The organism is Rhizobium binxianense (genome assembly GCF_028994275.1).
Classification (GTDB): domain Bacteria; phylum Pseudomonadota; class Alphaproteobacteria; order Rhizobiales; family Rhizobiaceae; genus Rhizobium; species Rhizobium binxianense.
In genome coordinates, this window is sequence record NZ_CP118713.1 from 2,987,132 (window position 1) to 3,044,499 (window position 57,368).

General features: G+C 61.8%; 52 protein-coding genes and 1 pseudogene (2 of these 53 running past the window's edge). 23 read left to right on the top strand and 30 right to left on the bottom strand.

Features of this window, described 5'->3' with window-relative positions:
• The 5 genes from PO860_RS14850 to glpK all read right to left on the bottom strand — a co-directional run.
• Nucleotides 1–260: the 5' portion of an SRPBCC family protein gene (locus PO860_RS14850; RefSeq protein ID WP_273884339.1), read on the bottom strand. It extends 208 nt beyond the left edge of the window; only the first 260 of its 468 coding nucleotides appear in the window; the start codon lies at nt 258–260; the stop codon falls past the left edge of the window.
• An 88-nt stretch (nt 261–348) separates the two neighbouring features.
• Nucleotides 349–1,608 (bottom strand): RNA polymerase sigma factor, encoded by a 1,260-nt coding sequence (locus PO860_RS14855; RefSeq protein ID WP_273884340.1) that lies wholly within the window; start codon nt 1,606–1,608, stop codon nt 349–351.
• Entirely contained in the window at nt 1,605–1,979 is a 375-nt protein-coding gene (locus tag PO860_RS14860; protein ID WP_183607960.1) for a YciI family protein, read from the bottom strand. The genes PO860_RS14855 and PO860_RS14860 overlap by 4 nt, the downstream gene beginning before the upstream one ends.
• Nucleotides 1,980–2,325: 346 nt before the next feature.
• The gene (locus PO860_RS14865) at nt 2,326–3,261 is read right to left on the bottom strand and encodes a S66 peptidase family protein (RefSeq protein ID WP_273884341.1); all 936 of its coding nucleotides are present in this window, start codon (nt 3,259–3,261) and stop codon (nt 2,326–2,328) included.
• Between the two features lie 10 nt (nt 3,262–3,271).
• Nucleotides 3,272–4,765: a glycerol kinase GlpK gene (gene glpK, locus PO860_RS14870; protein ID WP_183607958.1), complete on the bottom strand. Its 1,494-nt coding sequence runs from the start codon at nt 4,763–4,765 to the stop codon at nt 3,272–3,274.
• A gap of 255 nt (nt 4,766–5,020) precedes the next feature.
• Here glpK and PO860_RS14875 point away from each other — a divergent pair, with 255 nt between their 5' ends.
• The 4 genes from PO860_RS14875 (at nt 5,021) to xdhC (ending at nt 10,775) form a co-directional block, all read left to right on the top strand.
• Entirely contained in the window at nt 5,021–5,797 is a 777-nt protein-coding gene (locus PO860_RS14875) for a 3-hydroxybutyrate dehydrogenase (RefSeq protein WP_183607957.1), read from the top strand.
• Between the two features lie 28 nt (nt 5,798–5,825).
• Complete coding sequence (gene xdhA, locus PO860_RS14880; RefSeq protein WP_273884342.1) at nt 5,826–7,292, top strand: xanthine dehydrogenase small subunit; 1,467 nt, start codon at nt 5,826–5,828, stop codon at nt 7,290–7,292.
• A 265-nt stretch (nt 7,293–7,557) separates the two neighbouring features.
• A complete protein-coding gene (xdhB, locus tag PO860_RS14885) occupies nt 7,558–9,897 on the top strand; it encodes a xanthine dehydrogenase molybdopterin binding subunit (RefSeq protein ID WP_183607955.1) in 2,340 nt (779 codons plus the stop codon).
• 62 nt (nt 9,898–9,959) lie between these two features.
• The gene (gene xdhC / locus PO860_RS14890; RefSeq protein ID WP_273884343.1) at nt 9,960–10,775 is read left to right on the top strand and encodes a xanthine dehydrogenase accessory protein XdhC; all 816 of its coding nucleotides are present in this window, start codon (nt 9,960–9,962) and stop codon (nt 10,773–10,775) included.
• Here xdhC and PO860_RS14895 read toward each other — a convergent pair.
• Complete coding sequence (locus PO860_RS14895; RefSeq protein ID WP_272781902.1) at nt 10,751–10,942, bottom strand: hypothetical protein; 192 nt, start codon at nt 10,940–10,942, stop codon at nt 10,751–10,753. The genes xdhC and PO860_RS14895 overlap by 25 nt on opposite strands.
• A 101-nt stretch (nt 10,943–11,043) precedes the next feature.
• Between PO860_RS14895 and PO860_RS14900 the strand changes: the two genes are divergently transcribed.
• Nucleotides 11,044–11,940 carry a LysR substrate-binding domain-containing protein gene (locus tag PO860_RS14900; RefSeq protein WP_275037881.1) on the top strand — a complete coding sequence of 299 codons (897 nt, stop codon included), beginning with the start codon at nt 11,044–11,046 and terminating at the stop codon, nt 11,938–11,940.
• Nucleotides 11,941–12,114: 174 nt separating this feature from the next.
• Here the strand turns inward: PO860_RS14900 and PO860_RS14905 are convergent, their stop codons facing one another.
• Both PO860_RS14905 and PO860_RS14910 read right to left on the bottom strand, forming a co-directional pair.
• Nucleotides 12,115–12,447 carry a hypothetical protein gene (locus PO860_RS14905; protein WP_003565666.1) on the bottom strand — a complete coding sequence of 111 codons (333 nt, stop codon included), beginning with the start codon at nt 12,445–12,447 and terminating at the stop codon, nt 12,115–12,117.
• A 163-nt stretch (nt 12,448–12,610) separates the two neighbouring features.
• Nucleotides 12,611–13,297 carry a Type 1 glutamine amidotransferase-like domain-containing protein gene (locus PO860_RS14910; RefSeq protein ID WP_273884344.1) on the bottom strand — a complete coding sequence of 229 codons (687 nt, stop codon included), beginning with the start codon at nt 13,295–13,297 and terminating at the stop codon, nt 12,611–12,613.
• A 126-nt stretch (nt 13,298–13,423) separates the two neighbouring features.
• Here PO860_RS14910 and puuD point away from each other — a divergent pair, with 126 nt between their 5' ends.
• The 3 genes from puuD (at nt 13,424) to PO860_RS14925 (ending at nt 17,498) form a co-directional block, all read left to right on the top strand.
• Entirely contained in the window at nt 13,424–14,662 is a 1,239-nt protein-coding gene (gene puuD, locus PO860_RS14915; RefSeq protein ID WP_273884345.1) for a urate hydroxylase PuuD, read from the top strand.
• A complete protein-coding gene (gene guaD / locus PO860_RS14920) occupies nt 14,659–15,966 on the top strand; it encodes a guanine deaminase (RefSeq protein WP_273884346.1) in 1,308 nt (435 codons plus the stop codon). The genes puuD and guaD overlap by 4 nt, the downstream gene beginning before the upstream one ends.
• Nucleotides 15,967–16,355: 389 nt before the next feature.
• Nucleotides 16,356–17,498, top strand: coding sequence for an alpha-hydroxy acid oxidase (locus PO860_RS14925; protein WP_273884347.1), 1,143 nt, complete (start codon nt 16,356–16,358; stop codon nt 17,496–17,498).
• A gap of 45 nt (nt 17,499–17,543) precedes the next feature.
• Here PO860_RS14925 and PO860_RS14930 read toward each other — a convergent pair whose 3' ends face one another.
• From PO860_RS14930 to PO860_RS14940, 3 genes are read right to left on the bottom strand one after another with little or no spacing between them, the layout of a single operon-like run.
• Nucleotides 17,544–17,984 carry a hypothetical protein gene (locus PO860_RS14930; RefSeq protein WP_273881207.1) on the bottom strand — a complete coding sequence of 147 codons (441 nt, stop codon included), beginning with the start codon at nt 17,982–17,984 and terminating at the stop codon, nt 17,544–17,546.
• The gene (locus PO860_RS14935; protein WP_273881208.1) at nt 17,981–19,309 is read right to left on the bottom strand and encodes a phosphatase PAP2/dual specificity phosphatase family protein; all 1,329 of its coding nucleotides are present in this window, start codon (nt 19,307–19,309) and stop codon (nt 17,981–17,983) included. The genes PO860_RS14930 and PO860_RS14935 overlap by 4 nt, the downstream gene beginning before the upstream one ends.
• A 9-nt stretch (nt 19,310–19,318) precedes the next feature.
• Nucleotides 19,319–21,103, bottom strand: a complete 1,785-nt coding sequence (locus tag PO860_RS14940; RefSeq protein ID WP_273884348.1) for a bifunctional alpha/beta hydrolase/class I SAM-dependent methyltransferase — start codon at nt 21,101–21,103, stop codon at nt 19,319–19,321.
• A 201-nt stretch (nt 21,104–21,304) separates the two neighbouring features.
• Here PO860_RS14940 and PO860_RS14945 point away from each other — a divergent pair, with 201 nt between their 5' ends.
• The 4 genes from PO860_RS14945 to PO860_RS14960 all read left to right on the top strand — a co-directional run bounded on the left by PO860_RS14945 (nt 21,305) and on the right by PO860_RS14960 (nt 25,597).
• Nucleotides 21,305–21,916 (top strand): CDP-alcohol phosphatidyltransferase family protein, encoded by a 612-nt coding sequence (locus tag PO860_RS14945; protein WP_183607945.1) that lies wholly within the window; start codon nt 21,305–21,307, stop codon nt 21,914–21,916.
• Nucleotides 21,917–22,062: 146 nt separating this feature from the next.
• Nucleotides 22,063–23,202, top strand: a complete 1,140-nt coding sequence (locus PO860_RS14950) for a PspA/IM30 family protein (RefSeq protein WP_273884349.1) — start codon at nt 22,063–22,065, stop codon at nt 23,200–23,202.
• A gap of 5 nt (nt 23,203–23,207) precedes the next feature.
• Nucleotides 23,208–23,855, top strand: a complete 648-nt coding sequence (locus PO860_RS14955) for an OB-fold-containig protein (RefSeq protein WP_183607943.1) — start codon at nt 23,208–23,210, stop codon at nt 23,853–23,855.
• Nucleotides 23,852–25,597 (top strand): flotillin family protein, encoded by a 1,746-nt coding sequence (locus PO860_RS14960; protein WP_183607942.1) that lies wholly within the window; start codon nt 23,852–23,854, stop codon nt 25,595–25,597. Before PO860_RS14955 ends, PO860_RS14960 begins: the two co-directional genes overlap by 4 nt.
• A 133-nt stretch (nt 25,598–25,730) precedes the next feature.
• On the opposite strand, the gene PO860_RS14965 is transcribed toward PO860_RS14960, so the two are convergent.
• The 8 genes from PO860_RS14965 to PO860_RS15000 all read right to left on the bottom strand — a co-directional run bounded on the left by PO860_RS14965 (nt 25,731) and on the right by PO860_RS15000 (nt 31,227).
• A complete protein-coding gene (locus PO860_RS14965) occupies nt 25,731–26,471 on the bottom strand; it encodes a metallophosphoesterase family protein (RefSeq protein WP_183607941.1) in 741 nt (246 codons plus the stop codon).
• Nucleotides 26,472–26,828, bottom strand: coding sequence for a hydroxyisourate hydrolase (gene uraH, locus PO860_RS14970; protein ID WP_275037882.1), 357 nt, complete (start codon nt 26,826–26,828; stop codon nt 26,472–26,474).
• Complete coding sequence (locus PO860_RS14975) at nt 26,825–27,325, bottom strand: ureidoglycolate lyase (protein WP_183607939.1); 501 nt, start codon at nt 27,323–27,325, stop codon at nt 26,825–26,827. Before PO860_RS14975 ends, uraH begins: the two co-directional genes overlap by 4 nt.
• A gap of 5 nt (nt 27,326–27,330) precedes the next feature.
• Nucleotides 27,331–27,693, bottom strand: a complete 363-nt coding sequence (locus PO860_RS14980; RefSeq protein ID WP_183607938.1) for a HepT-like ribonuclease domain-containing protein — start codon at nt 27,691–27,693, stop codon at nt 27,331–27,333.
• Nucleotides 27,690–28,190, bottom strand: a complete 501-nt coding sequence (gene uraD / locus PO860_RS14985; protein WP_183607937.1) for a 2-oxo-4-hydroxy-4-carboxy-5-ureidoimidazoline decarboxylase — start codon at nt 28,188–28,190, stop codon at nt 27,690–27,692. The genes PO860_RS14980 and uraD overlap by 4 nt, the downstream gene beginning before the upstream one ends.
• Nucleotides 28,190–29,113, bottom strand: a complete 924-nt coding sequence (gene puuE / locus PO860_RS14990; protein ID WP_183607936.1) for an allantoinase PuuE — start codon at nt 29,111–29,113, stop codon at nt 28,190–28,192. Before puuE ends, uraD begins: the two co-directional genes overlap by 1 nt.
• 113 nt (nt 29,114–29,226) lie before the next feature.
• Nucleotides 29,227–29,934 (bottom strand): DUF1045 domain-containing protein, encoded by a 708-nt coding sequence (locus PO860_RS14995; RefSeq protein ID WP_180694426.1) that lies wholly within the window; start codon nt 29,932–29,934, stop codon nt 29,227–29,229.
• A gap of 114 nt (nt 29,935–30,048) precedes the next feature.
• Complete coding sequence (locus tag PO860_RS15000) at nt 30,049–31,227, bottom strand: NAD(P)/FAD-dependent oxidoreductase (protein WP_273884350.1); 1,179 nt, start codon at nt 31,225–31,227, stop codon at nt 30,049–30,051.
• On the opposite strand from PO860_RS15000, the gene mnmC2 reads away from it, so the two are divergent.
• Complete coding sequence (gene mnmC2 / locus PO860_RS15005) at nt 31,226–31,954, top strand: tRNA (5-methylaminomethyl-2-thiouridine)(34)-methyltransferase MnmC2 (protein ID WP_273884351.1); 729 nt, start codon at nt 31,226–31,228, stop codon at nt 31,952–31,954. The two genes, PO860_RS15000 and mnmC2, sit on opposite strands and share 2 nt — an antisense overlap.
• 289 nt (nt 31,955–32,243) lie before the next feature.
• Here mnmC2 and PO860_RS15015 read toward each other — a convergent pair whose 3' ends face one another.
• Nucleotides 32,244–35,627 (bottom strand): response regulator, encoded by a 3,384-nt coding sequence (locus PO860_RS15015; protein ID WP_273884353.1) that lies wholly within the window; start codon nt 35,625–35,627, stop codon nt 32,244–32,246.
• 327 nt (nt 35,628–35,954) lie between these two features.
• On the opposite strand from PO860_RS15015, the gene PO860_RS15020 reads away from it, so the two are divergent.
• From PO860_RS15020 to PO860_RS15030, 3 genes are all read left to right on the top strand, one after another.
• Nucleotides 35,955–36,263, top strand: a complete 309-nt coding sequence (locus PO860_RS15020) for a hypothetical protein (RefSeq protein WP_183607931.1) — start codon at nt 35,955–35,957, stop codon at nt 36,261–36,263.
• Between the two features lie 76 nt (nt 36,264–36,339).
• Nucleotides 36,340–37,440: a DNA alkylation repair protein gene (locus PO860_RS15025; protein ID WP_275037883.1), complete on the top strand. Its 1,101-nt coding sequence runs from the start codon at nt 36,340–36,342 to the stop codon at nt 37,438–37,440.
• A 262-nt stretch (nt 37,441–37,702) separates the two neighbouring features.
• A complete protein-coding gene (locus PO860_RS15030) occupies nt 37,703–39,442 on the top strand; it encodes a DEAD/DEAH box helicase (RefSeq protein ID WP_183608348.1) in 1,740 nt (579 codons plus the stop codon).
• A gap of 54 nt (nt 39,443–39,496) precedes the next feature.
• On the opposite strand, the gene PO860_RS15035 is transcribed toward PO860_RS15030, so the two are convergent.
• Nucleotides 39,497–40,399 carry a DMT family transporter gene (locus PO860_RS15035; protein ID WP_273884355.1) on the bottom strand — a complete coding sequence of 301 codons (903 nt, stop codon included), beginning with the start codon at nt 40,397–40,399 and terminating at the stop codon, nt 39,497–39,499.
• Between the two features lie 605 nt (nt 40,400–41,004).
• Between PO860_RS15035 and PO860_RS15040 the strand changes: the two genes are divergently transcribed.
• The 4 genes from PO860_RS15040 (at nt 41,005) to PO860_RS15055 (ending at nt 45,336) form a co-directional block, all read left to right on the top strand.
• Nucleotides 41,005–42,414 carry a circularly permuted type 2 ATP-grasp protein gene (locus PO860_RS15040; protein WP_273884357.1) on the top strand — a complete coding sequence of 470 codons (1,410 nt, stop codon included), beginning with the start codon at nt 41,005–41,007 and terminating at the stop codon, nt 42,412–42,414.
• A complete protein-coding gene (locus PO860_RS15045; RefSeq protein ID WP_183607923.1) occupies nt 42,414–43,355 on the top strand; it encodes an alpha-E domain-containing protein in 942 nt (313 codons plus the stop codon). Before PO860_RS15040 ends, PO860_RS15045 begins: the two co-directional genes overlap by 1 nt.
• A gap of 12 nt (nt 43,356–43,367) precedes the next feature.
• The gene (locus PO860_RS15050) at nt 43,368–44,192 is read left to right on the top strand and encodes a transglutaminase family protein (RefSeq protein ID WP_097620781.1); all 825 of its coding nucleotides are present in this window, start codon (nt 43,368–43,370) and stop codon (nt 44,190–44,192) included.
• A 195-nt stretch (nt 44,193–44,387) separates the two neighbouring features.
• Nucleotides 44,388–45,336 (top strand): IS630 family transposase gene (locus tag PO860_RS15055; protein ID WP_273885870.1). Its coding sequence is split into 2 segments (ribosomal slippage): nt 44,388–44,723 and nt 44,725–45,336, totalling 948 coding nucleotides; the frame shifts between segments, so codons are not numbered across the junction.
• A gap of 6 nt (nt 45,337–45,342) precedes the next feature.
• Here PO860_RS15055 and PO860_RS15060 read toward each other — a convergent pair.
• From PO860_RS15060 to chvE, 8 genes and pseudogenes are all read right to left on the bottom strand, one after another.
• Nucleotides 45,343–45,752: pseudogene (locus tag PO860_RS15060) on the bottom strand (type II toxin-antitoxin system VapC family toxin).
• On the bottom strand, nt 45,749–45,991 hold the full coding sequence (locus PO860_RS15065; RefSeq protein WP_273881215.1) for a type II toxin-antitoxin system Phd/YefM family antitoxin: 243 nt from the start codon (nt 45,989–45,991) through the stop codon (nt 45,749–45,751). The pseudogene PO860_RS15060 and the gene PO860_RS15065 overlap by 4 nt, the downstream one beginning before the upstream one ends.
• A 118-nt stretch (nt 45,992–46,109) precedes the next feature.
• Entirely contained in the window at nt 46,110–47,849 is a 1,740-nt protein-coding gene (araD, locus tag PO860_RS15070; protein ID WP_273884528.1) for an L-arabinonate dehydratase, read from the bottom strand.
• 61 nt (nt 47,850–47,910) lie between these two features.
• Nucleotides 47,911–49,344 carry an aldehyde dehydrogenase family protein gene (locus tag PO860_RS15075; RefSeq protein ID WP_272781892.1) on the bottom strand — a complete coding sequence of 478 codons (1,434 nt, stop codon included), beginning with the start codon at nt 49,342–49,344 and terminating at the stop codon, nt 47,911–47,913.
• Between the two features lie 67 nt (nt 49,345–49,411).
• On the bottom strand, nt 49,412–50,407 hold the full coding sequence (gene araD1 / locus PO860_RS15080; RefSeq protein WP_183607919.1) for an AraD1 family protein: 996 nt from the start codon (nt 50,405–50,407) through the stop codon (nt 49,412–49,414).
• Nucleotides 50,408–50,523: 116 nt separating this feature from the next.
• On the bottom strand, nt 50,524–51,735 hold the full coding sequence (gene mmsB, locus PO860_RS15085) for a multiple monosaccharide ABC transporter permease (protein WP_183607918.1): 1,212 nt from the start codon (nt 51,733–51,735) through the stop codon (nt 50,524–50,526).
• Entirely contained in the window at nt 51,732–53,270 is a 1,539-nt protein-coding gene (gene mmsA, locus PO860_RS15090; protein ID WP_272781889.1) for a multiple monosaccharide ABC transporter ATP-binding protein, read from the bottom strand. Before mmsA ends, mmsB begins: the two co-directional genes overlap by 4 nt.
• A gap of 96 nt (nt 53,271–53,366) precedes the next feature.
• Entirely contained in the window at nt 53,367–54,431 is a 1,065-nt protein-coding gene (chvE, locus tag PO860_RS15095; protein WP_047611463.1) for a multiple monosaccharide ABC transporter substrate-binding protein, read from the bottom strand.
• Between the two features lie 271 nt (nt 54,432–54,702).
• Between chvE and PO860_RS15100 the strand changes: the two genes are divergently transcribed.
• Nucleotides 54,703–55,710, top strand: coding sequence for a LysR family transcriptional regulator (locus tag PO860_RS15100; protein ID WP_183607916.1), 1,008 nt, complete (start codon nt 54,703–54,705; stop codon nt 55,708–55,710).
• 60 nt (nt 55,711–55,770) lie between these two features.
• Nucleotides 55,771–56,241, top strand: coding sequence for a hypothetical protein (locus PO860_RS15105; protein ID WP_273884530.1), 471 nt, complete (start codon nt 55,771–55,773; stop codon nt 56,239–56,241).
• Here the strand turns inward: PO860_RS15105 and PO860_RS15110 are convergent, their stop codons facing one another.
• Nucleotides 56,242–56,520, bottom strand: coding sequence for a hypothetical protein (locus PO860_RS15110; protein WP_183607914.1), 279 nt, complete (start codon nt 56,518–56,520; stop codon nt 56,242–56,244). It lies immediately after the preceding gene.
• A gap of 197 nt (nt 56,521–56,717) precedes the next feature.
• Here PO860_RS15110 and iolG point away from each other — a divergent pair, with 197 nt between their 5' ends.
• On the top strand, nt 56,718–57,368 hold the 5' portion of the coding sequence (gene iolG, locus PO860_RS15115) for an inositol 2-dehydrogenase (RefSeq protein ID WP_273884532.1). 342 nt of this gene lie beyond the right edge of the window; the window shows 651 of its 993 coding nt (coding positions 1–651); the start codon lies at nt 56,718–56,720; its stop codon lies off the right edge, out of view.

Consider the following 57,368-nt stretch of genomic DNA (forward strand, 5'->3'; position numbering starts at 1 on the left):
TCGGTGAAGACGATCTTCTCGTTCTCGACGACCTCGAGATAGACGCCACGGTTCGGATATTGATTGCCCTCGGGATCCTGCATGACGACGACACTGGAGCCGCCGGGGCGGACATCGAGCGTTGCTTCCGCCACGCCCCACGGACGCGGCACGAACCACTGCTTCATCAGGACGGGATCGGTCCATGCCTTGTAGATCTTCTCACGCGGCGCGTCGAATTCGCGAACGAGGGTGAGTTCATGCTGCGTGCTGGCGGTCATTTCAACATCTCTCCATTTGAATAAACCTGTTTGCTGTCAGGCTGTTACGAGGACGTGTCGAAGTTCGCCGTTCCGACAGCTCACCGAATTATTTTGCGACCGGCTGTGCCGCCTCTTCCTGCAGCTTGTCGATCTGCCGGCGGATATGGGCGGCCTCGGCCGCCGAATGAGCAAGCGCGATGGCGCGGTCGAAGGCTTCTCGCGCCTGGCTGGTCAAGCCAAGCTGTTTCAGCAGACCGCCCCGTAAACCGTGATAATAGAAATAGCCGTCGAGTTTTTCGCCAAGCGGATCGATGAGGTCGAGCGCATCTTGCGCACCTTGGAGCTTGGAGACGACGACGGCCCGGTTGAGCGTTATGACAGGCGACGGCTGAAGACGCTCCAGCGCGCGATAGAGCAGGTCGATCTCCACCCAGTCGGTATCCCCGGCACGTTTTGCCCGGGAATGAACGGCGGCAATGGCTGCCTGCAACTGATAGGGACCGGGCCGACGATGGCGCAGCGCCTTGTCGAGCAGCGCCAGGGCCTCGTTGATGAAGGGCTGGCTCCAGAGCGATCGGTCCTGATCTTCGAGCAGCACGATCTCATCCTCGGCGCTGAAGCGCGCCGGCCGGCGCGAAATCTGCAGAAGCATGAGCGCAAGCAGCCCCATCAGCTCCGGTTCGGACGGAAACATATGCAGCATCAGCCGAGCCAGCCGGATTGCCTCGTCACTGAAGGCGGCCGCCTCATGCCTGGGATCGGCCTGACTGTAGCCCTCGTTGAAGATGAGATAGATCATCGTACTGACGATCGAAAGCCGTTCGGCCCTCTCCTCGGGGCTCGGCGTTTCGAAAGGCACGCCCGCCTTGGCCACACGCGCCTTGGCCCGGGTGATGCGCTGCTCCATGGCGCTTTCGGACACCAGGAAGGCACGGGCGATCTGCGGCACCGAAAGGCCGGAGACGATGCGCAGCGCCAGCGCGATCTGCTGGGTCGCCGGCAGGTCCGGGTGACAGCAGATGAAGAGAAGCCGCAGGATGTCGTCGCGATAATGGGAATCGTCCAGCCGCTCGGCGATATCGCTTTCGGCATCCTCTGTATCGGAGATTACGTCTTCATCCGGCAGGGCCTGGAGCTTCGACCGCTTGCGCACGGCATCGATGCCGCTGTTGCGCCCGACGAAGATGAGCCAGGCTGTGGGATCGCGCGGCGGCCCCTTTTCCGGCCATGTCCGGATCGCCCTCAGGCATGCCTCCTGGAACGCCTCTTCCGCCGTATCGAGATTGCGGAAATAGCGCAGCAGCGCGCCGAGCGCCTTCGGGCGGGCCGAGGCAAGCGCGAGGTCGATCCAGGCAATGTCTGTCATGATGAAGCATCTCCGGGCCTGAAGACGTAGAAAGGCCGAATTTCGTAAGAGGTGGAGCCGGGATTGACGGAGGAAAGCTGCTTCGAGAAGGCCACCGCCTCATCGAGCGTGTCGAAATCAACCACATAGAAGCCGAGAAGTGCCTCTTTCGTTTCCGCGAAGGGACCGTCGATGACGAGGGCCTCGTCCTTGCCCTTGCGCACCGTGGTCGCCGCCGTCGTCGGCATCAGCCGGCCGACGGGGCCGAGCTTGCCGGCTTGGGCAAGCGGTTCCTGCACGGCATAAAGCTTCTCCATGACGGCAGCCTCCTCCTCCTTGGTCCAGGCGAAGACGGTTTCCTCATGGGCGTAACAAAGGATTGCGTAAAGCATCGATCACTCCTCTTTCCGAATGACGAAGGAGTACCGCCTCGACCGACAGCGTGCATCAAAAAATTATTGATCGGAAAGTGACTGAACTCGATGGGAGCGCCGCAGCTGGCCATGCTAGCGGGCGCCAACTCGGCGGCGAGAACGTGATCTCCTGGAGCACGGCAACGCCGTGGTTGAAACAGAAGTAACGAGAACAGACGGGCGACCCTCACCGCCTTGCTTTCAGCCGAATTAGCCGGGGTTGCGGGTTAGGCTACAAAATTGCCCTCATGACGTCCGCCGAATGAGTACAATGCCCATCAAAGCCGTACACCTAGCTCAAATGCCGACGATGCCACGAAAAGCGTTACTGTAATGCAGACTGAGAAACCATAAGCCGCCTATTCCTCGCATCAAGTATCGCCATCGCGCCGACCGGCACGCTAAGCGGCCAGTCGCCGTGACCGAGCGGCAATCCACCAAGGATGGGCACTTCAAACCTTCCAAGATGATCGCGCAGGAGGTCGACAAGAACCGGATAGCGGGCATCGTCGAAACCGGTAAACTGTCCGATCGCGAAGCCGGCAACCCCATCAAGATGTCCCGCCTTGCGGAGCATGGTCAGTTCACGGTCTACCTGCCCGATGCCGATGCTGACGGCCTCGATCAACAGGATAGCACCTGCCAGATTCGGCAGCGACCAGCCAGCGCAGGTCGCGATCATGCTGAGATTCCCGCCGATCAGTCGCCCCCTTGCCAGGCCATCCGTCGTTGTCGCAATTGTCGGTTCGCTCTCGCGGGCATCGAGCACGTAATCCGCCCCGCTCGTCAGCAAACGAAACAGGCAATCGCCACCGCTATTAGTGTCAGATGGCCAAGTCGCATCGTCCATCAAGGCTCCGTGGACGCCGACCAGCCGGCATTCCTTCCAAAGCACCAGATGCAGGGCGGTGATATCACTGAAACCTACGAGTGGTTTTGGATCCCGCCGTACTGCGTCGAAATCAAGTTGCTCCGAAATGCGAAAGGAGCCCTTGCCGCCGCGCGTCGCAAAAATCGCGCGCACCTCGGGGTCTCTCAGCGCTTCGTTGAGATCGGCCAGCCGGTCCTCGTCTCTACCGGCGAGATAGCCGAATTTGTCGAAGGCATGCGATCCAAAATCGACATGGAAGCCCCAGCTTTCCAGCACCTTTGCCCGCGCCAGGACTGCTTCCTTCTCCGGCGTACTGGCGGGTGAAACGAAGCGTATTTTGTCGCCCGCCTTAAGCCGCGGCGGCACTAGTATCGGCGGTTCGGTCAGCATGGAAGATCCCTCAGATTTCGCTCAGCGTCCGCTTCACCGCATTCTTCCAGCCCTTGAGCTTTGCCGCCCGCAGCTTCTCGTCCATGTCGGGCTCGAACCGCCGATCCCGTTTCCACGTGGCCGAGAAACCGTCCCTATCCGGCCAAACCCCTGCCCGGCTGCCGGCGAGCCAGGCCGCACCGAGTGCCGTCGTTTCGAGAATGACCGGACGGTCGACCGGCGCGTCGAGCAGGTCGGCAAGCCGCTGCATCGTCCAGTCGGAGGCGACCATGCCGCCGTCGACGCGCAGCACCGTGTCGTCGCCGCCGTTCTTCCAGTCCTTCTGCATGGCATCGAGCAGATCACGGGTCTGGTAGCAGACGGCTTCAAGCGCCGCCCTGGAAAGCTCCGCCGGGCCGCTGTTGCGCGTCAGCCCGAAGATCGCGCCACGCGCCTTGGCATCCCAATGCGGTGCGCCGAGGCCGGTGAAGGCGGGCACGAGATAGACCTCCTGCGTCGGGTCGGCCTTTTCAGCCAGCGCGTTGGTATCGCCGGCCTTGCCGATGATGCCGAGCCCGTCACGCAGCCACTGCACGGCGGCACCGGCGATGAAGATCGACCCTTCAAGCGCATAGGTCGTCTCGCCGTTCAGGCGATAGGCAATCGTGGTCAGCAGCCGGTTTTTCGAACGCACCATATCTGCGCCGGTGTTCAGCAGCGCGAAACAGCCGGTGCCGTAGGTCGATTTCAGCATGCCTGGCTGAAAACACGCCTGGCCGACGGTTGCCGCCTGCTGGTCACCGGCAACACCGAGGATCGGGATCGCGGCGCCGAAGATATCGGGATCGACCATGCCGAATTCGGCGGCGCAGTCCTTGACCTCCGGCAACATGGCTGCCGGGACTCGCAGTATATCGAGCAGATCCTCGTCCCAGGCGTTCTCGGCGATATTGTACATCAGCGTGCGTGAGGCATTGGTGGCATCGGTGACGAAACTCTTGCCGCCGGTCAGCCGCCAAATCAGGAAGGTGTCGATCGTGCCGAAGCACAGATCGCCTTTGGCAGCACGCGCCCTGGCACCCTTCACATTGGCGAGCATCCAGGAAAGTTTCGTGCCGGAAAAATAGGGATCAAGGATCAGGCCGGTCTTCTTCGTGAACAGCCGCTCGAGATCCTGCCGTTTCAGATTGTCGCAATAGCTTGCCGTGCGCCGGTCCTGCCAGACGATGGCGTTCTGGATCGGCCGGCCCGTCCCGCGCTCCCAGACGACCACCGTTTCGCGCTGGTTGGTGATGCCCAGCGCGGCAATATCCTTGGCCGTGATTCCAGCCTCGCGCAACGCCATATGGACGGTGGAGACGACCGAATCCCAGATCTCCTCGGGATCGTGTTCGACCCAGCCGGAGCGTGGATAGATCTGAGTGAATTCCTTCTGGCCCTTGCCGGCGACATGCATGTCGCCATCGAAAACGATCGCCCGCGTCGATGTCGTTCCCTGATCGATCGCCAGAACATATCCGCTCATGAAAACCCTCCCGCTAGAGCAATTCCAGCAAAAGTGCGCAGCGGTTTGCGTCCGGAATTGCGTGAAACAAAGAGATAGAGCATTTCCGTGATTCGGAGAAAAACCGAAATGCTCCATGTCGATTGTCGTGACAAATCAATAGGACACGGATGCAAGCGAGAAAAGCGAATAAAGCGGAATTGCCAGCCCGCGGGCTTTAGGCATAACCTCGCCCCTAACGTTGCAACGCAGCATCGCGATCTCGGGAGAAACAGCATGAGCAGAACAGTCGTCGTCACCGGCTCCACCAGCGGCATCGGCCTTGCGATCGCCACGGCCTTCGCCGAAACCGGCGACAACGTCGTCATCAACGGTTTCGGAAATGCCGATGAAATCAAGGCGATCGTCGCGCGGCTTGAATCAGTGTCCAAAGGCCGGGCGCTCTATCATCCGGCCGATATGACGAAGCCCGCCGAGATCGCCGACCTGATCGAAACGGCTGCCGAGACCTTCGGCAGCGTCGACGTCCTGGTCAACAATGCTGGCATCCAGCATGTTGAGAAGATCGAGGATTTCCCGATCGAGAAATGGGACCAGATCATCGCCATCAATCTGTCGAGCTCTTTCCACACCATGCGCGCCGCCATTCCGCTGATGAAGGCGAAGAAGCATGGCCGCATCATCAACATCGCCTCGGCCCACGGGCTCGTCGCCTCCCCGTTCAAATCCGCCTATGTCGCGGCAAAACATGGTATATTGGGCCTGACGAAGACGGCAGCCCTTGAGCTTGCCGAGTTCGGCGTGACGGTGAATGCCATCTGCCCCGGCTATGTGCTGACGCCGCTGGTCGAGAAGCAGATCCCGGATACCGCCAAGGCGCGCGGCATGACCGAGGAACAGGTGAAGAGTGAGGTCATCCTCAAGGCGCAGCCGACCCGTGAATTCGTCAAGGCCGAGGAGATCGGCGCACTGTCGCTTTACCTCGCCAGCGACGCCGCCCGCCAGGTGACCGGAACCCACATCTCGATTGACGGTGGCTGGACGGCGGCTTAACCATTTGGAAAAAACAACCGGGACTATCATGAACGACAGCATCCGCTTCATCCTTAATGGCGAAGACATCGCGCTCACCGATGTCGGGCCGACCGAGACGCTTCTCGATTTTCTGCGGTTGAAGCGACGGCTGACGGGCACCAAAGAAGGATGCGCGGAAGGCGATTGCGGCGCCTGCACCGTGCTCGTCGGCAGGCTGGCCGATGGCAAGCTCGCCTACGAATCCGTCAATGCCTGTATCCGTTTCATGGGCTCGCTGCACGCCACCCATGTGGTGACCGTCGAGCACCTGACAGGCCGCGACGGCGCGCTGCATCCGGTGCAGCAGGCACTTGTGGATTGCCATGGCTCGCAATGCGGCTTCTGCACGCCCGGCTTCGTCATGTCGCTCTACGGCCTTTGGCTGACGAAGGAAAAGCCAAACCGTCAGGAAATCGAAAAGGCGCTGCAAGGCAATCTCTGTCGCTGCACGGGCTACGAGCCGATCGTCAAGGCGGCCGAGCAGGTGAGCCAGATGCGGCCGAGCGCGCTCTTCGACCCGCTGGAGCGGACGCGTTCGGAAATCATCGCGCGGCTCTGGGCCATGCAGGCGAGCGGCACGATCAGGATTGCGAGCGGCGAAGACCGGCTGATCGTGCCGGCTTCGCTCCAGGCGCTCGCCGAAATCCTCGCGCAGGAGCCCGGCGCCATTGTGGTCGCCGGCTCGACCGATGTCGGCCTCTGGGTGACAAAGCAGATGCGCAAGCTGAGCCCGGTCGTCTTCATCAATCACTTGAGCGAACTGCAATCGGTCACGGAAGGCGATGACGGCGTTACCCTCGGCGCCGGTGTCAGCTACACCAGAGCCTTCGAGGCGCTTTCCAGGAAAATCCCGGCGCTCGGGCGGCTGATCGATCGCATCGGCGGCGAACAGGTGCGCAACATGGGCACGATCGGCGGTAATATCGCCAACGGCTCGCCGATCGGCGACAGTCCGCCGCCGCTGATCGCGCTCGGCGCGACGCTGACGCTGCGGTCCCTGCAAGGCCAGCGCAGAATGCCGCTCGAGGATTTCTTCATCGCCTATGGCCAACAAGACCGGAAACCCGGCGAATTCGTCGAAAGCGTCTTCGTGCCCTATCCCAAGGCAACCAGCCACTTTGCCGCCTACAAGATCACCAAGCGCCGCGACGAGGACATCACCGCCGTGCTCGGCGCCTTCCTGCTGACGCTCGACGACGCCGAGGTGATCACCGAGATCCGCATCGCCTTCGGCGGCATGGCGGCAACACCGAAACGCGCCCGCACGGTGGAGGCCGAACTGATCGGCAAACCCTGGACGGAAGCGACGATCGAGGCCGCCCGCCCCGCCTTCGACGCCGACTACCAGCCGCTCACCGACTGGCGCGCTACGGCCGAATACCGGCAACTGACGGCAAAGAACCTGTTGACGCGGTTCTATCTAGAGACCGTCGGCGCGCCGGCCGAACTGAAGCGGTTCGAGGAGGTGGCGTGATGGAAAAATCGATCTTCAGCCTGATCTCCAAGACCTGGTCGCAGGCTTCGATGGGAACGGTCGCGGTCGCCTCCCCTCCCTCATTCCTGTGCTTGTCACAGGAATCCAGAGCGCCCAAGTCCTTGGGCGCGGGAGACCTTACTTTGCCGTCATATGAGTCATTCCCCGCGCCGACGCGCGGTGGCTGGATTCCTGTGACGAGCACAGGAATGAGGGAGTATGAGGCAACGACACTCCCCTTCGTCATACTCGAAGGACACCGCTAATGGACAAGTCCACCTTTGAAGACCGCAAGGCCATCATATCAGGCCCCATGCACGGCTCGCTGCGCCATGATTCAGCGCATAAGCACGTCACCGGAACCGCCGATTATATCGACGACATCCCCGAACCCGCCGGCCTTCTGCACGGCGCCCTCGGCCTCTCCGACCGGGCGCATGCCGAAATCACCGGCATCGACCTGTCCGAAGTCGCCGCCTATCCCGGCGTCGTCTGGGTCTTCACCGGCAAGGACGTGCCCGGCGTCAACGATGTCAGTTCCAACGGCAGCCATGACGAGCCGCTGCTGGCCGAGACTTTGGTTCAGTTCCACGGCCAGCCGATCTTTGCCGTCATCGCCGAGACGCGGGATGCCGCCCGCCGCGCCGCGCGGCTGGCAAAGATCGACTATCGCGACCTGCCGCACTGGAGCGATATCGACGGGGCACTGGCCAATGGCAGCCCGCTAGTCATCACCCCAATGACGCTCCGGCGCGGCGAGCCGGAAACGGAAATGACGAATGCCGCCATGCGTCTGAAAGGTCAGATGCGCATCGGCGGCCAGGAGCATTTCTACCTCGAAGGTCATATCGCCGCGGCGATCCCCGGCGAGGACGACGAGGTGACCGTCTGGTCCTCGACGCAGCATCCGAGCGAGATCCAGCATATCGTCGGCCATGTGCTCGATATCCCTTCCAATGCCGTGACCGTCAATGTCCGCCGCATGGGCGGCGGCTTCGGCGGCAAGGAGACGCAGGGCAACCAGTTCGCAGCCCTCGCCGCCATCGCCGCCAAGAAGCTCGGCCGCGCCATCAAATTCCGCCCGGACCGCGACGAGGACATGAGCGCCACCGGCAAGCGCCACGATTTCCTCGTCGATTACGAGGTGGGCTTCGATGCCGATGGCCGCATCCACGCGGTCGACGCCACCTATGCGGCGCGCTGCGGCTTCTCCTCCGACCTGTCGGGACCAGTAACCGACAGAGCCCTCTTCCATGCCGATTCCAGCTATTTCTACCCGCATGTGCACCTGGTCTCAAAGCCACTGAAAACCCACACCGTTTCCAACACCGCCTTCCGCGGTTTCGGCGGCCCGCAGGGCATGCTCGGCGCCGAGCGATTCATCGAGGAGATCGCCTATGCCCTCGGCAAGGATCCGCTCGATGTCCGCAAGCTGAATTTCTACGGCCAGCCGGGCTCCGGGCGCACGCTCACGCCTTACCACCAAGAGGTCGAGGACAATATCATCGCCCGTGTCGTCGAGGAGCTCGAGGAAACCGCCGAATACCGGGCGCGGCGCAATGCCATCATCGCCTTCAACCGCGACAGCCGCTATATCAGAAAGGGCATCGCGCTGACGCCGGTCAAATTCGGCATCTCCTTCACGATGACCGCCTTCAACCAGGCCGGCGCCCTCGTCCACATCTACCAGGACGGCTCGATCCACCTGAACCATGGCGGCACCGAAATGGGCCAGGGCCTCTACACCAAGGTGGCGCAGGTGCTGGCCGACAGCTTCCAGGTCGATATCGACCGGGTGAAGATCACCGCGACGACGACGGCCAAGGTGCCGAACACCTCGGCCACCGCCGCTTCCTCCGGTTCCGACCTGAACGGCATGGCAGCCTTCGACGCCGCCCGCCAGATCAAGGAACGGCTGGTGGCCTTCGCCGCCGAAAAATGGGACGTTGGCCCCGCCGACGTCGTCTTCCTGCCGAACCGGGTGCGTGTCGGCGAAATCGAGATCCCCTTCCCCGATTTCATCAAGCAGGCCTATTTCGCCCGCGTCCAGCTTTCCGCCGCCGGCTTCTACAAGACGCCGAAGATCCACTGGGACCGCAAGGCCGGCCGCGGCACGCCCTTCTACTATTTCGCCTACGGCGCCGCCTGCACCGAAGTGTCGATCGACACGCTGACCGGCGAATATCTGATCGACCGCACCGACATCCTCCACGATGTCGGCCGCTCGCTGAACCCGGCGATCGACCTCGGCCAGGTCGAGGGCGCCTTCGTGCAGGGCATGGGCTGGCTGACGACCGAAGAGCTCTGGTGGGATGCCAAGGGCCGGCTGCGCACCCATGCGCCCTCGACCTACAAGATTCCGCTCGCCTCCGACCGCCCGAAAATCTTCAACGTGCGCCTCGCCGAGTGGTCGGAGAACACCGAGGCCACCATCGGCCGCTCCAAGGCCGTCGGCGAACCACCCTTCATGCTGGCGATCTCAGTGCTGGAGGCCCTGTCGATGGCGGTGGCAAGTGTCGCCGACTACAAGGTCTGCCCGAGGCTGGACGCGCCGGCGACGCCGGAACGGGTGCTGATGGCGGTCGAGCGGATGAAGCGGGTGTAGCAGATGGAAACGCGTCCGGCTCGTTTGTTGGCCTCGGCGGCCAACCCATCGGCCCTCCACCCATGACCGACCTCTCCAGCTTCATCGCCGCCCACCCGGACAGCATCCTCATCGACATCACCAGCACGCAAGGCTCCACCCCGCGTGAGGCCGGCACCTTCATGCTGGTATCGCCAACCGCCTTATGGGGCACGATCGGCGGCGGCCAGTTCGAGTTCATGGCGATCGGCAATGCGCGGGAGATGCTGGCGGGAACCGGCGGAATGGCGGAGATGGATATCCCACTCGGCCCCGACATCGGCCAGTGCTGCGGCGGGCGCACGCAATTGCGGTTTCGCCGGATGACACAGGCGGTCGCCGAAGAAATCGAAGCCAGGCGAACCAGTGAGATCGAGTGTCTGCCGCAGGTCTATCTCTTCGGCGCCGGTCATGTCGGCCGGGCGCTGGCCGCGGCCTTGGCGCCGCTGCCGCTGTCGGTGACGGTCGTCGAGACGCGGCAGGAAGAACTCGCCAATCTGCCGGATGAAACCAAGACGCGGCTCGTGCCGATGCCGGAAGCACTGGTGAAGGATATTGCGGCCGGCGGCGCGGTGATCATCCTGACACACGACCATGCGCTGGACTTCCTCATTGCCCGCGAGGCGCTGGAGCGGACCGACCTCGCCTATACCGGCATGATCGGCTCGGCGACCAAACGCGCCACTTTCGCAAGCTGGCTTTCCCGCGAGGGCAGCGGAGAGCGCGGCTGGTTGGAGCGGCTGACGCTGCCGATCGGCGGCTCTGAAGTCAGGGACAAGCGCCCTGAGGTGATCGCCGCCATGACTGCCGCCGAGATCCTGACGGCGCTCGCTGCCTACCGCATGCGCTCGTCCTCGTAATAGGGATCGCGCCCGTCGAGGAAACCGAGATCGCGCTTGACGCGATCCGGCACCGTGTCGAGATCGAGGCTGGGCATGCGCCAGCTCCGCGCCAGCCGACCGCCGATGCGCCTGAAAATTCCGATGGTCGGCTGCGGCGGGCTCTGTTCGATAAAATAGCAATCCATGACATCACCTCAATGGTTTGATGGTATGAGTTGCAGTTTGCAGCCAAAAATGCTGCAATTCCAATCGAACGACCGTCTGCCTACATCAAGAGAACTTATCCATGAAACTCTCCAAACAATTCCCGCTGAATGCGCTGCGCGTCTTCGAGGCCGCTGCCCGGCTGGGAAGTTTCACCAAGGCGGGCGACGAACTCGGCATGACGCAGACGGCCGTCAGCTACCAGATCAAGCTCTTGGAGGAGAATGTCGGCGAGCCGCTCTTCCTGCGCCGTCCCCGTCAGATCGCCCTGACGGAGACCGGCGAGCGGCTGGCGCCGAAGGTGACCGAAGCCTTTGACATGCTGCACGACGCGATGGCGACGGCGCGCGACAGCGTCGAAGGCACGCTCGCCATCAGTTCGACCCATACCTTCGCCTCGAAATGGCTGGCGCCGCGCCTCGGCTCTTTCCACTTGAAGCATCCGGCGATCGCGGTGCGCTTTCAGGCGAGCTCCGACATCATCGATTTTACCCGCGAGCAGATCGATGTCGGCATCCGCTGGGGCGACGGCAACTGGCCGGGGCTGGTGCTGCACCGGCTGATGGGCCTGGAGTTCACCCCAATGCTGAGCCCGAAGCTGGCGGAATCGGCAGGCGGCATCAAGGAGCCGCGCGATCTCCTGAACTTCGATCTCTTCGACGCCGGCGACATCTGGTGGAAACAATGGTTCGAGGCAGCCGGCGTCACCGAGACGGATCTCGATCGCCGCCCGCGCAACCAGCTCGGCTCCCAGGCTGTGGAAGCCGATGCGGCCATCGCCGGCCACGGCGTCGCCATCCTCCATCCGGCCTTCTATGCGGCCGAGATCGCCCTTGGCCGGCTCTACCAGCCCTTCGAACTGACGCGCAGCGACGGCAAGGCCTACTGGCTCGTCTATCCGGAAAACCGCCGCAACGTGCCGAAGATCAAGGCCTTCCGCAATTGGATCCTCGACGAGATGAAGATCGCTGGAAACTAGAGCAATTCCTGGAAAGGGGTGAAGCGGTTTTGCCAGGCAAAGCGTGAAACGCTTTTGCCGGGAATTGCGCGGAAAACAAAGAGAGAGCATTTTCGTGATTCGAAGAAAGACGGAAATGCTTCCCGTCATGACCGGACCCGGCTCAACAGCCGGGTCCGATACTGTGGCCAAACGTCAATATCCCATTTCCGGCGCATAGAAACAGCGCGGCGTATCTTCGTTTGGGAACAGGCAGAGATGATAGTCGTTGTCGCCGGATTGCATCGCCTTCGTCATCGGCAGCAGGAAGACATGAGCATGCGTGACCAGCCGGTGGTCGCCCGGCAGCAGGGTTACACGATATCCGCCCGGCGTCACCGCCACGCTTTTCGAAGGGATCATTTGGCAATCACCATTATGACTGTCGCCGTTGCAACAATAGGGGTCATAACTCCATCCGGAAGGTGCGTCGTGAGCCGTCGCCAGCGACGCATACGCAATCATCACACACGTCAGAATGCTGCGCATGGGCATCTTCTCCGTTGATGAATGCGCCGCCGATGATCTAACGTTTCTTATTTATTCCGGCGGCCTTAAACATAACTGTAATCGAGTCGTCGTCGTTTCAAGGTTCGCTATAATAGCAGACCGAGTACAAGACGGGGATAATGCACAGTCTTCTCGGCAGCTTTTAGGCACGGCACAGCAGATCGGCGATCCGGCCGCGATCGGCAGCTTCGGCAAAACCGGCGGAAATCATCAGCGGAGCGCCAAAGATTTCGACGAGCCCGTTGCCGAGGATGAGACCCTCGCCGTCCTGGCAGGCGAGAATGGAATTTGCCGTCGTCTCGCTGTAGCGCAGCAGCGCGGGGAGATAGTCGGGATCGTCGTTCAGATGCGGAAAGAACTCGAAGGGTACCAGATCGAGAGCCGCGCCATCCCGCACCGCATCAGGGGAACCGCCGGAAAAGAGCGCGTCTGCGGCGATCGTCGGCGTCATCAAAATCGCCCCGGCACTGGTTCCGACGAGAATACCGTCGTCACGTGACCATCCGCGCAGCTTCTCCAGCATGCCGCTTCGGCGCAGCCGTCTCAGAAAATCGCCGGTGTGGCCGCCGGTGAGATGAATGGCGCTACAGGAAAACAGCCGGCCGATCTCCTCCTCACCGGAAAGCGCGTCGAGATCGAGGAAGAGATCGAGGGAAAGCCCGTAGCGGAGATAATACTGCCGTTTCTCGTTGAAAAACTCCCGCTGCGGCTCCGGGCCAGAAGCGATATAGCCGACGCGGTGGCCGCGCGACAGAATGAGCGCGGCAAGCCGCCGGTCCATCGGCGCGTTATCGGCGATGAACTGATCGCTGTAGAGCGCGGTAATCATTCCATTGCTCCTTCGGCCTCGCCACCGTTGCGGAAATCAGTTCGCATGTGCAGTCTTTCAATCTCCTCTTCCCTCCCCGCCAAAATTTCCGCAATGTCACGAGTCGGAGGAAGATAGGGGAACTCGATGTATGAATATGCCATAGCATGGGAATGGCTCGCCTTCGCGGCGCGCTGGTTCCATGTCATTACCGCGATCGCCTGGATCGGATCGTCCTTCTATTTCATCGCGCTCGATCTCGGGCTGGTGAAACGCCCGCATCTGCCGCCCGGCGCCTATGGCGAGGAATGGCAGGTCCATGGCGGCGGCTTCTATCATATCCAGAAATATCTGGTGGCGCCCGCGCAAATGCCGGAGCACCTGACCTGGTTCAAATATGAGAGCTATTTCACCTGGATATCAGGCTTCCTGATGCTCTGCATCGTCTATTACGGCGGCGCCGATCTCTTCCTCATCGACCGGCATGTGCTCGATATCAGCCCGCCGGTGGCGATCCTGATCTCGCTGGCATCGCTCATTTTCGGCTGGATCGTCTATGATCTGCTCTGCAAATCTCCGCTTGGGCGCAACACCTGGGGGCTGATGGCGGTGCTCTATGTCGTGCTCGTCTTCATGGCCTGGGGATATACGCAGCTTTTCACCGGCCGTGCCGCCTTCCTGCATCTCGGCGCCTTCACCGCGACGATCATGTCGGCCAACGTCTTCATGACCATCATCCCGAACCAGAAGATCGTCGTTGCCGATCTCATCGCCGGGCGGACGCCCGATCCGAAATACGGGCAGGTCGCCAAGCAGCGTTCGCTGCACAACAACTACCTGACGCTGCCCGTCATCTTCTTCATGCTGTCGAACCACTATCCGCTGGCCTTCGGCACGGCGTTCAACTGGGTGATCGCCGCCCTGGTCTTCCTGATGGGCGTCACCATCCGCCACTGGTTCAACACCACCCATGCAAGAAAAGGGCGGCCGACCTGGACCTGGATCGTCACCGTCATCCTTTTCATCCTGATCATGTGGCTTTCGACCGTGCCGAAGCTGCTGACCGGCGAAACGGATGCGGCAGCCGTCGCCCCCGCCTTCCAGCAATTCGCCGGCGATCCGCATTTTCCGGCCGTCAAGCAGTTGGTCTCGACACGCTGTTCCATGTGCCATTCGGCCGAGCCCGTCTATGAGGGCATCGTCCGCCCGCCGAAGGGCGTAATGCTCGAAAATGACGCGGAAATCGCCGCCCATGCCCGCGAAATCTATATACAGGCGGGCCGCAGCCATGCCATGCCGCCGGGCAACATCACCGATATTACGCCTGACGAACGCAAGCTGCTCGTCGCCTGGTTCGAAAGCGCAGTCGAAGGCAAGAAACAATGACGACAACACTCCTGCGCGGCCGCCTGCTGTCCTTCCACCGCGCGCCGCTGAGCCTGACCGACAGCCAAAGCTATCTCTACGAGGAGGATGGCGGCCTGCTGATCACGGACGGGCTGATCGCAGCGGTCGGCCCTTATGCCGAGGTCAAGGCAAAAACAGCCGAAGGCACGGCCGAGATCGACCATCGTCCGCATCTGATCATGCCCGGCTTCATCGACATGCACCTGCATTTTCCGCAGATGCAGGTCATCGCCTCCTATGCCGCCAACCTGCTCGAATGGTTGAACAGCTACACCTTCCCCGAGGAATGCCGGTTCGTCGAAAGCGCGCATGCTGAAAGGATCGCCACGCATTTCTACGACGAGCTGATCCGCCACGGCACGACGACGGCAGTTGCCTATTGCTCCGTGCACAAGACCTCGGCCGATGCCTTCTTCGCCGAGGCGATGAAGCGCAATATGCGCATGGTCGGCGGCAAGGTGATGATGGACCGCAACGCCCCGCAGGGCCTGCTCGACACGCCGGAGATGGGTTACGACGAGACCCGCCAGGTGATCGCGGACTGGCACGGCAAGGGCCGCAACCACGTCGCCATCACCCCGCGCTTCGCCATCACCTCGACGCCGGCGCAGATGGAAGCGACATCAGCTCTCGTCCGCGAATTTCCCGACCTGCACATCCAGACGCATCTTTCGGAAAACCACGACGAGATCAAATTCACCTGTGAGCTCTATCCCGAGGCGATCGACTATACCGACATCTACGCCCGCTACGGCCTGCTCGGACCGAAGAGCCTCTTCGGCCACGCCATCCACCTGTCCGAGCGTGAAGCCGATGTCATGAGCGAGACGGGCGCCGTTGCCGTCCACTGCCCGACCTCGAACCTCTTCCTCGGCTCCGGCCTGTTTCCGTTGAAGGCGCTGGCACGACGTGAAAAGCCGGTCCGCATTGGCGTGGCGACCGATATCGGCGGCGGCTCCAGCTATTCGATGCTGAAGACCATGGATGAGGCCTACAAGATCCAGCAGTTGCTCGGCGAACGGCTGAACCCGCTGGAAAGCTATTACCTGATGACCCGCGGCAATGCCGAGGCGCTGTCGCTGACGGACCGGATCGGCACATTGGAACCCGGCACCGAAGCCGATCTCGTCGTCCTCGATGCGACCGCGACCCCGGCCATGGCGCTGAAGATGGAAGTGGTGAAGACGCTGCCCGAGGAACTCTTCCTCTTGCAGACGATGGGCGACGACCGGGCGATCGCCGAGACCTACGTGGCCGGTATTGCCTTGAAAGCAGGGCTTTGACGATATCGGCTGCCCCCAAAGCGGGACCGTGTAAGCTGTCTGACGCGGCTAGAGCCTTTCCGTATTAGATTGAAGCATTCTGTTGGCTCAAACGGCGTCGGATAGTCGACCGGCCGGCGCGCATCGTAGCCCAGTTCTACGGCCAAGCCGGCCGGTCGATCAGCCGGCCCGTTTCAGCCAACCCGGAGGGCCGGGCATCTTTTCGCCAGGATCAAAGGCGATCGGCTCGGACGTACCCTGGGTATGCCCGTCGCCAATCGCCTTTGCCCTGAAGAAAACCTGCTCCGGCAGAATGCTTCAATCTACCCGGAAAGGCTCTAGTTTCCCATAACGCCCTTCCGAATTTCATGTTACGCCGATAGCCGCGTTCAGATGTGAAGGTTCCATTCATGGCCACTCCGCTCACCATCGCCGACCTGAAGAAGCTCGCCCGGCGCCGCGTTCCGAAGATGTTTTTCGACTATGCGGATTCAGGCTCCTGGACGGAGTCGACCTATGCCGCGAACGAAAGCGATTTCAGCCGGATCAAGTTGCGCCAGCGCGTGCTGGTCGACATGAGCAACCGCACGCTGGAAACGACGATGATCGGCCAGAAAGTGTCGATGCCGGTGGCGCTCGCGCCGACCGGTATGACCGGTATGCAGCATGCCGACGGCGAGATGCTGGCGGCGCGCGCGGCGGAAGAATTCGGCGTTCCCTTCACGCTTTCGACGATGAGCATCTGCTCGATCGAGGACGTCGCCTCAGCAACGACGCGTCCCTTCTGGTTCCAGCTTTACGTGATGAGGGACAAGGATTTCGTCCTCGACCTCATCCGTCGCGCCAAGGCCGCCAAATGTTCGGCGCTGGTGCTGACGGCCGACCTGCAGATCCTCGGCCAGCGCCACAAGGACCTGCGCAACGGCCTCTCAGCCCCACCGAAATTAACCGCGAAACATATCTGGCAGATGGCGATGCGGCCGTTCTGGTGCCTTGATATGCTGCAGACGAAGCGCCGATACTACGGCAACATCGTCGGTCATGCGAAAAATGTCACCAATGTCGCCTCCGTATCCACGTTCGCGCACGAGCAATTCGACCCGCGGCTGTCCTGGGCTGACGTCGCCTGGATCAAGGAGCAATGGGGCGGCCCGCTGATCATCAAGGGCATACTCGATCCGGAAGATGCCAAGGCAGCCGTCGATACCGGCGCGGACGCGATCATCGTCTCCAATCACGGCGGCCGCCAGCTTGATGGCGCGCCCTCCTCGATCAGCATGCTGCCGAAGATCGTCGATGCCGTCGGCGACAATATCGAGGTCCATCTCGATGGCGGCATCCGCTCCGGCCAGGACGTGCTGAAGGCGGTAGCGCTCGGTGCCAAGGGCACGTATATCGGCCGTCCTTTCCTCTATGGTCTCGGCGCCATGGGCAAGCAAGGCGTGTCGCTGGCGCTCGGCATCATCCGCAAGGAGATGGACATCACCATGGCGCTGTGCGGCAAGCGCGACATCAACGATGTGAATTCTTCGATCATCGACGGGCGGCAATAACCTGCCAGACACGCACGGCGAGCGCTTATATCGACCGCAGGCGATTCAGCATCGCGGCAGGCCGTCGTTCGCATTGAATAGAAGGATCGCGAAAATCACCAGACAGATGGCGAGGGCAAAACGCTGCCCCCAGACAATGCGGCGCGACCCGGCAATCCGCCTCTCCAGGCTGGGCGGCGTCCTGCCAGGCTTGCGAAGCTGCATCCGGGACAACAGGTCGTCGACGGCGGCAAGGCCGGCGGCCTCCGTCTCATGGCTCGACGCAAGGCGAAACAGCAGCGCATCGAAGAGGAGATGGACCGCCAGCGCAAGGACTAGCACGCAGAATACGAGCATCAAGAGCCAGCCGAGCGATGGAACGAAGCCGCGATATCCCACGGCGATCGGGCCGGCAATCAGTGGCAGCAGCGCTGCCAGGCCACAGCAGATCGAATTGCGGCCGAGATTTCGCGCAGCCGCCGACGCCGTGGCATTCCACTGCGTCATTGCAAGCCCTCCGTCACGGCATGGATACTTTCCACGGGCAGATGAACACGCCGCCCTGCCCGTTCGATCCGCCGCACGGCTTCGGCTGGATCTTCGCAACGCCTGGTGATGAGCAGCCAACGCACGATGACGCAGGCGCTCCGCTGGAAACCGAGCGCACAGCAGACGAGGACCGGTCCGTGCTGGCGCTCGGTCTCGATGAGGTTTGCCGCGGCAAGCGTCTGGATCTTGTCGAGGGCTGTCAGATCAAGGGCGGGAAAGCTGCACCAGCGCGCGCGCGTCGCGCCCGGGCGCTGAAGTTCGCCGGTCATATCGATCACCGTGGTAAAGCGGTCGGCCTCGTTGCGACGCGGAAAACGACCGAGATGGACGCCGTCGGTGATCACCACCGATGCCGGCATTCTCCGGGTCCAGAGCCGAATGTTGATGAGAGCGCCGAGCCGGTAGGGTGCGAGCAGCCAGCGGCTGGCAAGCGTGGCCCGGCCATCGACGCGTTTCTGGAATATTTGCGGGCCGGCGCCGAAATATCCGACTGCGACGATCGCCAGCGCAACAGCCGGCCAGAGCAACAGAAGCGCTGCTGCCGATAAAGGCGTGCAGAGCGCTGCAAGGCCGAGAAATGCGATGGCACCGCACAGATAATAGAAGCCGAGACGGCGCGACTTTGGATCGCCGCTCATCGTCAAATTCGCCAGCGGCGAACCGGCATCGCGCGGAAAAAGCCAGGCGGCAAACAGACCGAGCAGCATGCCGGTGGGTATGTCGATGACCTGATGCTGCCACGTGGTCAGCACGGAGGCACCGATCAGGAAGCACCAGACGTGCCAGAGAAGTCGTGCCTTGCGCGGCAACCGCCCGCGCAGATGATCCCAGATCACCACCAGGAGCGCGATATGCAGCGACGGCGCCTGGTTGAACGGCTTATCGAAGCCGCCGAGGACGGCGAACATGAAACCCGGCAAGCCGCTCGTTGCCGGCCGCACGAAGGTCGCCTCGAGCGGAAACGCGATAAAGCAGGCGACGGCGACGATCTGGATCGTCAGATAACGTCTCGCCAGCCGATCCACATCGCGCGGCGTCGTGTTGATGAACAGGCAGAGTGCATAGAACAGATTGATCGACCAATATGGAATGATCGTCCATCCGAGGAACGGAATGGCGCTTTCCCATGCGAAGGCGACGTTCGGCACATGAGCGCGTTGCGATGCCAGCCAATTGGCGCCGCCATAGCTCAGATAGAAGAGCGGCGCCAGGAAGGCGAGCCAGAGCGCCGCCCGCTTCGGGACCGGCGCTGTCCAGGAAAAAGTTGAACGTGCCTTCTCCACGCTTTGCCCTCAGACTCTCTCGGCCAGCGAGACGGTGAAAATGCCCCATTGGTCGATGCGCTGCTCGATCTTGCGGAAACCGGCCGCGGCGACCAGCTGGTCCATTTCCTCTTGCGTCCGCCGCCGCATCACCCACGCCTCGCCGCCGCGGTGCGAGGTCAGGGCGCGGGCGATCATCTCCAATTGCGGATGCCATGGCTGGTTGGTGTAGACGAGCAGACCGCCGGGCTGCATCGCCCGGGCGATCCCATCGAGCGAAGCGGCGATCATCGCATTGTCGGAAAACAGCTCGTAAAGGCCGGAGACGATGGCGAGATCCGGAGCCGGCGTGATTGCCGCCAGCCCCTCGCCGTCAAAGGCATCCTGCTGGCGGAAGCTCACGAAATCACTCAGTCCACGCGCGGCAATGCTCTTGCTGCCGGCGTCGACGTTGATGGCGGAATAGTCCTGCAAACGCGCACTATCGGGACGGACGGCAGCCGTCTCGATGGCATCAAGGACATAGCGGCCGTGCCCGGCCGCTATGTCGAGCATATGGGTACTGCGGCCGGCGGCTTTCAGGCGCTGCAGCGCGCGGTCGATCAGCTCCTGCAAGTGCAGCTTGCGCTGCCTGATGCCGCGCCAGCCGATCGCCTCGAGGAACACCTTGTCGATCAAGCGCCCGCCGGGACCGAGCCCGCGCGGTTTGTTCTCGTAGACGTAATCGAGCGTCGAGCCGGAATCAAAACCGGTCCTGATCCCGGTCCTTATGCCTTCGGACACCAGAGCGCCGATCTTGATGTTGAGGCGGCTGAGCGCCCAGTAGATGCCGCGTGGGGATGTCGCATCAAGCGGGCTCGCGAGCCGGTCGGCCTCGTCCTTGGTATAGCCCTGGACATGGGCGGTGCGAAGATCGGCAGGCGCCCGGGGCTCGGCGAAACGCGCCTCGATAAAACGGCGGACCTCGGCGAGCGCAATCGCGCGGTCCTTTTCACCGAGCGTGTCATGGTAGAAGCCGGCAAGCACGTGCCGTTCCTTGATGCGGCTGCCGAGGTTTTCGTAAAACCGGTGCTGCGGCGCGTGTCGCACCACCCAGTCGCTGCCGGAGATCAGCAGCTGGGTCGGCACGGTGATCGCGCGGGCATCGGCGACGAGCCGGGCTGCCGCCTCATAGAGCTGCACCAGGATGTTGGAGGCAATCGGCCTGGATATCAATGGGTCGGATTCGTACGAGGCGATGCGCTCGGGATCATGCGTCAGAAACCTCGCCTTGACATAGGAATTGACGAAGAATGTCCCCTTGAGCTTTTCCCAGAGCGCAATGCCTTCCTTGGCAAAAGGCACGTAGAGCTTGACGCTGAAGGCCGGTGAGGCGAGCACCAGCGCGCGGATCGGCGGCGCATAATCGTGCACCCAGGTGGTGGCCAGCACCGCGCCGACGCTCTGCGCGATGACGGCGATGTCTTCGACTGAGATACCGCTTGTCTCGCTAACATGGCGGACGAAGCAATCGAGATCACGCGCCAAGGCCGCAAAGGATGGCGAGTAGCCGCGCTCTCCCGGCGAACGCCCGTGGCCGCGCGCGTCCCAGGCGTAGAAGGCAAAATCATCGAGGCCGAGCTCGGTGGGGAGATGGGCGACGCGGCCGCTATGTTCATGGCCGCGATGGAGAAGAATGATCGCGCCCTTCGCTGCAGCGCCCGTCGAAGGCCACGCCCGATAAAACAGTCGGGTGCCGTCATGCGATGCGAATTCGGATTCATGCATTGGTCTGGCCGTCGAGGCGGGTTGCACGCTATCGGCAGTTTGCAGCACGGTCTTCTCCAATTCTGATGGGTGGATAGGTTGCATCCATTGGTGAGCACAGTGATTTGCTTTCATTGCAAAAGTCTAGTTGCAAATGTAAGTCCTTTGCGTGAACCGTTATGAAGTGCGGCCGTCCTCATAGCGACGACGATCTGCACTGCCCGAGCCGGGATAGACTGTTCAACTGCCACGAAATTCCACTGAGGTAGCATGTCTGTTTATCAATTGAAGTCTCGATTTCAGAACATTCTTCGCCCTCTGGTGCGCTCGCTTGCGGCACAAGGCGTCACCGCCAATCAGGTGACTTCGGTTGCTGCCGCCGTCTCGGTTGCACTTGGCCTTTTTCTGAGCGTCGCCCCGCTTCCGCATTGGTTCCTGCTGGTGCCTGTGTGGTTTCTCCTGCGCATGGGCCTCAATGCCATCGACGGCATGCTCGCACGCGAACATGGGCAGAAGAGCATTTTAGGCGCGTATCTGAACGAGATCGGTGATGTCGTGTCGGATGTCGCCCTGTATGTGCCGTTTGCCCTCATCGATCCGAACGGTTGGATGCCGGCGATATCAGTCATATTCCTCTCCGCGCTGACGGAATTTACCGGCATTCTCGGTCAAACGGTTGGCGCAAGCCGGCGTTACGACGGGCCGCTGGGCAAGAGCGACCGTGCCGTGCTTTTCGGCGCGCTCGGCATCTTTGTCGCGGTTGGCGGGACGTTTGCAGCATGGACGTCGTGGTTTTGGGCTGTGGTGGCTCTGCTTCTCATATGGACGATCATCAATCGTATCCGCGCCGGTATTCGCGAGGCGCAGACGTCCACCCGATAGGCAGCGGAGCCGATCCGCTGCCGGCTCCTCCATCGGCAAATGTGATCCGGAAACGGTGTCGATCCTTCTAACGGCATGTTAAACATAGGTTGTATTTTTAGCGCGACATCTTGAAAGCACCAAAGCGGTGCTTTATGTTTTGTCCTATGGCGAACACAGGCAAGACACCGCACCCATCGCTGCTGCGCTACACGCTGGCGCCTGATGATCATGCCCGGCAGGCGCTGGACGATACTATTGCCGCCTATCGCAGGATGATCGACATCCTGAGCGAACGCATCGACGACAGGGCGGGCGCCAACCTCGTCGTGCTGCATGAGCTTGCCTATGAAACCGTCCGCGAGCAAACAGGCCTACCGGCGCGGCTGGTGACACTCGGTCTTCGCGATTTCGCCGCCAATCGCGGCGCGAGCGCCGATCCGCCGCTTCTGCCGCTCGATGACAAGCTCTTCGCCATCAAGGGCCCCTCGGATCTGACGATCGCCACGGTGCATGGGCGCGTTGCCGTACCCTTCGATGTCGCGGGTTATTCCAGGGGATGGGAGAGTATTTTTCCGGCCTACCTTGTGGCCGGCCAGGATCGCTACGAGATTCATATCGGCGTCACGCCGAATTCCGCTCGGATGGAGGAAAACATGACGAACGAAGGCATTCTTTCACGCATGGGTCGTCTCATTGCCGGCATCGCCAATGCGGCGGTCGACAAGGCGGAAGGCGTCAACAAGATCGCCGTCATCGAACAGGCGATCCGCGAAATCGATGCAGCGGCGGACGAGGCCCGCACCGATCTTGGCAAGGCGCGCGCCGAGGAATATCGCATCCAGAGCCGCAAGGACGAAATCGTCGAGGACATGAAGGCGCTCGACGCGAAAATCCGCCTCGCTGTCTCGTCCGGGCGCGATGACCTGGCAAAGGCCGGCGTTGCCCGCCAGATCGATCTCGAATCCCAGATCGCAGCTCTGGATAAGGCACTGGCCGATGCCAGGGAGCAGTTGGACGACGGCCAGAAAGCCTTGCAGGCCGTGCTCGCCACGCGCCGCGAGGCGGACGCTCGCCTTGCCGACTTCAAGCGCAGCATCGCCAGACATCCCGAAGGCGCCGCAGCGGGTCACAGCCGGCTGGCGCCGGGCGCCGATGCTGCCAGGGCTGCGGCGGCCGTGTCGCGGCTGACCGGTGTTCCATCAGGCGAACATGCCCTTAGTTCGGAGCTGGACGAGCTCGACCGATTGCACCGCGAACAGGCGATCGAGGCACGCCTCGCGCGCTTCAAAGCGGACAATCGGTAACGCCGATGGGACTTTTCTTCGCCCCCGAATGTGCTCCCTTCGCTATCGCCGCCGCGATCCTGGCCGGCCTGACCGCAATCGAGATGCTCGCGACCGTCATGGGATTTTCGATCACGGAGCTTTTGGGAAAACCGGATTTCCACGGGCATGACGGCATTTCAGGCTACTTGTCCTGGCTCAACCTCGGCGGGGTTCCGCTGCTCATTCTGCTGATGCTGGCGCTTGGCTTCTTCGCCATTGCGGGCTTTGCCATACAGGCCGTCGCCGGCGCCTTCTGGGCACCACTTCCCGCCTTCATTGCCGTCGTTCCCGCCATAGTGGTCACCTTCCCTCTGGTCAGGGCATCGAGCAGGACCGTGGCACGGATCGTGCCGCACGACGAAACCTATGTGGTCGATCTCGATGGTTTCCTCGGCCGAACCGCCGAAGTGTCGATCGGCCCGCTCGATCAGGGGCTGCCGGGACGCGTCCGCGTCAAGGATCAGCATGGAAACTGGCATGTGCTGAGAGCCAGAGCCGCCAAGGGGCAGGAACCTCTCAAGATCGGCATTGAGGTTCTTCTCGTCGATCGCACGGCAGACGTGTTTATTGCCATTCCCGCGCTGGTCGACCCGACCGATGCGGACAATCAATCTTTGAGGGACCAGCAATGATGTACGACGTTATTCTACCAGCCGGCATTGGGATTGTTCTGATCTTCGGCATCGGTTTTGTCCTCGCCTCTCTTTACACACGCTCCAGTCGCGATGAGGCCTATGTGCGCACCGGCCTCGGTGGCCAGAAGGTCGTGCTCGACGGCGGGTCGGTCGTCCTGCCGATCTTCCACTCGATCGCCAGGGTCAATTTGAAGACGCTGCGGCTCGAGGTTCGCCGCGGTGAAGGTGATGCGTTGATCACCAAGGACCGGATGCGCGTCGATATCGGCGCCGAGTTCTATGTGCGCGTGAAACCCGATGCCTCCTCGATTGCGCTTGCCGCCCAGACGCTCGGCAACCGGACCAATGACGCCGAGGCGCTTCGCATCCTGATCGAAGCGAAGTTCGTCGACGGCCTTCGCTCGGTGGCCGCAACAATGAACCTCGACGCGCTGCAGGAACAGCGCATGGATTTCGTCAAGGCCGTACAGGAGGCTGTCGGCGCCGATCTTCAGTCGAACGGTCTCGAACTCGAATCCGTATCCCTGACGCGCCTCGACCAAACCGATATCAAGCATTTCAACGCCAACAACTTCTTCGATGCGCAGGGTCTTGCCGCATTGACCCGCATCACCGAGGGCCGCAAGAAGGAGCGCAACGAGATCGTTCGCGATACCGAAGTCGCCATTGCCCAGAAGGATCTCGAGGCCCGCCAGCAATCGCTGACCATCGAGCGGACGAAGCGGGAAGCCGAGCTCAGCCAGGAACGCGACATCGCCAACAAATCCGCGGCGACACGCGCCGAAACCGCGCAGCAGGAACAGGCGGCAAAACGCGCCGAGGAGGAAGCCCGCATCGCTTCCGAACAGGCGATCGCCGAACGCGAGGCAGCCGCCAAGCAGGCTCGCGAAAGCGCCAACATCGATTCCGCCCGCGCCGTGCAGCAGCGTGACACCGAAGCCAAACGCGACCTGCAGATCGTGGCGCAGGAAAGCGCCATCGCCGTCGCCAATAAGAGCCGTGAAGAATCCGAAGCGAAGGCGGCTGCGGAAGCGGCCCGCGCGCTGGCGATAGCAGCGGAGGAAAAGGTCGGCACCGCCAAGGCGATCGAGATCGCCGAACGCGAAAGGCAGATTGCCGTGATCGACGCGCGCAAGAAAGCCGAGACGGAAGCAACCGCCGTCACCGTCGGCGCCGAGGCCGAAAAACAGGCGGCAAGCGACCAGGCCGAGGCTATCAAGACGCTCGCGACCGCCGAGGCGGATGCGGCGATCATCAAGGCCAAGGGTATTCTCGAAACCGGCAAGGCCGCGGCCGAGAGCGAGGCATTGCTCAACGACGCCCGCAACAAACTGAGCGCTGCCATCATCGAGTTCGAGATCACCCGCGAGCGGATCCGCATCATTCCCGAGGCGCTCGCCGAGGCGGTCAAGCCGATCGAGAAGATTTCCGACATCAGGATCTTCGATACCGGTGGCATGCTCGGCCGTGGAAACGGCGCGGGCGGCGAAAACGGCATCGGCCTCGGCGAAGGACTGGCCGGCCAGCTCCTCTCCTACCAGGCCAACAAACCGATCCTCGACAAATTGCTGAAGGAAGCCGGCTTCGAGGGCGACAATGCCATCTCATCCCTCCTTGGAAATCTCGATGGCGCAAAACCGGCAAGGCCGGCAACGCCTGCCGCACCCCCGGTAAGGCCGGCAACACCGTCCGCAGCCCCAGCAAAGCCGATCGTCCCTCCGCCCCCGAAGAAGGATTGATCGGAGCGCAGGCGGGTCTGGACTAGAACGGAAATTTTAGGCCGGTTCGGCCTGAAATCTGAATCCTGTTCTAAATTAAACAGTTAGAGCATGACGCCATGAGAAAACCGCTCACAGTTTTCGGCATCATGCTCTATCTCACCCAACCCGCCGCCAGCGCGCCCGCCCAGTCGGCCCGGCCCCTTTCGGCGGCCAGTGCCGACATCGCCATATGGTCATAGACGACGGTTCGGAACTGCCATGTCCATCCCGCAGCCGTCTTTTCCAGAATGGCGTAGCCGGCCAGCGGATGGCCGGCTTCGACCTTGTGGTAATAAGGCAGGACGTCGTCATAGGCCGGGCAGCCGACACTGCCGGGGTTGACGATCAGGCGGCCGTCGGAAAGGCGGACGGCGCGGGGGACATGGCTGTGGCCGCAGAGGATCAGCGGCAGGTCGATGCCTTCCGCCAGCGCCTCGATCGCTTCGATCGATTTCAGAAAGACGAAGCCCTCCGGCGAAACCGATTCCAGCCAGTAGAGATTGTCGTCCTTCGGCGTCGCGTGGCAGAGATAGGCCTCGCCGCGATAGACGGAATCGAACGGCAGGCTGCGCAGCCAATCGAGGTGGGATGGCGTCAATTGCCGATAGGCCGCGCCATCCGAGGCATGCATGGCGGCCGGATCCTGCTCGATCAGATAGCGATCATGATTGCCGCGAACCGAGGTTAGGCCAAGCGGCATCAGGATATCGGCTGTCCGGCCGGCCTCCAGCGGCCCGCTGAAGAAATCGCCGAGATTGACGATCTCCTCGATGCCCTCAGCGCGGATATCCGCAAGCACCGCTTCGAGCGCCAGATGGTTGCCGTGGATATCGGCGATTGCGGCAAACCTCATTCAGCTGCCTCGATAGGTGGAATAACCGTAATGCGAAATCAGCAGCGGCACATGGTAATGCGCCGTGACGTCGGCAATGCCGAAGCGGATCGGCACGAGATCGAGGAAGGCCGGATGCGGCAGCGGCGTGCCATTGCCGCGCAGATACTCGCCGACGTGGAAGACGAGTTCGTAGATTCCCACGTGGAAATTTTCACCGACGAGAATGGGACCGCCGTCGACCCGGCCATCGGCATTGGTCTCGACCGTCTTCAGATGTCTGCGGATATCTCCGTCGAGCTGGAAAAGATCGATCCTGAGGCCCGCGGCCGGCTTGCCGAGAGCGGTATCGAGAACATGCGTGGTCAGTCCGGTCATGGGGCTGGCTCCTTGATGACGAAGGAGGTTTCGAAGAAGAATTCCTCCAGATTGTTGCCCGGCCCGTCGCGGTCGACAACCACGAAATCGGAGGCTTGGCCAAGCGCCATCAGCGGATGATGCCAGACATTGGGGCGGTAGTTCACGCCCTGGTCCCCGCGTGCGAGAAACACCTGCGGCCGGGCAGGACGCCCCTCCTCATCCTCGGAGACGACGACAAGAAAGGGACGGCCGGAAACGGGCGAAAAACTCTGGCTGCCGAAGGGGTGGCGCTCCATCATGTCGACTTGATAAGGGAAGCTGCGCGGCTGGCCGCGAAAGAGATTGATGATGACGCGCGCGCCCTCGCCCGTCGCTTCCGCCGAGGCCAGCGCATGAAAGCGTTCGGTCGTGCCGCCGTTGATCAGCCGCATCGAGGCCGGATCGGCTTCGATCACCTCGCCGAAGGGAGCGAAGCCGGATCTGGTGAGCGGGCGAATGTCGAGAAATTCGGGCAATGGTTTCACTCGCCTTGAGCATGCCAGTTACGGACGGCATCGATCCCGGAAAGAAGCTCCGGCAGCGTGCGATATGTCGCCTCCCACATGTCCGAAGGATTGAGATCGAAGACGTCTTCGAGGATACGGTTGCCGGTGCCGCAGATTTTTGTCCAGGGCAGATCGGGATGCTCGGTGGCAAATTCCGGGTGGGTCACCAGCAGGCGGGACGCCGCGGCGCCTATGGTGAAGTGACAAAAGGCAACCGCCTTGAAGGTGAGCTTGTCTCCGGCGAAGGCCGCCCCGTCCATTCCGCCGACGAAAGACAGCGCTTCGGATGCCGCCTCATACATCTCGTTGAGATAGTCGATTGCGCGCCGCTCTTTCATTCGGCCTCCGGCAGCATCGATGTCAGGCGCAGCAGCGCGATCTTTTCAACCTGCGCCGTCGCGGTCGCAAATTCTTCGTCGCGACCATTGCCGATCCGTGTTTCGAAGGCCGACAGGATATCGCCCTTGCCGAGCCCCTTGACCGCAATAATGAAAGGAAAGCCGAATTTTTCGACATAGGCTGAATTGAGTTCGGTGAAGCGGGCGTGCTCGGCGGGGCTCAGCCGGTCGAGACCGGCGCCGGACTGCTCCTTGCGGCTGTCTTCGGTGAGTTCGCCTGATATTGCCAAGCGCCCGGCAAGATCGGGATGAGCATTGAGCACACCGAGACGTTCCTCTTGGCTTGCCGCGCGGAAGACGGACGTAAGGGCCGCATGCACGCCTGATGCCGTCAGCGGCTCGGTCACGCTGCCGGCGTCATAAGCACGCTCGGCGATAAAAGGCGAATGTTCGAAGACGCCGCCGAAGCGGGAGACAAAATCCTCGCGCGACATCATCAGAGCGCGTCCGGCTGATGGTGTTTGTGCCAATGCTCTGCGATCTCGATGCGGCGCGGGATCCAGACCTTGTCGTGCTTCAGCACATATTCGATGAAGCGTTTCAGCGCCGCCGCCCGTCCGGGGCGACCGACGAGGCGGCAATGCAGGCCGACCGACATCATCTTCGGGCTGCCATCCTTGCCTTCATCATAGAGCGTGTCGAAAGCGTCCTTGAGATAGGTAAAGAACTGATCGCCTGAGTTGAAGCCCTGCGGCGTCGCAAACCGCATGTCGTTGGTTTCAAGCGTATAGGGGATGATCAGGAAAGGTTTCCCGTCGACGCCCTTGACCCAGTAAGGCAGGTCGTCGGCATAGGAATCGGAGGAATAGAGGAAACCGCCCTCCTCCTGAACCAGCCGCAGCGTGTTGTCGGAAGGCTTGCCCTGGTACATGCCGTAAGGCCGCTCGCCGGTGAGTTCGGTGTGCAGACGCACGGCTTCGAGGATGTGCTTGCGCTCCAGATCTTCCGGAAAATCCTTATATTCCAGCCAGCGGTAGCCGTGGCTGGCGATCTCCCAACCCGCCTCCTTCATGGCGGCGACGGCCTCAGGGTTGCGGGCCATGGCCAAGGTCACCCCGTAGACGGTTGCCTGCACCTTGAGATCGGTGAACATCCGCCAGAGCCGCCAGAAACCGGCGCGCGAGCCATATTCGTAGATCGATTCCATGTTGAGGTTGCGCTGCCCCGGCCAGGCGGCCGCACCGACGATCTCCGACAGCAGGTTTTCGGACGCCGGGTCGCCGTCGAGAATCGAGCTTTCGCCCCCCTCCTCGTAATTGATGACGAACTGCACGGCGATGCGTGCCTCGTCCGGCCATTGTGGATCGGGCGTCTGACGCCCGTAGCCGACCAGATTGCGCGGATAAGTCTCGGATACCATCAAATCACCTTCTAAAAAGACGGGGAACGGTATCATCCGCAGCCGGAATGTCGAGACGGAAACTGCGCAACGGAATTTTCCCTTTACGGAACAAATCCTTAGCGCACGGAACTTCAGGCAATCTTGCGCGCGCTGACCTTGCCCATCGGATGCAGCGAATGAACGCGGAAGGGACCGCCGGTGCCCTCCTCGATCATCAGCGCCACGTTCGAAACCATGATCGGCTCTCTCAACACAGGCTCGAAGATCGTCCGCAGCGCCGGCTCGATGCGCGGCATGTCGATCGCGTTGATCGGGCCCGTCACCGGCATGTGAAAGCGGAACTCCTCCATCACGTATGGATTGCCCCAACGATGCAGATTGGCGAACTGCGCTGCCGACAAGCCGTCCGGATCGCTGCGCTCGATCTCGGCTTCGCTGAGCGGCGCACGGAAACGATCGAATTCCTGCACGATCGCCGAGGCCAGATACTGGATCTGCCCACAGGGGATATTCGGCAGCAGGCTGTAGAAATTGCCGAGCCTGGCAACTTCGAGGCGCGGCATCCGGAAGGGAAGGACCGTTCCGGAGAAACGCATAAGATCGCGCAAGAGTTGAGATTCCGACACGTCGGAGGAGAGGTGGAACGGCGCTTTCAAAACACCGTGAAAACCATAGCGCCGCGGCACGGCCGTATGGAAGGCGATTTCGTGAATGCCGAGGCCGCGAATGGCCGGAGGCTCCGTCACATCACCAGAAAACACGTTTCGGCCAAGCCAATTGGCGGCCACGAGCGAGAGCGGGTCGCTCGCCGGAGGCGTGAAGCAAATGGCATAACGCATGCGATTTCCTCCATCAAGGAAGTGAGCGCCGGTGACTTCAGGCGCTGTCGATGCGCAAGCAGATAGGTGATTTGCATGACAGAATAACGAAACGACGCTGGAACTAATTCGCGTTTAACGTGAAGCCGCAGCGATGTGATTTGAAATCGCGAAGCTCTCCGGCAGCAAAAATCCGCAGTCCGCATCGCCTGCGATACAGATTGCCGCTTCCGCCAGCCGATGCGCAAGGCCGAAGCTGACCTTGAAGCCGCCGGTCAGCGCGATCAGGCGCGGGTGATCGGGATGGCGGCCGATCATCGGATCCCGGTCGATTGCCTTCGGGCGAAGCCCCGCCCAGCGCTCGACGACGGCAGCGTCGCGAAGGCTTGGCACGATCGCCCGCGCCGCCTCGATCAGCGCGTCGAGCTGGGCATCGGTCGAAAAAGGATCGTCGAAACGGTTCTCGCTGGTGCTGCCGATCGCCGCATGCCCACCCTCATGCGCGACGACATAGAGCCCGTCGAGGAAGATCGTCGGCAGCGCCGGGTCGATATCCGCCTTCAACAACGCCGCCTGCCCCTTCACCGGCTGGCCGAGCGGCTGCTTCAAGCCTGGCGTCAGCCCCTGCAGCAGCGGAAAGGACTGATGGCCGGCGGCCAGGATGCAGCGGCCGAAAGCAATGGTTTCACCGCCGATCTCGGCCGTGCCGCGATCCGGATCGAGATCGGTGACGACAGCATTTTCCCGGATGCGCACATGTTTTGCCCCTCGCAGGAAGGCGATCAGTGCCGACATCAGCGAGCGGGGGGCGACGCGGGCGGCAAGCGTGTCATGCACGAAGCCGCTCTCGCCGGCGGACGCCTCGACCCAGCCATCTGCATCAGGCCTGTCGAGCAAGTGCCAGTGGAAGCGGCGCTCGCCTGCCCGCCAGTGGCGTTCGGCATCCTCGGAATGGCCGCGCGCGATGCGGTTGAGATGCGGCTTCGGCAGCGGGATCAGCCGTCCGGACCTGTTGTAACCTGCAGAAAGTCCGGTCTCGGCTTCGAGCACCGCGATCTCGGTTTCGAGCGAGACCAGCGCATCGAACTGGAACTGCTTCTTTTCCGACCACCGGTCCGGCATATGCGGCATCAGCGCGCCGAGCAGGCCGCCGCTCGCACCTTCGCCCAATCTGCCGGCGTCGGCGATCAGGGTATGGATGCCGCGGCGCTCTGCATGGACGGCCGCCCAAAGGCCCATGATGCCGCCGCCGACGATCAGCAGTTCTGGAGATGATTGACCTGAGACCGGCTGAGGATTATCGGCTTTTTCCATGACAGACGTGAACCCCGATCAGATTGGCGTGGGCGCGCCGCAGCCGCTCGAATGGCGCGATGGCGATATGCCCTATTCCACCGCCTTTGGCGATCATTTTTATTGCCAGACCGATGGCCGGCTGGAATGCGGCCACGTCTTCCTCGCCGGCAACGGCCTGCCGGAACGCTGGAGTGGCCGTGAGGAATTCATGGTCGGCGAGCTCGGCTTCGGCACCGGCCTGAACTTCGCCGAGACCTGGCGGCAGTGGAAGCTCCACCGCATAGGCGGCCAGCACCTGCATTTCATCTCCTTCGAGCTTCACCCGATGCGCGGCGAAGAGATCAGCCTGGCGCTGTCGCACTGGCCTGAAATCGATGCCGAACGCGAGGCGCTGACGGCGGCCTGGCCGCAGACGCCTGATGGTACCGTCACGCTCGACCTCGATGCCCAGACACGGCTCAGCGTCGTCTGCGGCCGCGCCCTTGACGGCGTCGCCGCCGCAAAGCCCGGCTTCGACGCCTGGTATCTCGACGGCTTCGCGCCCTCGCGCAACGGCGAGATGTGGTCGGAAGAACTGATGCGGCTCGTCTGTGAAAAAAGCGCAGCCGGCGGCACTTTCGCCACCTATGCGGCGGCCGGCTTCGTGCGTCGCAATCTCATTGCCGCCGGTTTTGCCGTCGAGCGCCGCCAGGGCTTTGCCGGCAAGCGCGAGATGCTCTGCGGCATCAAGCGGTTCGCCCGATAAGGCTAGCCGGCTTCTATCGCCAATATTGCCAAGGCTATCGCTTTGCGAGACAGTTTCCGAAAAGGAGTGGATATGGCAAGCGGCGAGAATCTGAGGCAGAAACTCGAAAACGATGTAAACGAGCTCGCGAAATCGAGGCGGGGAAATCGGCTGACGGCGCTCGATCTGGCGATCGGCCGAGGGACCGCCGACGCGGATGCAGGGCGTCTCAAGCCTATCGGCGATGTTGCCGCGCGTCTTGAAGACAAATACGGAAGCCGTTCGTGATTGCCCTATTTCCCCGCAAGGATCAGTAGCTGGTGCGCCCAGGCTGCAGTTCGTCTTTCCCGAGCCACTGCCGGATTTTTTCCTCGAGCAGTTCCGGGCTGATCGGCTTCGACATATAGTCGTCCATGCCGGCGTCGAGGCAGAGTTCGCGGTCGCTTTCGAGCGCATGGGCGGTGACGCCGATGATCGGCACCCGGTGGCCCCGGCCCTGTTCCCGTTCGCGGATCGTCTGGGTCGCCTGATGGCCGTTCATGACGGGCATAGAGACGTCCATCATGATGATGCGCGGCGCGTGCCGCTCCCAGGCCGCGACCGCCTCCGCGCCATTCTCGACGACGAGGAAGGAAAGACCCGTTCCCTGCAGGATCTGCGTGAAGACGATCTGGTTGACCTCGTTGTCCTCGGCGACGAGCACGTCGACGAATTCGGCCGGCCGCGGCTGCGCTGCGGGCACAGGCGCCGGCACAGGCACGGCTGCCTCGGCCTGCAGCCGGGCGACCTCGGCTTCCGACGCCTGTTTCACGCGCCGGGCGCGCACCACTTCGACGACGGTGTTGCGCAGCACGTTGGCGCGCGCCGGCTTCATCAGATGCGCGTGACCGTTCAGCGCCGCGAATTCCTTTTCCGTGCCGGAAATATCCATCGACGTCAGGAAGATGATCGGCAGCTCGGCAAAACGGCGATCGGCGCGCAGCCGGCGCGCGACATCGGCACCGTTCATATCGGGCATGTGATAATCGAGCACGACGGCATCGACGGTAATGTCGAGATCGGCCGCCGCCTCCAGGATCGCAAGACCGGTACCGCCGCCCTCGGCGGCCACGCCGTCGAAGCCCCAAAGCGACAGCTGCTCGGTGAGGATGCGTCGGTTCACGTCATTGTCGTCGACGACGAGGATGCGGGCACCCTGCACATTGATCGGCAGCGGTCTCGGTTCGACACGGGCGGCTGCCACCGCAAACGGCAGGTTGACGGTGAAGACCGAGCCCTTGCCCCATTCGCTCTCGACGTTGAGATAGCCGCCGAAAAGGTCGACGAGCCCGGCGGTGATCGCAAGCCCGAGGCCCGTTCCCTCATGCCGCCGGGTCGAGGAGGCATCGACCTGCGAGAACTTGTCGAAGACCGTTTCGAGCTTTTCACTCGGGATGCCGATGCCGGTATCCTCGATGCGGATATTCGCCATGATCTCGCCGCCGGCAGCAGGCTCGAAGCCGACATCGACGAAGACATGGCCGCGCTCGGTGAACTTGACGGCATTGCCGACGAGATTGGTGACGACCTGCCGGAAACGCCCGGCATCGCCGATCACGGCGGCGGGCAGATCCGGTGCTGCACGCACCAGGAGTTCGATATTCTTCTCGGCCGCATGCGAGGACAGAAGCGTCGCCACATCCTCCACCGCTTCGGTGATGTCGAAGGCGGCCTTGCGCAGTTTCATCTGTCCGGCATCGATCTTCGAGAAGTCGAGGATATCGTTGATGATGGTCAGCAGCGCATTTCCGGATTTGACGATGATGTCGACGAAGGTCTTCTGCCGCGTATCGAGATCGGTCTTGGCAAGCAGTTCCGCCATGCCGAGCACGCCGTTCATCGGCGTGCGGATCTCGTGGCTCATATTGGCGAGGAATTCGGATTTGGCGCGGTCGGCGGCTTCGGCGCGCGACAAGAGATGGCGCAACTCCTCCTCGCGGCTCTTGAGCTCGGTGACGTCGGTGAAGAGCGCCACCCAATGCTGCCCCTTGGTGATCGTCGCATCCATGTTCACCCAGCGCTCGCCGCCGACATGGAAGACGGTGGAGATCGGCAGCCTCGCGGCGATATTGTCGCGCCAGCCCTGCAGGATTTCGGCAGCGGCATCGTGGAAATCGCCGCGCGCCGCGCAAAATTCGAACATGCCGAGCCAGCCCTGCCCGGCTTCGATATAGGCGGGTGGAATCTGCAGGATATCGGCCATCGCCCCGTTGGACATCTTGATGATGCCGTCCTGGACGATGGCAAGACCTTGCGACATCGCATGTGTCGCATCGCGCATCATCTCGCCGACCCGCTCGAGCGCGGCGCGGGTCTCATGAATTTCCTTTTCCCGCTCGCGCACCGCCGAGATGTCGGCATAGGTGAGCAGGATACGGTCGTTGGAGATGCGGCGGCTGTCGAAGATGACGGATTTGCCCCCCGCCCAGCCGAGCTCGATCGGCTCAGGCACTTCGGCCTCGAACAGATGCTTGCGGAAGGCGTAGATCTCCTCCGGCGTCTGCGTGCCGTCGTAGCGTCCGAGCTCTAAATTGCGGCGGATGACGTCGATGAAGGGGCGGCCGTCGAAGCGATCGTCGAGCGGCAGCTCCCAGATGCTGTAGAATTCGTCGTTGACATAGAGAATCTGGTGGTCGTTATCGAGGATCAGAACGCCGACCGGCAGCGAATGCAGAATGCTCTCGATATCCCGATGCAGTATTTCTTCCTGCTTGCGCGACTCAATCAGCGCCTTTTCGCGCTCCTTGAGCGGCGAGATGTCGGAAAAGGAGCCGACGACATAGGTTCGCCCATCCGCCGTCATGACGCGGTTGACGCGCGAGATGACGGGATAGATGTGGCCGCTCTTGCTCGGCATTTCGCTCTCGAGCTCCACCGAAATGCCGTCCCTCAGCGCCAGCAGGTTTTCCTGGTAGATCGCATCGGCACCTTCCGGCCCGAACATTTCATGTTCGGTCATTCCCAGATACTCGGAGCGGGAATGGCCGCTGAAGGTCTCATAATATTTGTTGGCATAGACCAGGCGGTGCTCGTCGTCGCGCACGAAGACCGCAACCGGCAGGTCCTCCAGGACGGTGCGGAGAACGTCGAGTTCGTTGACGCTCTCACCCCAGGCCGAATCTCCGGTGGGCGCAGGCCTTCCACCGCCGCGATAGGCGGCATTGACGACCAGCGGGCGACCGTCATCGCCAAAAATACCGATCGGATGATCGAGCTTCTCCAGCGCCGCGCGCACACGGGCGAAATCCGCCGCAATCCCGGGATCGCCGGCAATCCCCCTGGCGTCGACCGCGCGGCGCGGTTGCTCGCGCACTTCGAAGATGCCGAGCACATAGGCCCGATCCGGCGACGGCGAGAAGCTTTCGATCTGGATGCGCTCATGGCCGAGGCCTGTGGCATCGAAGCAGATGGCGTTTTCCTCGGTGCCGAACACCAGCGCGCGGCGTTCCCTATCCTCGCGCTCCTCTTCCTCGGGACGGTCGAAGAGCTCGCGGCTGCGCCGACCGATGAAATCGGAAATCTCGCGGCCCAGGAAGTCGGCATAGGCCTCGTTGACGGCGACATAGCGCAACTCGCTGTTCTTGACATAGGCCGGGGTGTCCAGATCAGCGATCCGGCGGCAAGCCAATTCCAGAATGTCCCCGACCGATTTCAAGAAATTGTCGCTCCCGCAATGAATGAAATATCAACTACAAAGACTATAAGGCCAAGGCTTTTAACAAGGTTTTAACCATAAATTTCGACAGCGGAATTTTACGAGCCGGCTCACCAGCTGAAGATACCTCACATTGCCGACCCGAGCTTGCACGAGACTGAAAGGACACCGCTATCTGTGGCAATGCGGCAGCCTTGATGTCAGCAACCGTTGAAACCATGACGAAAATTTAATGCGGGCGACGCTTGCACGGCCATTGCGCCGCCGCGATCCGGGCCGAGTCTGGACACGGCTTTTTGGAAGCCAGTCTAGATAAGGAAATAGCATATGTCCGTTCTTCATAAGACCATGGCGACGGGCCTGATCGCGCTGACCCTTGCCGGCGCCTCGCTCGCCACCGCCACGACCGCCGATGCCCGTCCGCGTGATGCCTTCTGGGGCGGCCTGGCCGCCGGCGTCGTCGGCGGAGCCCTGCTCTCCGAGGCAGCCCGCCCCGCCTACCCTGTCTATCCCGCCTACCCTGCATACCGCCCATACCCGGTCTACCGGACCTACTACCGGCCGGCCTACTGCCACCTCGAATGGCGCTACGACCGTTGGGGCGAGCCCTATCGCGTCAAAGTCTGCCCGGAATAGAGAACCGCATCCGGCGCCGCTTGACCTCCCGGCGGCGCCGGTCCAATGCGTTTCCTCGCACAGAGGGAGGATCAGCATGCCGGAACCGCTCAAGAACCTGCTGCACGAAGCGCTGGTCAGCAACATAGCCGATCGCATCGCCGCCAATGCGTCTTCCTTCGATCGCGAGCGTTTCGTAAGGCTGGCGACCGACGGACTTGGGGCGCTGGAGTTGATGGACCGCTCGGCGCTGATCCGCGACGCTCTGTTTGCCACGCTCCCCGATGATTTTCCGAAGGCCGCCGCCATCCTCAAGGCGAGCCTGCCCACCGATGGCAAGCCCGGACTGACGGGCTGGATGCTGTTACCGGTCAACCAGTTCATCGCAGCACGCGGTCCCGATCATTTCGATCTTGGCCTCGACCTCCTGAAAGCACTGACACCGCATTTCACCGCCGAATTCGGCATCCGGCAATTCATCCATCGCGATCAGCAACGCGCGCTTGCCATCATTTCCGGCTGGGTTGATGATCCCGACCAGCATGTGCGCCGGCTGGCAAGCGAGGGAACGCGGCCGCGCCTTCCCTGGGCGATGCGCCTGCCGCAACTCGTCAAGGACCCCGCGCCGATCCTGCCTGTCCTGACCGCACTGATCGATGATCCGGAAGATTATGTGCGCCGCTCCGTCGCCAACAGCCTGAACGACATCGCCAAGGATCATCCGGATCTGGTCGCCGCCTTCATCGCCGGTCACATCGAGGGGGCCTCCCGCGAACGCCGCCGGCTGCTGAAGCACGCCTCGCGCACGCTTCTAAAGAACGGCCATGCGCAGGCGCTCGCCAACTTCGGCTTCGGCGCGGCCGCTTCGCTCGCATGCGAACTACGGCTCCTGAACGGCGAAGTGCTTTTCGGCGAAGGACTGGATTTCGAAATCCGGGTGACGAATGCCGGCAAAGCCCCTCAATCGTTGATGATCGACTACGCCATCCACCATGTGAAGAGCGACGGCTTACTCTCGCCCAAGGTCTTCAAGTGCAAGACGCTCATGCTCGCGCCCGGGCAAAGTCACGCGATGACGCGCCGCCACACCATGCGGCCGATCACGACACGGCGCTATTACCCTGGCGAACACCGCATCGCCATCCTCGTCAACGGGGCGGAAAGCGCCTCGGAAAGCTTCGTCCTCGTCATGCCCTGACGTGACCCGGGCTGAGGCTTTCTTGTGCACTGCACTTGACTTTCACAGAGAACTAGCCCAAATGCGGCTCAGCTTTCACCCTTCCGGCCGCCGCGTGAGCGTGCCCCTGCTAGAAAATACGGACGCAGGAAGAAGGGACAAAAGCGCATTTCGATAGAGCGCCGCACTCCCAATGAGCGGCCAGAAGCGCTGGAAAGCTTTTTCCAACTCACAAGTTCCCACTTCACGCGGGGTTCTTGACGCCAGAATGAAACCGGATCGCATGGTGCGTTCCGGCGATAGTCATTGTGGCGCCCCGAAAGGTTATACCTTGACTAATTTTGAATCGCTTGGTGTCTCCAAGCCGATCGTTGCCACCTTGTTCCAGCTCGGCATCGAAACGCCGACGCCGATCCAGGAACAGGCCATTCCTCTCCTCCTCGAGGGCCGCGACCTGATCGGCCTTGCCCAGACCGGCACCGGCAAGACTGCCGCTTTCGGCCTGCCGCTGATCGAAAAGCTGCTTGCCGACGAACGGCGCCCCGACAACCGCACGACGCGGACGCTGATCCTGGCTCCGACCCGCGAACTGGTGAACCAGATCGCCGAAAACCTGAAGAAGTTCATCCGCAAGTCGCCGCTGCGCATCAATGTCGTCGTCGGCGGCGTCTCGATCAACAAGCAGCAGCTTCAGCTTGAAAAAGGCACCGATGTGCTGGTTGCCACACCCGGCCGCCTGCTCGACCTCGTCAACCGTCGCGCGATCACGCTGACCACGGTGCGCTATCTCGTGCTCGACGAAGCCGATCAGATGCTCGATCTAGGCTTCGTCCACGATCTGCGCAAGATCGCCAAGCTGGTGCCGAAGAAGCGCCAGACCATGCTGTTTTCGGCCACCATGCCGAAGGCGATCGCCGATCTTGCCGGCGAATATCTGGTCGATCCCATCACCGTCGAAGTCACGCCGCCTGGCAAGGCTGCCGACAAGGTCGAGCAGTACGTGCATTTCGTCGGCGGCAAGAATGACAAGACGGAACTGCTCCGCAAGTCGCTGACCGAAAACCCGGATGGCCGCGCCATCGTCTTCCTGCGCACCAAGCACGGTGCGGAGAAGCTGATGAAGCATCTCGAGAACGTCGGCTATTCCGTCGCCTCGATCCACGGCAACAAGAGCCAGGGCCAGCGCGAACGGGCGCTGAAGGCTTTCCGCGACGGCAGCATCAAGACGCTGATCGCCACCGACGTCGCCGCCCGCGGCATCGACATCCCGGCTGTCAGCCACGTCTACAACTACGACCTGCCTGAAGTGCCCGATGCCTATGTCCACCGCATCGGCCGCACGGCGCGCGCCGGCCGCGACGGCATCGCCATCGCCTTCTGCGCTCCCGACGAAGCCAAGCTGCTGCGTGATATCGAGCGCCTGATGGGCATCGACATCACGGTCGCAGGCGGCGAACCGCCGGCCCATATCAGCAGCAGCGGCCCTCGCCGCGGCAACGGCAATGGCAACAACCGCAATCGCGGCGGCGGCCAGGGTCGCGAAAGCAATGGTCGCGGCGAAGGCCGTGGCGACCAGAACCGTTCCGAGCATCGCGGCAGCCGCCAGGAACGCCGCCCGCGCCGTGAAGGCGAAGGTAGCGAAGTCCGCGCCGGCGGCGATCGTCGTCCGCGTCCCGAGCGCACCGCCCGCAACGAGGATTTCCGCGGCCAGCGCCGCGGCGAAGCGACCCCTAACCTTGCTCCCGACAACGATCTGGTCTCGACCTCCGATTTCCGCCCCGCGGCAAAGCCGCAGCGTCCTGCCCATAACGGCCCCAATGCCCACCATGCCAATGGCGAGCCGAGTGGTCATCACCGCGGCAATAACCGCCACGCCCACGGCCGCCCGGCCCGCAAGCATGGTGAAGATCGCGGCCCGCAGCAGGCCCAGGGCGGCGAACCGCGCCGCGACGGCAACGGCGGCAATCGCCGCGGCGGCTCCGGCGCCCGCAATGGCGGCGGCCAGCGCCGCGAGCGCGCCTGAGCATTGATCGACTGAAAATCAGAAAGGCCGGGTTCTCCCGGCCTTTTTTATTGTCTATGCCTCAGCCGGCGTCCGCCGCTCGGCTGCCCTGCGGTTCGTGAGATAGACCCCCGTCACGACAACCGCGGTGCCCACAATCAAAGGCAGGGTCAGCGGCTCCCCGAAAGCGATGAAAGCCTCGAGGGCAACCGCTGGCGGCATCAGGTAAATCAGCGAAGCGGCGCGGGAGACCTGCCCCCGGCGGATCAGATAAAGCAGCAGCCCGACACCGCCCATCGACAGGCCGAAGACCGACCAGACGAGCGCGCCATAGGCCCGCGCGGTGCCGTCGAAATGCTGGTGCTCGAAGATCAGCGACAGCGGCAGGGTGAGAATCAGCGCGCCGACATATTGCAGCGTCGCAATGGTTCTGAGGTCGCCGGATTGCAGGTGTTTCTTCTGATAGAGCGTGCCGTAGGTGACGGAGCCCATGGCAATGAGGTTGACCGCCAGCGGCACGGCGGCAAGGGCGAGATCGGCCGTCGCCGGACCGAAGAGCTTCGGCGAAATAGCGATGGCGATCCCGATGAAACCGAGAGCCAGGCCGAGCTGCTGCGTCTTCTGCAACCGCTCGCCGACGAGAAAGGGAGCCGCCATCGCCGTCAGCAGCGGCTGCAGCGCCGCGATGATGCCTGATATGCCGGCCGGCACGCCATTGGCGATCGCCCACCAGAGACCGGCGAGATAGAAACCATGCAGGAAAAAGCCGGAATAGACGGCCCGCAGCGCCGTCGCCCGGCTCTTCGGCCATTGCGCCCGCGCCACCAGGCAAAGCGCCAGGAATGCCAGGGCCGACAGCCCATAGCGTATCGACAGAAAGGCGAAGGGCTCGGAATGCAGCGCCGCATATTTCGCCACCACCCAGCCCGTGGACCAGAGCAGGACGAAAAGAGCGGGGGCAAGGCGATCGAGGGACATGGGGGCTCGCAAAAAAAGATTCGCCGTGCTGATAGCGGCAGCCGGCGGCCGCAGTCAAAGGCGAAGCGTTGATGCTTATTTGAAATTTCGCTGATGGTTGGGTGGATAGCGTGACCAGCGCGGCTCCTGTGGCGAATACAGAACGGCGTGCCGTGAGGCACCCCCCTCTGCCCTGCCGGGCATCTCCCCCACAAGGGTGGAGATTGGCAAGAGGTTGGGTCATCCGTCCCTCTCTGCTGTATCGAAATAGCCATGCGGTAGTTGTTTGGGGAAGCCGTCGCGCCCAGCCGATCTCCCTCCTTGTGGGGGAGATGTCCGGCAGGACAGAGGGGGGTGCCTCACGGCATGCCCTCTCCTCGCCACAGGATGAGAGAGGTGCGGTTGCATCTGCACCTCGAATCCACCTTGCCGATCGAAAAACAATCATCTGCCCACATTTTGCGCAACCACTCGAAGCAACCATCCTCCCCACCACGCCACTTCACTTCAAATGCTCAGATTTTCGCCCGTTTCCCGCAACGCAAAATCTTTTCCCCGAACTGCGCATGGTTCTTGCATTGCAATTTGCGTTGTATTCAAATGAACAAAAAAGGGGAGCCGCACCTTTGGCATTTGATGAAATGATTACCGGGGACGAAAGTCCTCGTCCGCCTTATGAAAAATATTTCGAGTGGTACAACAGCCAAGACCGGGCGCATCTGATTGCCAAGTCCCGCGATGCGGAAAATATCTTCCGGAAGACCGGCATCACTTTCGCAGTTTACGGCCATGCCGACAGCTCCGAAAAGCTCATTCCTTTCGATATCATTCCGCGCATCATCTCCGCTCGCGAATGGCGCAAGCTCGCCCAAGGCATCGAGCAGCGGGTGATCGCGCTCAACGCCTTTCTGGATGATATATACCACAAGCAGGAGATCATCCGTGCCGGCCGCATTCCGCGCCAGCTGATCGAGAACAACGTCACCTTCATCCCCGAGATGATCGGCTTCCGCCCGCCCGGCGGCGTCTACACCCATATCGTCGGCACCGACATCGTGCGCACCGGCGAGGACCAGTTCTACGTGCTCGAGGATAACGCCCGCACGCCCTCCGGTGTCAGCTACATGCTGGAAAACCGGGAAACCATGATGCAGATGTTCCCGGAGCTCTTCCATGAGAACAAGGTGCAGCGCGTCGAGGACTATCCTTACTTGCTTCGCCAGAGCCTCGCCTCGCTCGCGCCTCCCGGCTGCAGCGGCAAGCCGCGCGTCGCGGTGCTGACGCCGGGCATTTACAATTCGGCCTATTACGAGCATTCCTTCCTCGCCGACATGATGGGCGTCGAGCTGGTCGAGGGCTCGGATCTGCGCGTCATCGACGGCAAGGTGAAGATGCGGACGACCCGCGGTTACGAGGCGATCGACGTGCTCTATCGCCGCGTCGACGACGATTTCCTCGATCCGCTGACCTTCCGGGCCGATTCCGCGCTCGGCATTCCCGGCATCATGGATGTTTACCGCTCCGGCAATATCACCATCGCCAACGCGCCGGGCACCGGCATTTGCGACGACAAGGCGATCTATTCCTATATGCCGGAGATCGTCGAATTCTACACCGGCAGCAAGGCACTGCTTGAAAACGTGCCGACCTGGCGCTGTTCGGAAGCATCAAGCCTGAAATATGTGCTCGAGCATCTGGAAGAGCTTGTTGTCAAGGAGGTGCACGGCTCCGGCGGCTACGGCATGCTGGTCGGGCCGACGGCATCGAAGAAGGAGCGCGCCGATTTCGCCGAGAAGCTGAAGGCCAAGCCCAACAACTATATCGCCCAGCCGACGCTGTCGCTCTCCACCGTGCCGATCCTCGTCAACAAAGGGATTGCACCGCGCCATGTCGACCTTCGCCCCTATGTGCTCGTGTCGGACAAGGTTCAGATCATTCCGGGCGGGCTCACCCGCGTGGCGTTGAAGCAGGGCTCGCTGGTGGTCAACTCCAGCCAGGGCGGCGGCACCAAAGACACCTGGGTATTGGAGGACTGATGCTCGGAAGAACCGCAAACGGCCTCTACTGGATGTTCCGCTACATCGAGCGCGCCGAAAATATTGCCCGTCTGGTCGATGCCGGGCTGCGCATGTCGCTCACCCGCAGCAGCGCCGGCGACGACAACTGGGATGGCGTGCTGCAAAGCGCCGGCGTGCGCGAAGCTTATGACGAAGGCCATACGAAGCTGACGAACGCCGATGCGATCGACTATCTCTTGCGCGATCGCGCCAATCCGTCGAGCGTCATGTCCTGCATCGAGTCCGGCCGCAACAACGCCCGCATGGTGCGCACCGCCCTGACACGCGAGACCTGGGAAGCGACCAACGAATGCTGGATCGACCTGAAATCGCTGCTCGAAAAGCGCGTGAAGGCCGCCGACTTGCCTGAAGTGATCGATGTGATCAAGCGCCGCGCCGGTCTCATCCGCGGCGCTTTTCATGGCTCGACGCTGCGCAACGAACTCTATAATTTCGCCCGCATCGGCACCTTCATCGAGCGGGCGGACAATACCAGCCGCATCCTCGACGTGAAATATTACGTGCTGCTGCCCTCGGTTTCATCAGTCGGCTCCTCTCTCGACAATGTGCAGTGGGAATCGATCCTGCGCTCGGTCTCCGCGCACCGCGCGTATAGCTGGGCTTATGATGGCGAATACCGGGCGATGAACATTGCCGACTTCCTGACGCTGAACGTCCAGATGCCGCGCTCGCTTGCCTATTGTTACGAAAAGATCGTCAGCAATCTCGGCTATCTCTCCCAGGATTATGGCGAGCGCCTGCCTGCCCACGATACTGCCGATGCGATCCGCACCACCCTGCAGACGAGAGCGATCCGGGATATCATGGATCAGGGCCTGCACGAGTTCCTGGAGGATTTCGTCGCGCGCAACAACAAGCTCGGTGCGGAAATTTCCGACGGCTATCGGTTCTATGTATAAGCGGATCAGAACATGCGACTGAAGATCAGCCATCTCACCGAATACCGCTACGACGGACCGACGCAGTTCTCGCTGCAAAGGCTGAGGTTGACGCCGCCGACGAGCCACCATCAGAAAGTCCTCACCTGGGCGCTGAAGGTCGAGGGTGCGATACCCGAGGTGGAATATGACGACCAGTACGGCAATCACGTCAATCTGGTCTCGCTGGAAGGCGAGCAGGATGTGACGCGCATTCTCGCCGAAGGCGAGGTCGAAACGGAAGACAACAACGGCGTCACCGGCCCGCATACCGGCTTCTGCCCGCTTTGGCTCTTCCTGCGCGACACGCCGCTGACCAAGGGCGGCAAACTGGTGAAGGAACTGATCAAGGGCGTCGGTGGCGATAACGAGCTTGCCCGCATGCATGCACTGATGGCGGCAATCCACGAGACGGTCGCCTATAAGCCCGGCACCAGCAACACCGAGACGACGGCCGAACAGGCGCTGGAGAAGAAGAGCGGCGTCTGCCAGGACCACGCGCATATTTTCATTGCCGCCGCCCGCGCCCTGCAGGTGCCGGCGCGTTATGTCTCGGGCTATCTGATGATGGAAGAGAAGGTCGAACAGGCGGCGACCCATGCCTGGGCAGAGGCCCATATTCCCGGCCTCGGCTGGGTCGGATTCGATCCGGCCAACGAGATCTGCCCGGATGCGCGTTACATCAGGATCGCTTCCGGTCTCTGCTATCGCGACGCCGCGCCGATTTCAGGCATGCGCATCGGCACGCCGGGCGAAACGCTGTCGGTCACCGTGAAGGTCGAGGACGGCGGGCAGATGCAAAGCCAGAGCCAGAGCTGAACCGCCGGTCCCGAAATCCACCAGCTTCCGGCAGATGGCGCACGTGACAGTTGCCGATCGTCAACTTTTCATTGCATGCATCAAGTTTGATGCGACGTGCTTTAGAGCGGTTCATTGCTTATCGGAATCGAGGTGGGATTCCCAAATCAGCAGAATTGTGATTCATCCTGGGTGCTGGAATGGAGGCCAGCATCGATGACGCGACCTTATTCGAATGATCTTCGTGAACGCGTAGTGGCTGCAGTTGCAGGCGGTCAGAGCTGCCGGGTGGTGGCTGAACGGTTCGACATTGCCGTCTCCTCTGTGGTGAAGTGGTCGCAGCGCCATCGGGTAACCGGCAGCGTCTCGCCCGGTAAGATGGGTGGCCATCGCCGGCGGGTGCTGGAGCCGCATCGCGCCTTCATTGTCGAGCGGATCGAGCAGATCTCGCACCTGACGCTGCATCGGCTGAAGGACGAACTGGCCGCCCGCGGTATCGCCGTCTCCCATAATGCCATTTGGCAGTTCATGCGCCGTGAAGGTCTGAGCTTCAAAAAAAACGCTATTCGCCCTTGAGCAGGGCCGTGCCGACATTGCCCGGCACAGGCAGCGCTGGAAGACTTGGCAAGCCCGCTTCGATCCGAAGCGGCTCGTCTTTATCGACGAAACTTGGATCCGCACCAACATGGCGCCGTTACGCGGCTGGGGACCGAGGGGCAAGAGGCTGCGCGGCTTTGCCCCACATGGACGCTGGCGCACACTCACTTTCCTCGGCGCTCTGCGCTGTGATCGGCTCACTGCGCCCTGCGTCTTCGATGGCCCAATCAATGGCGAGTGCTTCGAGGCTTATGTCCGCCAACAGCTGATCCCGACACTTAAGCCCGGCGACATCGTCATCCTCGACAACCTCGGCTCTCACAAAGCTAAGGCCGTCCGCGATGCCATCAAGGCGGCCGGCGCCAGACTATGGTTCCTGCCGAAATATTCCCCTGACCTTAATCCGATCGAACAGGCATTCGCCAAGATCAAACATTGGATGCGCCAGGCCCAAAAGCGAACCGTCGACGACACCTGGCGTCATCTCGGAGACCTCGTCGGCACCATCAAGCCTGACGAATGCGCAAACTACTTCACAAACGCTGGCTATGCTTCCGTCAAAACGTGAAACGCTCTAGCCGGCCGCAAGAACCTGGAGATGACCGAGGGCCCCGTAGCTCAAGATCGCCTGATCGGCCGTCAGCAACGGTACGCGATGAAAACGGGCGGTGGCAGCGATGATGCGGTCGGCCGGATCGGCATGAAACTCACCAGGCAGTCGAACGCTGTCTATCGCTATGGAAGGTTCGATCGGTGCGAGCTGGAGTCCCCGCAGAGACAGCGCGCTATCGATCCATCGCCCGACGTCATCGCCGAGCGCCAAGCGTCCCTTCTGCACGAGCATCGCGATTTCCCAAGGCGTAATCGCCGAAATCAGGATCCGGCTTTTCCCGTCATCTCATCGATGATGCGCCGGGCTTGTGAGCCGAGACGCGCATCGTCCTGCAATGCCCAAACGAGGATGTGCGTATCGATGACGATCAACGAACGGCGTCCCAATCCACTGGTGCGACTGCCGGAGACAGCGGATCGTCATAGCGCAATACGCTGCCCTTCATCGCGCCGATGATACTCCTGCGTCCGCGAGTGTCAGGTGCCGGTGAAAGCACGGCAACTGGCCTGCCACGCTTGGTGATGACGATAGATTCGTCGTCCTTCCCCAGCTGATCGATAAGGTTCAGACATTTCGCCTTGAACTCCGCCGCGCCGACTACTCTCGACATAACCATATCTCCTGTACACTTGTACAGAATATAATGCCATTTTCTTGCTGAGCAAGCGTAAAGAAAAAGGCGGGGTTTCACCCGCCTTTTCACTGATTTCCACTTTCGGATACCCGCTTTAGTGGCTGTCCTTACCGACAGCGTTTCCGCGGCATCCCTTGAGGAAGTCGAGGTCGGCGCCGGTGTCGGCTCCTTCGACATGCTGCTGATGCAGGAAGGCATAGCCTGATTTGGGCAGATCGTGGTTCGGCTGCCATTCGGCGAGGCGACGCGCCAATTCCTCGTCGGAAATGTCGAGATGCAGGCGGCGGTTCGGCACGTCAAGCTCGATCATGTCGCCGTTTTTCACCACCGCCAGCGGCCCGCCGACGGCTGCTTCCGGAGAGGTGTGCAACACGACGGTGCCGTAGGCCGTTCCCGACATGCGGGCGTCTGATATACGCACCATATCGAGGATGCCCTTCTTCAGCACCTTGGGCGGCAGGCCCATGTTGCCGACTTCGGCCATGCCCGGATAGCCCTTCGGCCCACAGTTCTTCATGACCATGATGCAGGTTTCGTCGATGTCGAGGTTGTCGTCGTTGATCTTCGCCTTGTAGTCGTCGATATCCTCGAACACCACAGCCCTGCCCCGGTGCACCAGCAGATGCGGCGAGGCGGCCGAAGGCTTCAGCACCGCGCCCTTCGGCGCGAGGTTGCCGCGCAGCACGACGATGCCACCCGAAGACGTCAGCGCCTTTTCAGCCGGCAGGATGACGTCCTCGTTCCAGTTGACGACGTCCTTGACCTCGTCCCAGACGGTTTCGCCGGAGACCGTCAGCGCGTCCTTGTTCAGGAGGCCGGCTTCGCCGAGGCGCTTCAGCACGACAGGCAGGCCGCCGGCGTAGAAGAACTCTTCCATCAGGTATTTACCCGACGGCATCAGATTGACGATTGTCGGAACGTCGCGGCCGCAGCGGTCCCAATCGTCAAGCGAAAGATCGATGCCGACGCGGCCGGCAATGGCGAGCAGGTGGATGACGGCGTTGGTCGATCCGCCGATCGCCGCATTGGTGCGGATGGCGTTCTCGAAAGCCTGCTTCGTCATGATTTCGGAGGGCTTCAGGTCATCCTTGACCATCTGCACGATCCGCCGGCCGGTGAGCTGCGCCATCACCTTGCGGCGGGAATCGACACCGGGGATCGCGGCATTGCCGGACAGTGCCATGCCGAGCGCCTCGGCCATGGAAGCCATGGTGGAGGCAGTGCCCATGGTGTTGCAGGTGCCCGACGAACGGCTCATCGAAGCTTCCGCCTCGAGGAACTCGGCCTGCGTCATCTCGCCGGCCTTCACCATTTCGGAGAACTTCCACAGATGCGTGCCGGAACCGACACGTTCGCCGCGGAAATAGCCGTTCAGCATCGGCCCGCCGGTGACGACGATCGAGGGCAGGTCGCAGGAGGCGGCACCCATCAGCAGCGACGGCGTGGTCTTGTCGCAGCCGACGAGAAGCACGCAGCCATCCATCGGCTGGCCGCGGATCGCCTCTTCCACCGCGAGCGCGGCGAGATTGCGGTACATCATCGCGGTCGGACGGAAGGTGTTTTCGGATGCCGAGAATACCGGCACCTCGAGCGGGAAGCCGCCGGCCTCCCAGACACCAGCCTTCACCTTCTCGGCGAGCTCTCTCAAATGACCGTTGCACGGGGTCATATCCGACCAGGTGTTGAGGATGCCGATCACCGGCCGGCCGTCGAACAGGTCGTGCGGGTATCCCTGGTTTTTAAGCCAGCCGCGGTGATAGATCACGTCGCGGCTTGTGCCGCCGTACCATTCCTGCGATCTCAGCCTGCGCGGCCATTCCGCTTTCTTTTTCATAGTCTCTGTCCTTCAGGATATCCCCGGACCGCCTCGTACGGCCCGGGTAACCGCGCTTTGTTTAAGCCAGCGTGTAGGCGGTCTTGACGGTTGTGTAGAACTCGGCGGCGTACTTGCCCTGCTCGCGCGGGCCGTAGGACGAACCCTTGCGGCCGCCGAACGGAACGTGGAAATCGACGCCTGCCGTCGGCAGGTTGACCATGACCATGCCGGCTTCCGAATTGCGCTTGAAATGCGTCGCGTGTTTCAGGCTGGTCGTGGCGATGCCGGCCGAGAGGCCGAACGGCGTGTCGTTGGCGATGGCAAGCGCCTCGTCGTAATCCTTCGCCCGGATCACCGAGACCACAGGTCCGAAGATCTCCTCGCGCGAGATGCGCATCTGGTTGGTCGCTTCGGTAAACAGCGTCGGCTGCAGGTAGAAACCGGGCGTGTCGCGCGAGACCAGCTCGCCGCCGAAGGCGAGTTTGGCGCCTTCCTTCTTGCCGATCTCGATATAGTCGGTATCGGTCTTCAGCTGCCGCTCGTCGACGACGGGTCCGATATGGGTGCCAGCCTTCAGCGCATTGTCGACGACGAGCGTCTTCAGCTTGTCGGTCAGTGCCGCGACGAATTTGTCGTGGATGCCCTCGGTGACGATCAGCCGTGAGGAGGCGGTGCAGCGCTGGCCGGTGGAGAAGAAACCGGAATTGGCGGCAGCCTCGACAGCGACGTTGAGGTCGGCATCGTCGAGCACGACCATCGGGTTCTTGCCGCCCATCTCAAGCTGGAACTTGCGGTTATGCTCGATGGAGGCGGCGGCGACGCGCCTGCCGGTGCCGGTGGAACCGGTGAAGGTAATGCCGTGAACGTCGGGGCTTTCGAGCATGGCCTGGCCGACGACCGAGCCCTTGCCCATGACGAGGTTCAAGACGCCCTTCGGCAGGCCTGCCCGGTTGAGGATATCGACGATCGCCCAGGAACAGGCCGGCACCAGTTCGGCCGGCTTGAAGACGATGGTATTGCCGTAGCAAAGCGCCGGGGCGATCTTCCAGGCAGGAATGGCGATCGGGAAATTCCACGGCGTGATGATGCCGATGACGCCGAGGCCTTCGCGGGTGATCTCGACGCCGATATTCGGGCGAACCGACGGGATGACCTCGCCGGCCAGCCGCAGGGCCTCGCCTGCGAAGAATTCGAAGATCTGCGAAGCACGGATGACTTCGCCGGTGGCCTCAGGCAGCGTCTTGCCTTCCTCGCGGGCGAGCAGCGCCCCGAGTTCGTCCTTGCGCGCCATGATCTCGTCGCCGGCCTTCTTCAGAATGACATGGCGTTCCCAGATGCCGGAACGTGACCAGGCCGGGAAAGCCGCCTTGGCGGCGGCGATGGCGTTTTTCGTGTCCTCGGCGCTGCCATCGGCATAGAGGCCGACGACCTCGTTCGTATCCGACGGGTTGATGTTCTTCGTCGCGTTCGAGCCGACCCATTCGCCGGCGATCAGGTTTTGATAAATGGTCATGGGCTCAACAAGCCTCCTTTACCGTTTACATCACGATCCGGCCGCGCAGGCGGCCGGATCTCAAAAATCAGAGCTGCCTGACGGCGATCTCTTCTTCGGCGGCCACCTTCAGCGGATTGCGCAGCGCCAGGCCGAATTCGGCGACTTCGATCTCGAAGACATCGCCCTCTTCCGCCTTGATGCCGTCGGCAAAGGAAAGCGTTGCCGTGCCGAACATATGGACATGCACATCGCCCGGGACACGGAAGATGCCGTATTTGAAATGGTGATATTCCAGGTTGGCGAAGGTGTGCGACATGTTCGCTTCGCCCGACAGGAACGGTTTTTCGAAGATCACCTTGTCGCCGCGCTTGATGCGCGAGGTGCCGCGAATATCGTCCGGTGCGGCGCCGATGCGGATTTCCGGACCATAGGCGGCCGGGCGCAGTTTCGAGTGGGCCAGATAGAGATAGTTGATCCGTTCGGTGACGTGGTCCGAAAACTCGTTCGACAGGGCAAAGCCGATGCGGAACGGCGCGCCGTCCTTGGCGATCACGTAAATGCCGGCCATTTCAGGCTCTTCGCCGCCATCGAGGGCGAAGGAAGGCGAGATCAGCGGGGCGCCGGGAGCAGCCGTGCCATAGCCGTTGCCCTTGTAGAACCATTCCGGCTGCACGCCCTTTTCGCCTGATTTCGGCTTGCCGTTCTCAAGGCCCATCTTGAACATCTTCATCGAGTCGGTCAGCGTTTCCTCGGCCGCCTCGCTGGTCTTCTTGTGCATGGAATCGCGCGTTGCCGCCGAGCCCAAATGTGTCAGACCGGTGCCGGTCAGGTGCAGATGGGCGGCATCGGGATGGGTGATCGGCGGCAGGAAGCGGCCTTCCGCATAAGCCTTTTCAAGATCGACGGTATCGCCGTAGCCATGGGCCTCGATGACCGCGGCAAGCGACTTGCCGCCATCGGCGGCTTCCATCGCCAGCGCATAGACGCTGCCGGCATTGTTGACCGACCTGGCCGCACCGCCCGGCTCGCGCACGGCGACGACGATCTCTCCGTTGGCACCTTTGATCTGGGAAATAAGCACGTCTTCGATCCTTCTCGTTTCGGCGAAGACAGGAAAAAGCTCCGCCTGTCCGGCTCCATCAGGAGCCGGAATCCATCATTCATATGACTGCGAATGCTCGGGCTGCGCTTGGGCGCTCAGCCCTTGTTCTTATTGTAGACGTCGAAGAACACGGCAGCGAGAAGCACCGCACCCTTGACCATCTGCTGCGAGTCGGTGCCGAGACCGTGGATCGACATGCCGTTGTTCATGATGCCCATGATCAAGGCGCCGATGACCGCGCCGGTCACCTTGCCGACGCCGCCCTGGGCCGACGCGCCGCCGATGAAGCAGGCCGCGATCACGTCGAGCTCGAGACCGAAACCGCCCTTGGCCGTCGCCGAGTTGAGGCGCAGGGCAACGATCAGGCCGGCGAGACCGGCAAGCAGGCCCATGTTGGCGAAGGTCAGGAAGGTCAGCCGCTCGGTGTTGATACCGGAAAGCTTGGTCGCCTTCTCATTGCCGCCCATGGCGTAGATGCGGCGGCCGATCGTCGTGCGGCGGGTAATGAAGGCATAGGCAGCCACCAGAACCAGCATGACCATCAGCACATTCGGGAAGCCGCGATAGATCGACAGCTGGTAGCCGAGCGCCAGAATGGCGAGGGTGACAATGATGTTCTGGGCGAGGAAAAAGCCCAGCGGCTCGACGTCATTGCCATGCTTCTCGTTCGACAGGCGCTTCCGCCACGCCAGGTAGAAGAGCGTAACGGCGCCGACAACGGTCAGAATGATCGAGGTCGAGTTGATGCCACCCATATCGAAAGCGTTCGGCAGGAAGCCGATGCTGATCAGCTGGAACTCCGGCGGGAAAGGACCGATGCTAGTGCCAGTTCCCGATGCCGTCATCACGAACAGCGTCAAGCCGCGGAAGACCAGCATGCCGGCCAGCGTCACGATGAAGGACGGAATCTTGTGATAGGCGACGAAATAACCCTGGATGCCGCCGACCAGCGCGCCCATGGCAAGGCAGACGATACCGGCCAGGACATAATTGGTGTGCCATTGCACCGTCATCACGCCGGCGATGGCGCCGATGAAACCGACGACGGATCCGACCGAAAGATCAATATGGCCGGCGACGATCACCAGCAGCATGCCGAGCGCCATGATGACGATGAACGAGTTCTGCAGAATGATGTTGGTCAGGTTGAGCGGCCTGAAGAGAACGCCACCGGTCGAGAACTGGAAGAACACCATGATCGCGATGAGCGCGATGAACATGCCGTATTCGCGGATGTTGCCGCGAACGTAGTCTCCGATGGAGACGACACGCCCTTGCTCAGCGATGGGTTGATTGATCGGTGTCATTGCTTCTTCTCCCCTGAGCGCATGATAGCGCGCATGATGGTTTCCTGGCTTGCTTCTCCCTTCGGCAGTTCGGCGACGATGCGTCCTTCGTTCATCACGTAGATGCGGTCACAAGTGCCAAGCAGTTCGGGCATTTCCGACGAGATCATCAGAACGCCCTTTCCATCGGCGGCAAGCTGGTTGATGATAGTATAGATTTCGTATTTTGCGCCAACGTCGATGCCGCGCGTCGGCTCGTCGAGGATCAAAATATCGGGATTGGAGAACAGCCATTTCGACAGCACCACCTTCTGCTGGTTGCCGCCGGAAAGATTGACCGTCTCCTGGAAGATGCTGGAAGAGCGGATGCGCAACTTCGACCGATAGTCGGTCGCAACCCGCGATTCCTTGACGCTGTCGATGACAGACGCGTTCGACACCGCCTTCAAATTGACGAGCGTCGTGTTGTGCAGGATCGTGTCGTTGAGCACGAGGCCGAGCTGCTTGCGGTCTTCGGTGACGTAGGCGAGACCCGCGTCGATCGCCCTGCGCACGGTGCTGACGTCGACCGCCTTGCCGTGCATCAGCGCCTCGCCCGAGACCTTGTGGCCATAGGCCTTGCCGAACAGGCTCATGGCGAATTCGGTGCGTCCTGCTCCCATCAGGCCGGCGATGCCGACGACCTCGCCCTTGCGGACGGTGATGTTGATATTGTGCAGGACCTGACGGTCGCGGTGCTGCTGGTGATAGGCGTTCCAGTTCTTCACTTCGAGAATGGTTTCGCCGATCGGCACCGAACGCGGCGGATAGCGGTCTTCAAGATCGCGGCCGACCATGTTGCGGATGATGATGTCTTCGCTGATCTCGTCCGCATGACAGTCGAGCGTCTTGACGGTCATGCCGTCGCGCAGGACCGTGATCTGGTCGGCGACCTTGCGGATCTCGTTCAGCTTGTGGGAGATGATGATCGAGGTGATCCCCTGCTTGCGGAACTCGATCAGCAGGTTGAGCAGAGCGTCGGAATCGCTTTCGTTGAGCGAGGCCGTCGGCTCGTCGAGGATCAGCAGCTTGACGCTCTTCGACAGCGCCTTGGCGATCTCGACCAGCTGTTGCTTGCCGACGCCGATGTCGGTGACCAGCGTGTTCGGAGATTCCTGCAGGCCAACCTTCTTGAGCAGCTGCTTGGTGCGGTTGAACGTCTCGTCCCAGCTGATGACGCCGCTCTTGGCATTCTCGTTGCCGAGGAAGATGTTTTCCCCGATCGACAGCAACGGCACGAGCGCCAGTTCCTGGTGGATGATGACGATGCCGATTTCTTCGGAGTCCCTCAGGGCCTTGAAGTTGCGCGTCTCGCCTTCATAAATGATGTCGCCGTCATAGCTTCCGGTGGGATAGACGCCAGATAGCACTTTCATCAGGGTCGATTTGCCGGCCCCGTTTTCGCCCACCAATGCGTGGATCTCACCTTGGCGAACCTTGAGGTTCACGTTCTCCAGCGCCTTGACGCCTGGGAACGTCTTGGTGATGCTCCGCATCTCGAGGATGGTATTGTCCATAGTCAAAGTTCCAGCGCCCCCAGCCGTTAAATGGCCGGGTCATCATAAAATCGAAGACCGGAGCCCGCAAGCGCGGGCTCCGGCCTCCTGTTCAACTTACTTCAGCTTGTCTTCGGTGTAGTAACCGCTGTCGACGAGGATCTGCTTGTAGTTGGTCTTGTCGACGGCAACCGGCTTCAGCAGATAGGACGGAACGACCTTGACGCCGTTGTCGTAGGTCTTGGTGTCGTTGACCTCAGGCTCCTTGCCGGACATGACGGCATCGACCATGGCAACAGTGACCTTGGCGAGTTCGCGGGTGTCCTTGAAGATCGTCGAATGCTGTTCGCCAGCAATGATCGACTTGACCGACGGGATTTCAGCATCCTGACCGGTGACGATCGGCAGCGGCTGGGCAGCCGTACCATAACCAACGCCCTTCAGCGAGGAGATGATACCGATCGACAGACCGTCATAGGGAGACAGGACGGCATCGACCTTGGCGTCGGTGTAGTTGGCCGAGAGCAGGTTGTCCATGCGGGCCTGGGCCGTTGCCGGATCCCAACGCAGCGTGCCGACCTTGTCCATGCCAGTCTGGCCGGACTTCACGACGAGCTTGCCGCTGTCGATGTAGGGCTGCAGGACGGACATTGCGCCATCATAGAAGAAGAAGGCGTTGTTGTCGTCCGGCGAACCGCCGAACAGTTCGATGTTGAACGGGCCCTTGCCATCCTTGAGGCCGAGGCCGTCAACGATGGAGCCGGCCTGCAGAACGCCGACCTGGAAGTTGTCGAAGGTTGCGTAGTAGTCGACGTTGCCCGAATCGCGGATCAGACGGTCATAAGCGATGACCTTGATGCCGGCGTCGTGTGCCTTCTGGAGAACGTCGGAAAGCGTGGTGCCGTCGATCGAAGCGATGACGAGAACCTTGACGCCCTTCGTGACCATGTTTTCGATCTGCGAAAGCTGGTTCGGAATGTCGTCGTCGCCATACTGCAGGTCAGTGCCGTAACCGGCAGCCTGGAGCTGCTTGACGATGTTGTTGCCGTCGTCGATCCAGCGGGCCGAAGCCTTGGTCGGCATGGCAATGCCGACGGTGCCCTTATCCGCGGCCAGAGCCGGTGCAACGAACGAAGCGACGCCGAAGGCAGCCGCGGCCATCAATGAGATAATGGATTTCATTTCTCTCTCCCTTGTTAATAGAGCAGCGGACGAAAAATCGCCCGCCCCGAAACTGTGGCAGGTTCCGTATTGGATAGTTACTTCAGATGGTGAGAAACGAAGTAGGTCTCCTCCACGATCTCACACGTGTTGAGTGCCAACCAGCACACGGCGGCAAACTGGTATGGATTCCTATAACTGTCAAATAGAATAAGTGCTAACGTGCATAACAATTTTGGTATATCGTTAAAAAGTATTACTTTTGATGGAGCGCAGTGGGGAGGCTGCAACCATGACGATTGTTTCCGAGCCCATTTCGATGGATCACGTCGATATTCACAGCGATAATTTCGGTGATGACAGCCTTTTACGTGCAGGACTTAAGCTGAATCACCTGCGGATGATCGTCGCAATCGAAGATAGTGGACAGATCTCCGCAGCTGCGGAAGTCCTGAACATCTCGCAGCCCGCCGCATCCCGCATGCTGTCCGAAATGGAATCGATCACCAAGACGCCGCTCTATGAGCGCGTCGCCCGCGGCGTGGTGTTGACGACCTTCGGCGCCGCCCTTGCGAAACGCGCCCGGAAGATCCTGCTGGAGCTGCGCGAGGCGAGCCGCGAGATCGGCGAATTGAAAAGCGGCAAGGGCGGCCCGGTCTTCATCGGCGCGGTGACGGCGCCGGCCATGAGCCTCGTGGTGCCGGCGATCAACAGGGTGCGCAAAGCTTATCCGGGCATCGAGATCAACATCCAGGTGGAGACCAGCAATGTGCTCGCCCGCGAGTTGCTCGCCGCCCGCCACGACTTCATCATCAGCCGCATTCCCGACGATCTCAACCCGCGCCTGTTCGAGGTGAAGGAGATCGGCATCGAGCGGGCCTGCCTGATCGTGCGCAACCGCCATCCGCTGCTGAAAAAGAAAAAGACCAGCAGCCTTTCCGACATCAGGGATTACGACTGGGTGTTCCAACCGCCGGGCACGCTGCTGCGCCGCACGATCGAGGACATCTTCCTGTCGCGCGGCGTGGCGCTGCCGGAGAATATCGTCAACACCTCCTCGCTGCTGCTGACCTGCGCCATCGTCTGCGAAACCGATGCAATCGCCCCCGTCGCGACCGACGTCGCCCAATTCCTGTCCAGCCAGGACGCCAAAGCCTCCGACGTGCGCATGCTGCCGATCGATTTCGACATCAACGTCAAGCCCTACAGCCTGATCACGGCGAAGGAACGGGCGCTGCCGCCCAGCGCCCGGCTGCTCTACGACATCATCCTCGAGGAAAGCCTGAAGCAAGCGGGCTGACCGCCGCAAGCCCGGCGCCATCTTGCTCTTCTTCAATAGACGCTTCAAGAGGATGCGCGGATGCTGTTCGGACAATCGGTATTTCAATCAGTCCTTGAGCGGCTGAAGGCGGAGGACGAGACGGAAGAAGACACCGAGGCGCCGGCCGCCCATCGCGTCTCCGGCCTCGGCACCGGGCTTGCCTTCGATGTCTTGGAGGGTGTCTCGGCCGCCTCACAACGCGTCGGCCAGGCCTATTTCGACAATCTGGAACAGGAGGCCGCCGCCGGGATCGTGGAGAAGCCGGCGCCTCTGCCTCCACCCGAGCCCGTCATGCCGGACCATCTCACCCGCACGGCTCCGCAGGAGGTTGCCGCCGAACTGGCGATCTCGGCGGCCGATACGCCGCTGACGCTCGGCGAGAAGCGGCGCGCCTTCGCCCGCGCCAATCATCCCGACGGCGTCGCCCCGCCCTTCCGCGACAATGCGACCAAGCGGATGATGCTCGCCAATCTGCTGATCGATGAAGCGCTGCGGCGAATCGCCCGCTGATTATTCCGCCTGCCCGTCCTTCGACGGCTTCTCCGCAGGGATCCCCTCCGGCTCTTCCTCGGCGTCAGGCTCGGCTGCTGCCTCGGCGGCCGGCGGCTGCGGCTTGAAGGTCCAGAACAACATATAGAAGGAATAGGCGCCGGCGCCCGCCGCCAGCACTGCCCAGAACGGATCGCCGGTGATAAGTTCGACCCCGGCCCAGCCGAAGCAGACGGCCACGATGGCAGTCCGCACCCAGAGGCGCCGGTATGCCGGGTGGTTGGGATCAATCAGTTGCATCTTTGCCCCGCGGTCGCATATGTCGCACTGCTCTTCGCTTTTGTCGCACTGCCCTCGGCCTGTGCCGCGCTTGTCTTTAGTTCGAATCTTGCAAATGTGAAAGAGCCGCGGGCTTGACGCCGCGCATGGAAGATGGAATGAAAATTCCAGTTTTTTGGCAATTCGGTTTATTTGTTCCGAATTCAAGGGAGGTTGAAATGACTGTAAGATTTGGTCTTCTCGGCGCCGGCCGCATCGGCAAGGTTCACGCCAAGGCCGTCAGCGGCGACGCCAAAGCGACGCTGGTTGCCGTCGCGGACGCCTTTCCGCAGGCGGCAGAAGCCATCGCTTCGGCCTATGGCTGCGAAGTCCGCACCATCGAGGCGATCGAGGCCGCCAAGGATATCGACGCCGTCGTCATCTGCACGCCGACGGACACCCATGCCGACCTGATCGAGCGCTTCGCCCGCGCCGGCAAGGCGATCTTCTGCGAAAAGCCGATCGATCTCGATGTTGCCCGCGTCAAGGCCTGCATCAAGGTGGTGGAAGAGACCAGCGCCAAGCTGATGGTCGGCTTCAACCGCCGCTTCGACCCGCATTTCATGGCGGTGCGCAAGGTGATCGACGACGGCAAGATCGGCGATGTCGAGATGGTGACGATCACCTCGCGCGACCCCGGCGCCCCGCCGGTGGACTATATCAAGCGCTCGGGCGGCATCTTCCGCGACATGACGATCCACGATTTCGACATGGCCCGCTTCCTGCTCGGCGAAGAGCCAGTCTCGGTGCTGGCGACCGCGGCCGTCTTGGTCGACAAGGCGATCGGCGAAGCCGGCGACTATGACAGCGTCTCGGTGATCCTGCAGACC

Excerpts from the sequence above, each read along its gene's own strand:
- PO860_RS14855 (WP_273884340.1), bottom strand. The coding sequence starts at position 1,608 with ATGACAGACATTGCCTGGATCGACCTCGCGCTTGCCTCGGCCCGCCCG.
- PO860_RS14860 (WP_183607960.1), bottom strand. The coding sequence starts at position 1,979 with ATGCTTTACGCAATCCTTTGTTACGCCCATGAGGAAACCGTCTTCGCC.
- PO860_RS14865 (WP_273884341.1), bottom strand. The coding sequence starts at position 3,261 with ATGCTGACCGAACCGCCGATACTAGTGCCGCCGCGGCTTAAGGCGGGC.
- glpK (WP_183607958.1), bottom strand. The coding sequence starts at position 4,765 with ATGAGCGGATATGTTCTGGCGATCGATCAGGGAACGACATCGACGCGG.
- PO860_RS14875 (WP_183607957.1), top strand. The coding sequence starts at position 5,021 with ATGAGCAGAACAGTCGTCGTCACCGGCTCCACCAGCGGCATCGGCCTT.
- xdhA (WP_273884342.1), top strand. The coding sequence starts at position 5,826 with ATGAACGACAGCATCCGCTTCATCCTTAATGGCGAAGACATCGCGCTC.
- xdhB (WP_183607955.1), top strand. The coding sequence starts at position 7,558 with ATGGACAAGTCCACCTTTGAAGACCGCAAGGCCATCATATCAGGCCCC.
- xdhC (WP_273884343.1), top strand. The coding sequence starts at position 9,960 with ATGACCGACCTCTCCAGCTTCATCGCCGCCCACCCGGACAGCATCCTC.
- PO860_RS14895 (WP_272781902.1), bottom strand. The coding sequence starts at position 10,942 with ATGGATTGCTATTTTATCGAACAGAGCCCGCCGCAGCCGACCATCGGA.
- PO860_RS14900 (WP_275037881.1), top strand. The coding sequence starts at position 11,044 with ATGAAACTCTCCAAACAATTCCCGCTGAATGCGCTGCGCGTCTTCGAG.
- PO860_RS14905 (WP_003565666.1), bottom strand. The coding sequence starts at position 12,447 with ATGCGCAGCATTCTGACGTGTGTGATGATTGCGTATGCGTCGCTGGCG.
- PO860_RS14910 (WP_273884344.1), bottom strand. The coding sequence starts at position 13,297 with ATGATTACCGCGCTCTACAGCGATCAGTTCATCGCCGATAACGCGCCG.
- puuD (WP_273884345.1), top strand. The coding sequence starts at position 13,424 with ATGTATGAATATGCCATAGCATGGGAATGGCTCGCCTTCGCGGCGCGC.
- guaD (WP_273884346.1), top strand. The coding sequence starts at position 14,659 with ATGACGACAACACTCCTGCGCGGCCGCCTGCTGTCCTTCCACCGCGCG.
- PO860_RS14925 (WP_273884347.1), top strand. The coding sequence starts at position 16,356 with ATGGCCACTCCGCTCACCATCGCCGACCTGAAGAAGCTCGCCCGGCGC.
- PO860_RS14930 (WP_273881207.1), bottom strand. The coding sequence starts at position 17,984 with ATGACGCAGTGGAATGCCACGGCGTCGGCGGCTGCGCGAAATCTCGGC.
- PO860_RS14945 (WP_183607945.1), top strand. The coding sequence starts at position 21,305 with ATGTCTGTTTATCAATTGAAGTCTCGATTTCAGAACATTCTTCGCCCT.
- PO860_RS14950 (WP_273884349.1), top strand. The coding sequence starts at position 22,063 with ATGGCGAACACAGGCAAGACACCGCACCCATCGCTGCTGCGCTACACG.
- PO860_RS14955 (WP_183607943.1), top strand. The coding sequence starts at position 23,208 with ATGGGACTTTTCTTCGCCCCCGAATGTGCTCCCTTCGCTATCGCCGCC.
- PO860_RS14960 (WP_183607942.1), top strand. The coding sequence starts at position 23,852 with ATGATGTACGACGTTATTCTACCAGCCGGCATTGGGATTGTTCTGATC.
- PO860_RS14965 (WP_183607941.1), bottom strand. The coding sequence starts at position 26,471 with ATGAGGTTTGCCGCAATCGCCGATATCCACGGCAACCATCTGGCGCTC.
- uraH (WP_275037882.1), bottom strand. The coding sequence starts at position 26,828 with ATGACCGGACTGACCACGCATGTTCTCGATACCGCTCTCGGCAAGCCG.
- PO860_RS14980 (WP_183607938.1), bottom strand. The coding sequence starts at position 27,693 with ATGAAAGAGCGGCGCGCAATCGACTATCTCAACGAGATGTATGAGGCG.
- uraD (WP_183607937.1), bottom strand. The coding sequence starts at position 28,190 with ATGATGTCGCGCGAGGATTTTGTCTCCCGCTTCGGCGGCGTCTTCGAA.
- puuE (WP_183607936.1), bottom strand. The coding sequence starts at position 29,113 with ATGGTATCCGAGACTTATCCGCGCAATCTGGTCGGCTACGGGCGTCAG.
- PO860_RS14995 (WP_180694426.1), bottom strand. The coding sequence starts at position 29,934 with ATGCGTTATGCCATTTGCTTCACGCCTCCGGCGAGCGACCCGCTCTCG.
- mnmC2 (WP_273884351.1), top strand. The coding sequence starts at position 31,226 with ATGACAGACGTGAACCCCGATCAGATTGGCGTGGGCGCGCCGCAGCCG.
- PO860_RS15000 (WP_273884350.1), bottom strand. The coding sequence starts at position 31,227 with ATGGAAAAAGCCGATAATCCTCAGCCGGTCTCAGGTCAATCATCTCCA.
- PO860_RS15020 (WP_183607931.1), top strand. The coding sequence starts at position 35,955 with ATGTCCGTTCTTCATAAGACCATGGCGACGGGCCTGATCGCGCTGACC.
- PO860_RS15025 (WP_275037883.1), top strand. The coding sequence starts at position 36,340 with ATGCCGGAACCGCTCAAGAACCTGCTGCACGAAGCGCTGGTCAGCAAC.
- PO860_RS15030 (WP_183608348.1), top strand. The coding sequence starts at position 37,703 with ATGGTGCGTTCCGGCGATAGTCATTGTGGCGCCCCGAAAGGTTATACC.
- PO860_RS15035 (WP_273884355.1), bottom strand. The coding sequence starts at position 40,399 with ATGTCCCTCGATCGCCTTGCCCCCGCTCTTTTCGTCCTGCTCTGGTCC.
- PO860_RS15045 (WP_183607923.1), top strand. The coding sequence starts at position 42,414 with ATGCTCGGAAGAACCGCAAACGGCCTCTACTGGATGTTCCGCTACATC.
- PO860_RS15050 (WP_097620781.1), top strand. The coding sequence starts at position 43,368 with ATGCGACTGAAGATCAGCCATCTCACCGAATACCGCTACGACGGACCG.
- PO860_RS15065 (WP_273881215.1), bottom strand. The coding sequence starts at position 45,991 with ATGTCGAGAGTAGTCGGCGCGGCGGAGTTCAAGGCGAAATGTCTGAAC.
- araD (WP_273884528.1), bottom strand. The coding sequence starts at position 47,849 with ATGAAAAAGAAAGCGGAATGGCCGCGCAGGCTGAGATCGCAGGAATGG.
- PO860_RS15075 (WP_272781892.1), bottom strand. The coding sequence starts at position 49,344 with ATGACCATTTATCAAAACCTGATCGCCGGCGAATGGGTCGGCTCGAAC.
- mmsB (WP_183607918.1), bottom strand. The coding sequence starts at position 51,735 with ATGACACCGATCAATCAACCCATCGCTGAGCAAGGGCGTGTCGTCTCC.
- mmsA (WP_272781889.1), bottom strand. The coding sequence starts at position 53,270 with ATGGACAATACCATCCTCGAGATGCGGAGCATCACCAAGACGTTCCCA.
- chvE (WP_047611463.1), bottom strand. The coding sequence starts at position 54,431 with ATGAAATCCATTATCTCATTGATGGCCGCGGCTGCCTTCGGCGTCGCT.
- PO860_RS15100 (WP_183607916.1), top strand. The coding sequence starts at position 54,703 with ATGACGATTGTTTCCGAGCCCATTTCGATGGATCACGTCGATATTCAC.
- PO860_RS15105 (WP_273884530.1), top strand. The coding sequence starts at position 55,771 with ATGCTGTTCGGACAATCGGTATTTCAATCAGTCCTTGAGCGGCTGAAG.
- PO860_RS15110 (WP_183607914.1), bottom strand. The coding sequence starts at position 56,520 with ATGCAACTGATTGATCCCAACCACCCGGCATACCGGCGCCTCTGGGTG.